Source organism: Ruegeria sp. AB11, assembly GCF_056536325.1.
In genome coordinates, this window is sequence record NZ_JBQFJO010000002.1 from 1 (window position 1) to 57,671 (window position 57,671).

Annotated in this window: 49 protein-coding genes and 3 pseudogenes (1 of these 52 running past the window's edge); 18 read left to right on the top strand and 34 right to left on the bottom strand. The window is 54.2% G+C overall.

Annotation, left to right across the window (positions count from 1 at the left end; translation table 11 throughout):
- The 4 genes from ACR3EJ_RS19565 to ACR3EJ_RS19580 form a co-directional block, all read left to right on the top strand.
- Nucleotides 1-537, top strand: a 537-nt coding sequence (locus ACR3EJ_RS19565; RefSeq protein WP_480423373.1) for a cbb3-type cytochrome c oxidase subunit I, incomplete at its 5' end; no start/stop codon positions are given.
- Complete coding sequence (locus ACR3EJ_RS19570) at nt 534-1,094, top strand: hypothetical protein (RefSeq protein WP_480423375.1); 561 nt, start codon at nt 534-536, stop codon at nt 1,092-1,094. The genes ACR3EJ_RS19565 and ACR3EJ_RS19570, both read left to right, overlap by 4 nt.
- Nucleotides 1,091-1,720, top strand: coding sequence for a cytochrome c oxidase subunit 3 (locus ACR3EJ_RS19575; RefSeq protein WP_480423377.1), 630 nt, complete (start codon nt 1,091-1,093; stop codon nt 1,718-1,720). Before ACR3EJ_RS19570 ends, ACR3EJ_RS19575 begins: the two co-directional genes overlap by 4 nt.
- Nucleotides 1,713-2,039 carry a cytochrome o ubiquinol oxidase subunit IV gene (locus ACR3EJ_RS19580; RefSeq protein ID WP_170475091.1) on the top strand — a complete coding sequence of 109 codons (327 nt, stop codon included), beginning with the start codon at nt 1,713-1,715 and terminating at the stop codon, nt 2,037-2,039. The genes ACR3EJ_RS19575 and ACR3EJ_RS19580 overlap by 8 nt, the downstream gene beginning before the upstream one ends.
- A 107-nt stretch (nt 2,040-2,146) precedes the next feature.
- Here ACR3EJ_RS19580 and ACR3EJ_RS19585 read toward each other — a convergent pair whose 3' ends face one another.
- Together ACR3EJ_RS19585 and ACR3EJ_RS19590 are read right to left on the bottom strand one after the other, a co-directional pair.
- Nucleotides 2,147-2,488, bottom strand: coding sequence for a fluoride efflux transporter FluC (locus ACR3EJ_RS19585; RefSeq protein WP_480423379.1), 342 nt, complete (start codon nt 2,486-2,488; stop codon nt 2,147-2,149).
- The gene (locus ACR3EJ_RS19590; RefSeq protein ID WP_480423380.1) at nt 2,485-2,724 is read right to left on the bottom strand and encodes a hypothetical protein; all 240 of its coding nucleotides are present in this window, start codon (nt 2,722-2,724) and stop codon (nt 2,485-2,487) included. The genes ACR3EJ_RS19585 and ACR3EJ_RS19590 overlap by 4 nt, the downstream gene beginning before the upstream one ends.
- Nucleotides 2,725-3,101: 377 nt before the next feature.
- Here ACR3EJ_RS19590 and ACR3EJ_RS19595 point away from each other — a divergent pair, with 377 nt between their 5' ends.
- The gene (locus ACR3EJ_RS19595) at nt 3,102-3,338 is read left to right on the top strand and encodes a hypothetical protein (RefSeq protein ID WP_480423382.1); all 237 of its coding nucleotides are present in this window, start codon (nt 3,102-3,104) and stop codon (nt 3,336-3,338) included.
- A gap of 526 nt (nt 3,339-3,864) precedes the next feature.
- Entirely contained in the window at nt 3,865-4,674 is an 810-nt protein-coding gene (locus ACR3EJ_RS19600; RefSeq protein WP_480423384.1) for a glutamate synthase-related protein, read from the top strand.
- 6 nt (nt 4,675-4,680) lie between these two features.
- On the opposite strand, the gene ACR3EJ_RS19605 is transcribed toward ACR3EJ_RS19600, so the two are convergent.
- The 6 genes and pseudogenes from ACR3EJ_RS19605 to ACR3EJ_RS19630 form a co-directional block, all read right to left on the bottom strand.
- Nucleotides 4,681-4,821 carry a hypothetical protein gene (locus ACR3EJ_RS19605; RefSeq protein ID WP_480423386.1) on the bottom strand — a complete coding sequence of 47 codons (141 nt, stop codon included), beginning with the start codon at nt 4,819-4,821 and terminating at the stop codon, nt 4,681-4,683.
- Nucleotides 4,821-5,336, bottom strand: a complete 516-nt coding sequence (locus ACR3EJ_RS19610) for an ABC-type transport auxiliary lipoprotein family protein (RefSeq protein ID WP_480423388.1) — start codon at nt 5,334-5,336, stop codon at nt 4,821-4,823. The genes ACR3EJ_RS19605 and ACR3EJ_RS19610 overlap by 1 nt, the downstream gene beginning before the upstream one ends.
- Entirely contained in the window at nt 5,333-5,791 is a 459-nt protein-coding gene (locus ACR3EJ_RS19615; protein ID WP_480423389.1) for a hypothetical protein, read from the bottom strand. Before ACR3EJ_RS19615 ends, ACR3EJ_RS19610 begins: the two co-directional genes overlap by 4 nt.
- A gap of 100 nt (nt 5,792-5,891) precedes the next feature.
- Nucleotides 5,892-6,647 (bottom strand): MlaD family protein, encoded by a 756-nt coding sequence (locus tag ACR3EJ_RS19620; protein ID WP_480423391.1) that lies wholly within the window; start codon nt 6,645-6,647, stop codon nt 5,892-5,894.
- 5 nt (nt 6,648-6,652) lie between these two features.
- Nucleotides 6,653-7,466 (bottom strand): annotated as a pseudogene (locus ACR3EJ_RS19625) (ABC transporter ATP-binding protein).
- A 1-nt stretch (nt 7,467) separates the two neighbouring features.
- Nucleotides 7,468-8,590: pseudogene (locus ACR3EJ_RS19630) on the bottom strand (ABC transporter permease).
- A gap of 396 nt (nt 8,591-8,986) precedes the next feature.
- Between ACR3EJ_RS19630 and aspT the strand changes: the two are divergent.
- The 4 genes and pseudogenes from aspT to ACR3EJ_RS19650 form a co-directional block, all read left to right on the top strand.
- Entirely contained in the window at nt 8,987-10,675 is a 1,689-nt protein-coding gene (aspT, locus tag ACR3EJ_RS19635) for an aspartate-alanine antiporter (RefSeq protein WP_170544139.1), read from the top strand.
- Between the two features lie 18 nt (nt 10,676-10,693).
- Nucleotides 10,694-12,310: a bifunctional aspartate transaminase/aspartate 4-decarboxylase gene (locus ACR3EJ_RS19640; protein ID WP_170544142.1), complete on the top strand. Its 1,617-nt coding sequence runs from the start codon at nt 10,694-10,696 to the stop codon at nt 12,308-12,310.
- Nucleotides 12,311-12,365: 55 nt separating this feature from the next.
- A complete protein-coding gene (locus ACR3EJ_RS19645; RefSeq protein ID WP_170544144.1) occupies nt 12,366-14,267 on the top strand; it encodes a PAS-domain containing protein in 1,902 nt (633 codons plus the stop codon).
- A pseudogene (locus ACR3EJ_RS19650) lies at nt 14,268-14,963 on the top strand (response regulator transcription factor); the annotation flags it as partial.
- Nucleotides 14,964-15,034: 71 nt separating this feature from the next.
- Here the strand turns inward: ACR3EJ_RS19650 and ACR3EJ_RS19655 are convergent.
- From ACR3EJ_RS19655 to ACR3EJ_RS19680, 6 genes are all read right to left on the bottom strand, one after another.
- The gene (locus ACR3EJ_RS19655) at nt 15,035-16,345 is read right to left on the bottom strand and encodes an HlyD family type I secretion periplasmic adaptor subunit (protein ID WP_480423393.1); all 1,311 of its coding nucleotides are present in this window, start codon (nt 16,343-16,345) and stop codon (nt 15,035-15,037) included.
- Nucleotides 16,329-18,461 carry a type I secretion system permease/ATPase gene (locus ACR3EJ_RS19660; RefSeq protein WP_170544150.1) on the bottom strand — a complete coding sequence of 711 codons (2,133 nt, stop codon included), beginning with the start codon at nt 18,459-18,461 and terminating at the stop codon, nt 16,329-16,331. Before ACR3EJ_RS19660 ends, ACR3EJ_RS19655 begins: the two co-directional genes overlap by 17 nt.
- A 156-nt stretch (nt 18,462-18,617) precedes the next feature.
- The gene (locus tag ACR3EJ_RS19665; protein WP_480423396.1) at nt 18,618-19,073 is read right to left on the bottom strand and encodes a SapC family protein; all 456 of its coding nucleotides are present in this window, start codon (nt 19,071-19,073) and stop codon (nt 18,618-18,620) included.
- Nucleotides 19,074-19,087: 14 nt separating this feature from the next.
- Nucleotides 19,088-19,435: a SapC family protein gene (locus tag ACR3EJ_RS19670; protein WP_480423398.1), complete on the bottom strand. Its 348-nt coding sequence runs from the start codon at nt 19,433-19,435 to the stop codon at nt 19,088-19,090.
- A gap of 65 nt (nt 19,436-19,500) precedes the next feature.
- Entirely contained in the window at nt 19,501-19,755 is a 255-nt protein-coding gene (locus ACR3EJ_RS19675) for a hypothetical protein (protein WP_480423400.1), read from the bottom strand.
- Nucleotides 19,695-23,351 (bottom strand): Ig-like domain-containing protein, encoded by a 3,657-nt coding sequence (locus ACR3EJ_RS19680; protein ID WP_480423401.1) that lies wholly within the window; start codon nt 23,349-23,351, stop codon nt 19,695-19,697. Before ACR3EJ_RS19680 ends, ACR3EJ_RS19675 begins: the two co-directional genes overlap by 61 nt.
- A 224-nt stretch (nt 23,352-23,575) precedes the next feature.
- On the opposite strand from ACR3EJ_RS19680, the gene ACR3EJ_RS19685 reads away from it, so the two are divergent.
- Nucleotides 23,576-25,000, top strand: coding sequence for a calcium-binding protein (locus ACR3EJ_RS19685; RefSeq protein ID WP_480423403.1), 1,425 nt, complete (start codon nt 23,576-23,578; stop codon nt 24,998-25,000).
- Nucleotides 24,997-25,620 carry a dockerin type I domain-containing protein gene (locus tag ACR3EJ_RS19690; RefSeq protein ID WP_480423405.1) on the top strand — a complete coding sequence of 208 codons (624 nt, stop codon included), beginning with the start codon at nt 24,997-24,999 and terminating at the stop codon, nt 25,618-25,620. Before ACR3EJ_RS19685 ends, ACR3EJ_RS19690 begins: the two co-directional genes overlap by 4 nt.
- Before the next feature lie 20 nt (nt 25,621-25,640).
- Here the strand turns inward: ACR3EJ_RS19690 and ACR3EJ_RS19695 are convergent, their stop codons facing one another.
- The 8 genes from ACR3EJ_RS19695 to ACR3EJ_RS19730 all read right to left on the bottom strand — a co-directional run bounded on the left by ACR3EJ_RS19695 (nt 25,641) and on the right by ACR3EJ_RS19730 (nt 34,031).
- Nucleotides 25,641-26,948, bottom strand: coding sequence for an HlyD family type I secretion periplasmic adaptor subunit (locus ACR3EJ_RS19695; RefSeq protein ID WP_170544156.1), 1,308 nt, complete (start codon nt 26,946-26,948; stop codon nt 25,641-25,643).
- Complete coding sequence (locus tag ACR3EJ_RS19700) at nt 26,948-28,687, bottom strand: type I secretion system permease/ATPase (protein WP_170544158.1); 1,740 nt, start codon at nt 28,685-28,687, stop codon at nt 26,948-26,950. The genes ACR3EJ_RS19695 and ACR3EJ_RS19700 overlap by 1 nt, the downstream gene beginning before the upstream one ends.
- 324 nt (nt 28,688-29,011) lie before the next feature.
- Nucleotides 29,012-29,140, bottom strand: coding sequence for a hypothetical protein (locus tag ACR3EJ_RS19705; protein ID WP_260027356.1), 129 nt, complete (start codon nt 29,138-29,140; stop codon nt 29,012-29,014).
- Between the two features lie 371 nt (nt 29,141-29,511).
- Nucleotides 29,512-30,525, bottom strand: coding sequence for an NAD-dependent epimerase/dehydratase family protein (locus tag ACR3EJ_RS19710; protein WP_170544160.1), 1,014 nt, complete (start codon nt 30,523-30,525; stop codon nt 29,512-29,514).
- A 127-nt stretch (nt 30,526-30,652) separates the two neighbouring features.
- Nucleotides 30,653-32,101 carry a phosphonoacetaldehyde dehydrogenase gene (phnY, locus tag ACR3EJ_RS19715; RefSeq protein WP_170544162.1) on the bottom strand — a complete coding sequence of 483 codons (1,449 nt, stop codon included), beginning with the start codon at nt 32,099-32,101 and terminating at the stop codon, nt 30,653-30,655.
- A 55-nt stretch (nt 32,102-32,156) separates the two neighbouring features.
- Nucleotides 32,157-32,507: a carboxymuconolactone decarboxylase family protein gene (locus ACR3EJ_RS19720; protein ID WP_170544164.1), complete on the bottom strand. Its 351-nt coding sequence runs from the start codon at nt 32,505-32,507 to the stop codon at nt 32,157-32,159.
- Between the two features lie 11 nt (nt 32,508-32,518).
- Nucleotides 32,519-33,280: an amino acid ABC transporter permease gene (locus tag ACR3EJ_RS19725; RefSeq protein WP_029621928.1), complete on the bottom strand. Its 762-nt coding sequence runs from the start codon at nt 33,278-33,280 to the stop codon at nt 32,519-32,521.
- 10 nt (nt 33,281-33,290) lie between these two features.
- A complete protein-coding gene (locus ACR3EJ_RS19730) occupies nt 33,291-34,031 on the bottom strand; it encodes an amino acid ABC transporter ATP-binding protein (protein ID WP_010441434.1) in 741 nt (246 codons plus the stop codon).
- A gap of 119 nt (nt 34,032-34,150) precedes the next feature.
- Here ACR3EJ_RS19730 and ACR3EJ_RS19735 point away from each other — a divergent pair, with 119 nt between their 5' ends.
- Nucleotides 34,151-34,921, top strand: a complete 771-nt coding sequence (locus ACR3EJ_RS19735) for a transporter substrate-binding domain-containing protein (protein WP_170544166.1) — start codon at nt 34,151-34,153, stop codon at nt 34,919-34,921.
- A gap of 45 nt (nt 34,922-34,966) precedes the next feature.
- The gene (locus ACR3EJ_RS19740) at nt 34,967-35,704 is read left to right on the top strand and encodes a creatininase family protein (RefSeq protein WP_170544168.1); all 738 of its coding nucleotides are present in this window, start codon (nt 34,967-34,969) and stop codon (nt 35,702-35,704) included.
- 34 nt (nt 35,705-35,738) lie between these two features.
- Here ACR3EJ_RS19740 and ACR3EJ_RS19745 read toward each other — a convergent pair whose 3' ends face one another.
- The 7 genes from ACR3EJ_RS19745 to ACR3EJ_RS19775 form a co-directional block, all read right to left on the bottom strand.
- Entirely contained in the window at nt 35,739-37,445 is a 1,707-nt protein-coding gene (locus ACR3EJ_RS19745; RefSeq protein ID WP_170544170.1) for an ABC transporter ATP-binding protein, read from the bottom strand.
- A 4-nt stretch (nt 37,446-37,449) separates the two neighbouring features.
- Entirely contained in the window at nt 37,450-38,355 is a 906-nt protein-coding gene (locus tag ACR3EJ_RS19750; protein ID WP_375543917.1) for an ABC transporter permease, read from the bottom strand.
- 41 nt (nt 38,356-38,396) lie between these two features.
- A complete protein-coding gene (locus tag ACR3EJ_RS19755) occupies nt 38,397-39,374 on the bottom strand; it encodes an ABC transporter permease (protein ID WP_010441429.1) in 978 nt (325 codons plus the stop codon).
- Between the two features lie 25 nt (nt 39,375-39,399).
- The gene (locus tag ACR3EJ_RS19760; protein ID WP_170544174.1) at nt 39,400-40,344 is read right to left on the bottom strand and encodes a glutathione S-transferase C-terminal domain-containing protein; all 945 of its coding nucleotides are present in this window, start codon (nt 40,342-40,344) and stop codon (nt 39,400-39,402) included.
- 3 nt (nt 40,345-40,347) lie between these two features.
- A complete protein-coding gene (locus ACR3EJ_RS19765) occupies nt 40,348-41,913 on the bottom strand; it encodes an ABC transporter substrate-binding protein (protein ID WP_170544176.1) in 1,566 nt (521 codons plus the stop codon).
- 149 nt (nt 41,914-42,062) lie between these two features.
- Nucleotides 42,063-43,643: an ABC transporter substrate-binding protein gene (locus tag ACR3EJ_RS19770; protein ID WP_480423410.1), complete on the bottom strand. Its 1,581-nt coding sequence runs from the start codon at nt 43,641-43,643 to the stop codon at nt 42,063-42,065.
- A 209-nt stretch (nt 43,644-43,852) separates the two neighbouring features.
- Complete coding sequence (locus ACR3EJ_RS19775; RefSeq protein WP_170544178.1) at nt 43,853-46,159, bottom strand: Tex family protein; 2,307 nt, start codon at nt 46,157-46,159, stop codon at nt 43,853-43,855.
- A gap of 169 nt (nt 46,160-46,328) precedes the next feature.
- Between ACR3EJ_RS19775 and ACR3EJ_RS19780 the strand changes: the two genes are divergently transcribed.
- The 4 genes from ACR3EJ_RS19780 to ACR3EJ_RS19795 all read left to right on the top strand — a co-directional run bounded on the left by ACR3EJ_RS19780 (nt 46,329) and on the right by ACR3EJ_RS19795 (nt 51,828).
- The gene (locus ACR3EJ_RS19780) at nt 46,329-47,795 is read left to right on the top strand and encodes a DUF4153 domain-containing protein (RefSeq protein WP_170544180.1); all 1,467 of its coding nucleotides are present in this window, start codon (nt 46,329-46,331) and stop codon (nt 47,793-47,795) included.
- On the top strand, nt 47,773-48,450 hold the full coding sequence (locus ACR3EJ_RS19785; protein ID WP_170544182.1) for a response regulator transcription factor: 678 nt from the start codon (nt 47,773-47,775) through the stop codon (nt 48,448-48,450). The genes ACR3EJ_RS19780 and ACR3EJ_RS19785 overlap by 23 nt, the downstream gene beginning before the upstream one ends.
- Complete coding sequence (locus tag ACR3EJ_RS19790) at nt 48,438-49,403, top strand: sensor histidine kinase (protein ID WP_170544183.1); 966 nt, start codon at nt 48,438-48,440, stop codon at nt 49,401-49,403. Before ACR3EJ_RS19785 ends, ACR3EJ_RS19790 begins: the two co-directional genes overlap by 13 nt.
- A 211-nt stretch (nt 49,404-49,614) precedes the next feature.
- Nucleotides 49,615-51,828 (top strand): NADP-dependent isocitrate dehydrogenase, encoded by a 2,214-nt coding sequence (locus ACR3EJ_RS19795; RefSeq protein WP_170544185.1) that lies wholly within the window; start codon nt 49,615-49,617, stop codon nt 51,826-51,828.
- 389 nt (nt 51,829-52,217) lie between these two features.
- Here ACR3EJ_RS19795 and ACR3EJ_RS19800 read toward each other — a convergent pair whose 3' ends face one another.
- The 5 genes from ACR3EJ_RS19800 to ACR3EJ_RS19820 all read right to left on the bottom strand — a co-directional run.
- The gene (locus tag ACR3EJ_RS19800; protein WP_170475001.1) at nt 52,218-53,324 is read right to left on the bottom strand and encodes a transporter substrate-binding domain-containing protein; all 1,107 of its coding nucleotides are present in this window, start codon (nt 53,322-53,324) and stop codon (nt 52,218-52,220) included.
- Nucleotides 53,325-53,368: 44 nt separating this feature from the next.
- Entirely contained in the window at nt 53,369-54,631 is a 1,263-nt protein-coding gene (locus tag ACR3EJ_RS19805) for a transporter substrate-binding domain-containing protein (RefSeq protein ID WP_170544187.1), read from the bottom strand.
- 22 nt (nt 54,632-54,653) lie between these two features.
- A complete protein-coding gene (locus ACR3EJ_RS19810) occupies nt 54,654-55,433 on the bottom strand; it encodes a PP2C family protein-serine/threonine phosphatase (protein ID WP_170544189.1) in 780 nt (259 codons plus the stop codon).
- Nucleotides 55,433-56,398, bottom strand: a complete 966-nt coding sequence (locus tag ACR3EJ_RS19815; protein ID WP_480423413.1) for an FHA domain-containing protein — start codon at nt 56,396-56,398, stop codon at nt 55,433-55,435. Before ACR3EJ_RS19815 ends, ACR3EJ_RS19810 begins: the two co-directional genes overlap by 1 nt.
- A 199-nt stretch (nt 56,399-56,597) precedes the next feature.
- A protein-coding gene (locus ACR3EJ_RS19820; protein ID WP_170544193.1) for a serine/threonine protein kinase crosses the window boundary here: on the bottom strand, nt 56,598-57,671 show its 3' end. Its footprint extends 1,122 nt past the window's final position; 1,074 of the gene's 2,196 nt are visible here — the last part of the coding sequence; its start codon lies beyond the right edge, outside the window; the stop codon is at nt 56,598-56,600.

Here is a 57,671-nt window from a genome sequence, read left to right on the forward strand (position 1 = left end):
CGCTGGTCATTGCCACCATGTCGATTGCAGTATTGTCTTTCACAGTATGGCTGCATCATTTCTTCACCATGGGCCAGCGCGCTGATCAACGCGGTATTCGGCATTGCGACTATGCTGATCGCGATCCCAACCGGCGTGAAAGTCTATGACTGGATGGCCACGCTCTATCGCGGGCGGATACGGTTTTCCGTTCCGATGCTCTATGGTCTGGCCTTTTTGATGCTGTTCGTGATTGGTGGCCTTAGCGGGGTAATCCTGGCCAATCCGACGATTGACTATCAGGTCCACAACACGTTGTTCCTTGTGGCGCATTTCCACAACGTCCTCTTGCCCGGGGTACTGTTTGCGCTGCTCGCAGGCTATAATTACTGGTTCCCGAAAGCCTTCGGTTTTCGTCTCAACGAATTCTGGGGACGCGTCTCGGTCGTCTGCTGGACCGTGGGTTTCTTGCTGACTTTTATGCCGCTTTACTTTGTTGGTTTGATGGGAATGCCGCGCCGGTCCTACAGTTGGGAGGACCCGAGCTTTCACCCATGATCATTGCCGTAGTTGGTGCATTGGTCATCACCTGCGGGTTGTTCTCGATCCTCATTCAACTTTGGGTCAGTATCCGCAATCGTGAACAAACCCGTGCTCCGATAGGTGATCCGTGGGATGGGCGTACACTGGAATGGTCTATCCCGTCTCCGCCACCGCCCTACAACTTTGCCATCATCCCGGAGATCACCGACCGCGACAACTTTGCCGCCGCCAAAGGCGTGCTGCAGCTTATCCAAAACCTGAAGCCTATGAAGATATCGAGATGCCGCGCAATACCGGCATCGGGTTCATCCTCTGCGTTCTCAGCGGTGTCTGGATGTTCGCACTGGTTTGGTGGATTTGGTGGCTGGCGCTCTGATGACGATTACTATCAGCGAATTATCATCTGGAGCTTTGATACCAGCACCGAAATCATCATTCCTGCCGAAGAGGTCCGCAAAGACCATGAAGCTTGGCTGGACCTTGTCCATAGCACTGCAGCAGTGGATCGCGATTATGAAATTGCCCCAGAAAATCGCGGTCTCGCACGCCCGGATATGGAGGCCGTGACATGAGGCGCGCACCCACGCAAAGCTATCCGGGCATCAACCTTGGCGAAGGCCATGCGAGCGCCCACAAAGCCACCGAGGTTGTCACTTTTGGCTTCTGGGTCTTTCTTATGAGCGATCTGGTCTATTTCGGCCTGATGTTCGCGATCTACATCACGATGATTGATGCACAGTCCGGTGGGCCCGGACCACATGAATTGTTTGATCTGAAAAGCATCTTTGCTCAAACCCTGATATTGTTGACCAGCAGTCTGACCGTAGGGCTGGCGATGCTGGCGTTGAAATACAACTTGCCGCGGGCGCGGATCGTTCTGTGGTTTGGGGTAACACTGATGCTTGGGCTTAGCTTTCTGGTTCTGGAGATCCGTGATTTTCTGAACATGGCGGCTGGGGCGGTATCCCTCAGCGCAGTGGATTTTTGTCGGCTTTCTGGCCTTGTGCCACTGCACGGTCTGCATGTCGCATCGGGGTGTCTGTGGCTGATCGTCTTGGGCATTCAGCTAAGAATGTTCGGACTAACTGACTTGTTGATGTCCCGTATGGTGCGACTGGCATTGTTCTGGCACTTCCTTGATCTGATCTGGGTCGGCATCATCACAATTGTGTATTTCGGAGGGCTGACCTATGGATAGACGCGCTGACCTGCACAAGCGAGAGCGTCGCCGATATGTTATCGGATATGGTGGGTCTCTTCTGCTGACGCTGGCGGTCTTCTTAATCGCTCACCGATACGGGATTGAAACCAAAGGGGTCTATCTTAGCATCGGCCTACTGGGCTTGGCACAGTTGGTTGTGCAGTTGGTGTACTTTCTTCATATCGACAGGCGGCGCAGCAGCCGAGAGGATCTGGACCTGATCCTTTTCTCAACGCTGGTCTTATTGATTATCATCGGCGGGACGGTCTGGATTCTAGGTAATTTGGCCATTCGGATGCACATGCAGATGATGTGATCCGCCAAGCCCTGACCCGCTTGTAGCCGCATTAGGAATGGTTCTTCGCACCACTATCATTGGTTCCATAACCGGTAACTCGATTGGTCAGGCCATCAGGACCAATCCTAACCAAAGCGCGATCCAGCATAAACCAGACTGAGAATAATGTTGCCAGCTGCGAATGCGAAGGTTCTTTCACGGTTCAACTGCAGTGACTGGTAAGCAAAGCTGGAAAACGTTGTGAAGCCACCGCAGAAGCCAAATACCAATCGGTTCTGTTGCTCGCTCATTTCGATTTCCCCGCCGAGATAACCAACCCAGAGACCAAGCAACAGGCTGCCTGCCACATTCACAATCAGTGTAGCGTAAGGCAGATCGTGGGTCACCTGAAGCGTCAACCAGTGGCGCAGTACGGCACCTGCTCCTCCTCCCAGCGCAAACATGACGTGCAGATGCAGGTCGTTCATTCTGGATGCCTCCAAGGCAAATACTTTCGACCCAACGCTTCACCCAAAGCCGCTACGGTTAAGCCAATTGCGATTTCTGCCCCGAAGGCGGTGATGACGTACCAACCGGTGGTTTCGGCCAAACGCTCCAACTCGGCTACAAATGAAGAAAAGTAGAAAGGCCGCCACAAAACCAACAGCACCCAAGTGCAGCACATGTGCATGAACTTTGTGGCGGATAGAATAAAGCCAGCCAAGGATGAAGCAGGCCATAATGTTAATACCGAACGTCTCTGTCAGGAATGGAGCCCCGGGTATCGGCACCGTGAACAGTTCGCGCAGCAGCGACCCGCAGCGCCACCAACAAAGACGGCTGCGTACATCTGGGCACTACGCCTGAGGGCAGGTGCAGTTTGTGACACTTAGATTGATCCCGCTCTTACCTGTGTCTTATCCCGCATATAGATTGCGAATGGACCGATCAACTGCCCTTGCTAACTCAACCGTTACTAACGACCGATTAGCAAGGTCTTGCAAATTCAGTTGAATCTGGTTCACGTTTAAAAACATCTGCCGGGCTTCGGGCCCACGATCCAGCCGAGGATACACAGCTCTTTACGCCAGGAGGTCAGGGATGATTGTTCGCAGACTATATTATGTGCTCAGCTTTGTGGTCCTGCCACTTACCCTATTGTTGGGGTATTTCTGGTCCCCTGCGAGTTGGCTGTTGGTCATTCTGATCTCGTACGCGATTGTAGGAATGTACGATATGCTGACGACCAAGCATAACGTATTGAATAACTATCCGTTCTCGGCCACTTCCGCTATATGCTGGAATTTGTCAGCCCCGAAATCCGGCAGTATTTTGTGAAACCAACGAAAGTGGCCGACCATTCAATCGGATTATCCGCAGTCTGGTCTATTCCCGCGCCAAAGGGCAGGTGGATACACAGGCATTTGGGACCCAGTACGACATACTGAGTGTCGGTTATCATCGTTCAAATCACTCGCTTTCGCCAAAACATGTCGATGAAAGTGAGGAGCGGATTATGCTTGGCGGGCCTCAATGCGACAAACCCTATAACGCTTCGCGCCTGAATGTTTCAGCGATGAGCTTTGGTGCACTCAGTGCAAATGCGATCCGGCACTGAACGGTGGTGCTAAGGATGGCGGGTTTGCACATAATACCGGCGAAGGAGGGCTATCCCGCACCATCTGGCTGAGGTGGCGACATCATCTGGCAAATCGGAACAGGGTATTTTGGATGTCGCACCGCCGATGGGGGTTCGACAAAGACAAATTCGCCGAAAAAGCCAAAAGGATGTGGTGAAGGCAATCGAGATTAAGCTTTCACAAGGGGCAAAACCGTCTCATGGAGGGTATTGCCGGCCGCAAAGGTGGACGAGGAAATCGCGGAAATCCGAGGTGTTCCTGTGCATCAGGATGTAATTTCACCCCCGATACACTCGGCGTTCGATGGGCCGACAGGGTTGATGCAGTTTGTTCAGCATCTGCGGGAAATGTCTGGCGGTAAGCCGATTGGCTTCAAACTGTGCATCGGCCAACCTTCGGAATTCATGGCGATCTGTAAAGCCATGTTGGAAACCGGCATACTGCCCGATTTTATTACCGTTGATGGTGCGGAAGGAGGGACCGGCGCGGCGCCGGTTGAATTTACCAACCGTCTGGGGATGCCCCTGAACGAAGGGTTGATCTTTGTAAACAATTGCCTGCGTGGGATTGGAGTGCGCGACAAGGTGCGCGTGATTTGCTCGGGCAAGGTTGCGACGGGTTTCGACATGGTCGAGAAAATGGCCTTGGGTGCTGATATGTGCAACGCGGCGCGGGCGATGATGTTTGCCGTTGGGTGCATTCAAGCACTGCATTGCAATACCAATCGGTGCCCTTCGGGCGTGGCGACGCAGGATCCGATCCGGGGCCGAGCGGTAAACGTGCCGCAGAAACGTCAGCGTGTGCACCGGTTCCATGACGCGACATTGGAAAGCTTCCGCGAGATCTTGGGTGCTATGGGCAAAGCCAAGGTTTCTGAATTGCGACCCAGCGATATCCTCCGTCGCATGGCAGATGAGGGAGAACGATCTTACGCTGAGCTTTACAGCTTTCTGGAAGAAGACGCATTGCTGGGCAAAACCGTGCCGCGGGAATATGCTGCGGACTGGCAGGCAGCTTCGGCCAGCCAGTTCTGACAACCCCTAGCTTGGGCTTGATCGTGGGTTGTTCTGCACGTGAGTATTAATTTTGCGGATACTCCATTCAACCGCATCCCGCATGGTCCGGCCCAAGGCCACATCAAATGCTTCGACTAGATCAGGGGTCTGATCAGTCGTGGCCATTACGTTTTCCCTGAACGAGCTGGAGGCGATAATCTTGTCCTCGTACTCATCGATGATTTTGATGTTGATGCGAACTTCCACGCGCACCGTTTTGAGTCTCCGGTTTCGCTGACGACTATGCCCTGAAACTCGCGCAAATCGGGTGCAATCACATAATCAGCCCGCAGGCCAACCGTCGATCGCCCCACGGCCGCAACCTTGCCGGAGTTTTCATAGCTTTCGACCATCAGCGCCTGAACGATCAATGGCGCGCGATCCACCCAACGGGCCCGAGGCAGGTATTGAACTTGCAGCAAAGTTGGCTGAACGGCGATCTGATCGGTGTTTACCGCTGCCGTCGCTGTGGGTTCCTCAACAACGATCTGTTTCTGTATGCGCGGCAGCGAAGACGAGAACGTGCTCTTTGGGGTTAGCAAATAGAGATCGTTGGGCTTTGAGGCTTGCCGCAGCGTTCCTAGGCCAGTGCAACCCGTCATTGCGGCCAATATCAGAGACAGTGTTAAGGGCCGTATCATTGACGAAACTCCGATGCTTGGGTGCCTAACAAAAAGCGGGCGGGGTCGCGTTCGACCTTGTCGACCAGTCGGTCGAGACTAATCACCAGACGCTGCGATTCCTCGATGAAGCGGATAAACTGAGGCAAGCCAACGCGCAAGAAATCCGAGACCTGACGGCGGTTATCCTGAACGACACCATCGATCGTGCCCAACAGATCTGACGCCGATTTAGAAGCGCTCAGGATGTCGTCTGATATTTCGTCGATTTTTTCGGTGATGTTCGAAACGGTTTCCGCGACTTGATTGGCGGCCTTACTTACATCGGCTGCGACCGGAGAGATATCCTCGTCCATCACGCGATTGGCCGAGTCGAATGCCCGCTCGGCCGAGTCTAGCGCCCCTTTGGCCGAGTTCATCGTGGATGTAACCGATTCAAGGGTCGTGTTTGCGTTCAGAACAGTTTCACCTATCACGCCAAGTGTCAGGCTGCCCTCATCTGACAGTCGGGTCAGCCTTTCGGCAAGGATTGAACCCCGCTCGATAAATGGTCGAATCTCCTCCTGAATTACGTTTTCAGCGCTGGCAATGGCGGTGTTTGCAGTCTCGAGTTGCTTTGGCAGTTTCTGACGTCTCTTTGATGCTCTTGAGCGTATCGGTTCCTGTACTCAACGTTGTTTCGGCCGTGTTCGCCAACGTATCCAATCTCTTGGTGAATTCGCCAACATCTTTGGCGGCACCGCCCAGATCGGACGAAAGCGACTGGAAATCCGTCAGTGTTTTATCCAGTTTGCCCGACGCTTCCGCCAGATTGTTCAGGATATCCGACACCGCCTTGCGATTGCTCTCATCTACAACGGAATTGAGGTTCTCCAGCAGGGTGACCGCCTTTTCCAGAACCTCTGGTGCGCCTTCCAGTAAGGACTGGATCGAGCTGCGCTTACTTGTGATGACGCTGTTCTGAGGCAATTTCTGTGCGGTTGGTGATCCACCGGACAACTCAACATATGCCACGCCGGTGACGCCCAGAGACTGCAATTGCGCGATGGTTTCCTTGGTGACGGGGATGCCTGCATCAATCTCAAGTCTAACCCTTACTTTCGAGGGGTCATCTTTGTCCAGATCCAGGGAAATTACCTGTCCCACCGGCAAGCCGTTATAGTTCACGCCACCAGCGGCAGACAGGCCCGAAACATTGTCAAACAAAACATCATAGTAAGCGTATTGACGGGTTACTTCGAATTTGGCGAGCCATAGGAAGAACCCGAAGGCGCCAAGAATGCCTGCCAAGGTGAACGCACCAATCAGGATATAATTCGCTCGGGTCTCCATCGCCTCTACCTGTCCTGCCCCTTCTGTTGTGCCGCACGGGCGCGGGGGCCTGTGAAATATTCCTGAACCCAAGGATGGTCGACCTTGGTCATCTCTTCTATCGGACCTTCAACCAGCACACGCTTTTCCGCAAGTACAGCGATGCGGTCACAAATGGCGTATAAACTGTCCAGATCATGCGTCACCATGAACACAGTCAGACCTAGCGCGTGCTGAAGTTCACCAATCAATTCATCATAAGCGGCAGCCCCGATCGGGTCCAACCCAGCGGTTGGTTCGTCCAGAAACACGATTTCGGGATCCAACGACAGGGCGCGGGCCAACGCGGCGCGTTTTCGCATACCCCCGGACAGTTCCGAGGGGAACTTGCTGCAACTTAGCTGAGGTAGTCCGACCAGACTGATCTTAAGCCCCCAAGCGCGGCCATCAGTTTTCACTTATGCCGGTATGTTCACGCAGAGGCGCCATCACGTTTTGCAGCACGGTCAGCGAGGAAAACAGCGCTCCGTCCTGAAAGGCGACACCCCAGCTTTTTTCGATGCGCTGACGCTCTTCTTCGGGGCCGTTCAGGACATCAACACCCAGAACTTCGATGCTGCCCGACTTAGGCTTGTTCAACCCAACGATCGTGCGCAATAGCACCGACTTACCGGTGCCCGAGCCACCGACAACACCCAGAACTTCACCACGCCAGACATCCAGATCAAGATTGTCATGGACCACTTGATCTCCAAACTGATTGGTCAGATGGCGCACACGAATAACGGCTTCACGTTTCGTATCGGATTGGGTTTTGTTTTGCAGCGCGGCCCCATCCATCTCATATCCCCATTTCTGAGAAAAAGATCGAGAACAGCGCGTCTATCGCAATTACCATGAAGATCGATTGCACGACCGAGGCTGTCGTCCGCTGACCAACACTTTCGGATGAGCCTTTGACCTGCATGGCTTGCCAGCAGGCAATAACTCCGATCACCAACGCGAAGAAAGGAGCTTTGATCATTCCAACGGCAAGTTGTGCCACCCCAGTATTTTCCTTCAACCGGGTCAGGAACATGCCGGGGCTCACTCAAGGTCGATCCAACTCATCAAAGCGCCACCGATTAAACCTGCCATGTCGGCCACAAATCCGGGATTGGCAGCATGATAAGCAAGGCTACGACACGCGGGATGACGAGAACTTCGATCGGGTCAAGCCCGAGTGTCCGCATCGCATCAATTTCTTCCTGCACCTTCATGGAGCCGATTGAGGCGGTAAAGGCCGATCCAGAACGGCCTGCGACTATAATAGCGGTTAGCAGGATACCCAGCTCTCGCAGGATAGAGATTGAGATCAGCTCCACTACAAAGATCTCGGCCCCAAACTGTTTTAACTGAGTCGCGCCCTGGAACGCTAAGACAACCCCAATCAAAAAGCCCATCAAGGAAACGATCGGCAGAGCTTTGAAGCCGACCTGCTCCATCTGCGAGAACAATGCAGCACGCCGCAACCGCCAGGGCATGATCAAAGTTCGAACCAAGCGATGCAGGGTAAGGCCCAGGAAGCCGACGATCGACAACGTGTCTTGCCAGGCACCAAAAGTCTTTTGACCGACCCGAGCAACCCAGTTCACAAAACCCTGCGGCGGCAGCTCCTCTCCGGCCGCATCGGGTATGTTGTGCGATACCGTCTCGATCAACGAAGAATGCGCTGGGGCCACCCCTTCAAGCCGAACCTGGGTCCCATTGGAACTCATCCGTCGTACGAGGTTGGCAACAAGCCATGCCCCTCCGGTATCCAAAGACTCGACTTGTGACATGTCTATCGTAGCATCTTGCCCGTTGGGCGTAAGAGCCGCAAAATCCCCTTCAACACGATCCAACAATTGCGTGCGCAAGTCCCCCGATATCCGTATGCAAACGCCGGTTGCGCTCGTCTCAGAATTTATCGTCGGCCGTGTCATAGCCGTATGTGATGGCAAACACTTGGGGCCTGCAATGGATTTGTTCAAATAAGCTAAGATTTTACCCTCACGCATGGCGAGTGTGCGACAGTGAAATTCGGGGCGAAGATTGCTAAAGAAACAGTGCAACTGGTCGAAACCTGTCATTTGAATACCAAGAATCTGCCGGGCAAACCTCGAAAGGTATTGATAGGCGTGCGGGAGCAAAACAGGTTAATATTCAGATAATTATGGACAAGTATCCTTCTTGAGGTATCGTGTGCTGGAAATTTCAAATTGTGGTTGAGTTTGTCGAATGGGCAGCTTGGTCGGCAAATAGATTAGCTTGTAGGGCGCATTTCTGCCTCGCCACCGCCGCTTGCACCACATGCCTTTTGCGCACGAACTGAGAGGTGGATGATGGTCAATTGGTTGGTGAATATTCTACAGAATTATCCTGAGCTGGCGGTATTTTTGTCGATCGGTATCGGTTTCTTAGTCGGCCCGTGGAAGGTGATGGGATTCAGCCTGGGCACAGTCACCGCAACGTTGCTGGCGGCTGTGGTGATTGGTCAAGCCCAGATTGACATCGACTCGGCCGTTAAATCGACATTCTTCATTATGTTTATATTTGCCGTGGGCTACGGTGTCGGACCGCAGTTCATTCGCGGTTTGAAGGCAGACGGCGCGCGCGAGGTGCTCTTTGCGCTCAGCGTACTTGCGCTTTGCCTTGTTATCCCGATCATCGCAGCCAAGGTGGCGGGGCTAGAGCTTGGTTATGCAGCGGGGCTTTATGCCGGATCGCAGACGATTTCGGCGGCGATTGGGGTTGCCACTGACCAGATCGGTCAGCTGGGCCTGTCTGCGGAACAGGCCAAGACCTATGCCAACCAGATTCCGATCGCCTATGCGGTGACCTACATCTACGGCACAATCGGGTCGGCCATCATTTTGGCCAAGATCGGCCCGCGCCTGATCGGCGTCGATCTGGTCGCGGCCTGCAAGGAGTATGAAGCAAAGCTAGGTGGCACAGCGTCGGTGGAAACCGGTGATGGCATCGTCTCAGCCTATCGCGCGATTGAAGCGCGGGCTTTCCAGATCCCAGAAGGTAGCGATCTGCTGGGGCAACCGGTCAAAGATCTGATGCCCGGTATCCGCATCTATGCCGAACGCCTTAGACGCGATGGGAAGATCATTGAGGTGGACGATAACACCGTATTGCAGGTCGGAGATGTCGTGATGTTTTCAGGCCGCCGCGCTGATCTGGTGGGGCTGCTTGAGTCCAACCTCACAGAAGCTGATGCGCCTGATCTGCTGAGCATCCCATCGGAAAAGCTGGATGTTCTGATCACCAGTAAAGAGGTGCATAACAAAACGCTGGAACAGCTAAGCAAACTGTCGATCGCGCGGTGCATTTACGTCTCGAAACTGATGCGTAACATGCAGGACTTGCCGCTGTTACCCGGGACAGTCGTGCACCGCGGTGACATCGTCACAATTCAGGGCAGTAAGCGGCATGTCGAGGCCGCAGTTGCCCAGATCGGTTATGCGGACCGCCCGGTCGACACCACGGATCTGGCCTTTGTAGGCTGGGGAATTTTCATCGGCGGTGTCATCGGAACTCTGTCAGTCATGATGGGTGGTTTCCCGATCAGCCTTTCCACTACCGGAGGCGCGCTGCTGGCTGGGCTGGTGCTGGGCTGGCTGCGCACGGTCCATCCGACTTTCGGGCGCATCCCGGGTCCGGCGCTTTGGTTGATGAACACTCTGGGTCTGAACGTGTTTATCGCGGTGATAGGGATCACCGCAGGGCCGGGATTTGTCGCGGGGCTGCAACAGGCTGGTATCGCTTTGTTGCTGTGGGGGATCGTCGCGACTTCGCTGCCGATGATCTTTGCGGTCTATGTCGGGCATTACGTGTTCAAATTCCACCCGGCTATTCTGTTTGGTGCCTGCGCAGGCGCACGCACCACCACTGCCGCACTGGGTATGATCCAGGAAGCCGCGCAAAGTCGCATCCCGGCGCTTGGCTACGGAATGCCGTATGCGATCGGGAACACATTGCTGACCATCTTCGGGATGGTCGTCGTTTTAGTCCTAAGTTGATTTGGAAAGGTTATCGTTATGGATAGAGTAACGCTGCACGATTACGAAGCGCTCAGCCCGTTTCAGATCAAGGATGAGCTGATCAAGCTGGCTTCGGCCGAGGCACGTAAGGCCAACAGCGCCTTTTTGAACGCAGGGCGCGGGAATCCCAACTGGGTCGCCACCCGCCCGCGCGAGGCGTTCTTTGCCCTTGGTCAATTTGCAATAACTGAATCCAAACGCGTGATGGACCATCCTGCTGGTTTAGGCGGAATGCCTGCGCAAAAAGGCTGCCATCAACGGCTGCAGAGTTGGGCGTCTGATCATTCTGAAACACCGGGCGTCGACACGCTGCTTGAGGTCGTGGTGCATGCCATTTCCGCATTTGATTTCGATGCGGATGAGTTTGTGCATGAGCTTACGGATTCGATCATCGGTGACAACTATCCAGTCCCCGACCGCATTCTAAGACACAATTCCGCCATCGCCCATGAGTACTTGATGTGGTCCATGTGCCGAGGCCACCGGCCTGACGCTCAGTTCGATCTGTTCGCAGTCGAAGGCGGCACGGCGGCGATGTGCTACATCTTCAAGTCTCTGAAAGCCAATCGGCTGCTGAACCCCGGCGATACCATTGCGTTATGCACACCGATATTCACCCCCTATCTGGAAATGCCAGAGCTGGAGGATTACAGCCTTGAATCTGTCCATGTGGAGACCGACGAGGAAGACGGGTTCCAACTGACCAACGACGCTGTGGAAAAGTTGAAAGATCCCAAAGTAAAGGCGTTCTTTCTGGTCAATCCCGGTAATCCGTCTTCAGTTGCGCTCAGCACCGCTTCGTTGCGCAAGTTGTCGGATTTAGTGGAAAATCACCGTCCTGACTTGATCGTGCTGACAGATGATGTCTACGGCACCTTTGTGCATGATTTTACCTCGGTCATGGGCCATCTGCCGCGCAATACGATCGGAGTATATTCCTATTCGAAGTATTTTGGCTGCACCGGCTGGCGGCTTGGTGTGATTGCCGTAGCGCAAGACAATATCTTCGATCTGAAACTGGCGGATCATCCGGACGAGATCAAACAGGCCTTGGACAAGCGCTATGGCACACTCAGCCTGACGCCACGGGATATCCGCTTTATTGACCGGTTAGTGGCCGATAGTCGCGATGTCGCTCTAAACCACACGGCGGGTCTATCACTGCCGCAGCAGGTTATGATGACTCTGTTTTCGCTGTGCGAATTGGTCGATAGCAAGAAAATCTATCAGACCGCCTGCATGGAACTGGTTCATCGCCGTTTTAAACTCCTGACCGAAGCGATGGGGATCGAGGTGCAGGCAAGTGCGCACTACGACGCATATTACGGCATCATCGATTTTGAATACTGGCTGCGAAAATATGTCGGCGAAGATGTCGTGGCATGGATTAAACAGAATGTTCACCCGTTGGATATCGCGTTCAAGCTGGCCGAAGACTATGGCATCGTTTTGCTAAACGGCAGCGGATTTGATGCACCCGGATGGTCGGCCCGCGTTTCCTTCGCCAACCTGCCGGATGAAGCCTATTCGCAGATCGGAACAGCTGTTCGATCGGTTGCGCGGGGCTACGTGCAGGCCTACCGCGCCGCGAACAATTTGCCGCTGCATGGCTAGATCAAATTCCCTACACCTGTGCCTGAACTGGTGTTACCCATAGGCGCAGGGGAGGATGAATTTGGAGATATCTGAACAACGCATTAAGGCGATGACAACGGCTGGCCTGAACCTGATCGGGCAAGCGCTGTCGATCTATGACAGTCAGTTGCGCCTTGTAGTCAGCAATTTGAGATTTCAGGAAATGTTCGGATTGCCGGATGAACTTGTCGAACCGGGTGCATTGTTCCACGACACCATTCACTTTCTCGCCAGCCGTGGCGAGTACGGCCCGGACGGTGATGTCGCCGAAATGGTTGAGACCCGTGTCGCTCAGGCCTTGGCGTTCGAGCCACACTACATGGAGCGTACTCGACCCAATGGCCAAGTGATCTCGGTCGAAGGTGCGCCCTTGCCGAATGGTGGTTGGGTGGCTGTTTACACAGACATTACGCGCACCAAACAGGTCGAAGAATTGCTGCGAACCCGCTCAGAAGAACTGTCCGGCCAACTTTTAGGACACGCCGAAGAGCTTTCCGCAACCAACCGCAAACTTGCAGCAACTATTACCGCTTTGGAAGAAGCCAAGCGTCAACTGACCGAGATCGAGGCGCGCACGCGGATGACAACCGAGATGATGCCGGCTCATATCGCGCATCTGGATACTGATGGACGATACGACTACTCAAACCGCCGCCTCAGTTCGGTTATGCCCGGCCGCCCGTCTGACATTCTAGGCCTTCACATATCAAAGGCCTTGGGGCAATCGGCCTATGATCGGGTAAAACCGCATCTGGAACAGGCGTATGGCGGCCAACCTTCGGTTTTTGAGTTTACCGAGGATCAGGATTCGCGCCGCATTCGCGTGTCCTTCACGCCAGACAAAGCTGGTGGTGTTTATGTCATGTCGGTCGATATTACCGAAGAGACACAAGCTCGTGTCGCCCTTCAGCAAACGCGACGCAGAGCGATGGCGGCGCAAATGACAAGTGGGCTCGCGCACGATTTTTCGAATTTATTGACCATAATACTTGGCATGCAGGCGCGTCTGGAGAAGATGGATTTGCCTGAAGAAGCAGACCAACTGATCGCCGCCACGCAACAGACCGCACGGCGAGGCGGGCAATTGTTGAACCGCATCGCAGACATGACTGGCAATCGCACACCCCAACCACAGGCGACGGATATGCGCGGGCTACTCGAGGACTTGCGCATTCTGGCCACACCTTCCTTACCGCGCGGAATGGGACTGTCAGTCGTAAATACTCTGCCCAACAAGCCGTTGATGCTTGATCCAGGTATGGTGCAGGATGCTCTACTAAATCTCGTGCTGAATGCCCGAGACGCCTGTGGTACGTCCGGTCAAATTACCATCAGTGTGCATGCGATCGGAACCATTTGGATCGAAATTACGGTCTCGGACACGGGTTCAGGCTTTACTCCGGAAGCGCTGGAGCAAGCATTAAATCCGTTCTTTACCACCAAAGGCAGCGATGGATCGGGGCTGGGGCTTCCGATGGTTTATGACACCGTAAAGCTCGCCGGGGGCGATCTGAATTTACGGAACACGCCTTCTGGTGCATCGGTTGTAATTCGCCTGCCTTTCCGACCAGCGGCGCCCTCTCAGGCGGGTCTTGTACTTTTGGTTGAGGACAACGATGAATTACGCAGCCAATTTCGGGAAATTCTGATTGGATTGGGCTGTTCCGTCATCGAAGCGAGCTCGGTTGAAGAAGCACTTACTTTGACGTCCGATATTGAAGATATCACGCTGGTGCTATCAGACATCCGGCTTGAGGGTCAAGGCACCGGTATCGATATCGTCGACCATCTGAGTGGTGCTTTGCCTTGCATCCTGATGACATCCCTACCGATTTCCGATCCGTTGCATCATCAAGCGCTGAAACGCGCGCCTGTCCTGAGCAAACCTTTCACACCAGAGCAGCTTTCCGCTTTGATCCGTATCGAGGCCGCATAGATGACGCAACCATTGGTGACCATTCTTGATGATGAACCTGAAATACGGCACATTTTGACAGGCGCTCTCGAAGATGCGGGTTTTCGAACCCAAAGCTTTGCGCGCGCGCGTGAATTCGAAGCGTCGTTGAAGCGGGTCACGCCAGATGTCTGCCTTGTGGATTTGTCGCTCCCTGATACTGATGGACTGGCACTGGTACATCGCCTTGCGCTCGAGCAGGGGGCCGCTGTCATTATCATCTCTGGCCGGGCACAGGTGCAGGATCGAGTGACAGGGCTCGAACTTGGGGCGGACGACTACATAACCAAACCTTTCGACCCCGCAGAGGTCATTGCGCGTGTTCGCGCCCGCTTGCGGTCTACTGGTCCTGCTGTGCAAAACTCAGATGCCGCCGAATTCAACGGATGGACCGCGCATTTTGACCGATATGTTCTGATTGATGAAAATGGTGCGGAAACACCATTCAGCCACGCCGAAGGTGAGGTTCTGCGCCTCTTCCTCGAAAGTCCCAAACGCCTTATCAGTCGGGCCCGTATGCAAGAGATTTTAGGTGGTGGCGCTGGTGACAGCTTTGATAGGGCGATGGATGTACGTATCTCACGGTTGCGGACAAAATTGGGAGAGGACCCCAAAAATCCGCGCCTGATCAAAACTATCTACGGGGCAGGGTACATCTTTCTAGGCGACGTTGCTTACGATGAGCATCCCTTTCAAACAATTGTCAATTTACCGCCACGACGAATGAGCCAGCATTTCTTGAGACGAGCTCATTCGCGAAGGGCCCGGTCCTTGATCTTCAATACCGGTTGGATCAGGTAATCCAGCACCGTTTTTCGGCCCGCAAGGATATCAACTTCCGCGATCATTCCGGGTATGATCTCGACCGCCATACCAGATCCGTCTAGCATGGTGTCCAAGGTCTGAATTTCAACTGCGAAGACCTCTTCTTCACTCCGTTCAGTACGCGTTACTGCGTCAGCTCCAATGCGAATGATCTCACCGTCTAAACTGCCGTATCGAGAATAATCGTAGGCCGTAATCTTTATTTTAACCTGTTGTCCTGCATGCAAAAATGCGATGTCATCGGGGCGAATGTAAGCTTCCACCAACAATCCGTCGTCCAATGGGACGATTTCGATCAATTCTTCACCGCTGCGCGCCAGACCTCCGATTGTCGTACTGTGGATGCGATTTACGATGCCTCGAACCGGAGCACGAATCTGCGCGCGCGACACCCGGTCACGTAGCGAGGGCAGGGCAGGTTGCAACGCCGACAGCTCAGCCGTAACCAATGCCAAATCCGTAAGTGCAGTGCTGCGAAATCTGCTGCGCGTTGCGCTTACTTTTTCATCTATTTCGTTAAGACCGGCCTTAAGGCGGCTTATCACCGCCTCAGCCCTGGTCTTTCGGCCAGTCCATTCTGCCTCACTCCGACGCAATGCAAGCAATGTAGTTACAGGTTCCATGCGTTGCTCAACCAGAGGCTCCATCATTGCGCGCTCTTCAGCCAGAACATTCAATGTTTCCATTGTTGTAATCTGATCCACCAAACCCTCCTCGTACTCGCGCTGTCTTTGCTCGTGTTGTCTCGTCAGAATTGCAATCTCGGAGGCAAGTTCAGCTTGCCTCCCCCGATACAGCGCTGTTTCTGATCGTACGACGCTTTGAGCTTCGCTCAACAAGGGTTCGCCAAACTGCAGATCACTCCCGTCTATTTCCGCCTGCAGTCGCTGGGCACGCGCCATTAAAGCATATGCGCGTTGTTGTTCCTGAATTAACTCACGTTCAATCTGGTTACTGTCGAGTTCCATCAACAACGCTCCGGCTTCGACCAGCTGCCCTTCATATGCATGCAGAGATTGCAGAACCCCCGGCTCGGTGGCTTCAATAACCTGAATGTCTCCGGAGGGTACTATGCGGCCGTCGGCGCGTACAACATCGTCCAACTCTGTAAAATTTGCCCACGCAACCGCGGTGATGATGCATCCCACAATCAGGAACAGTAACACGGATCCCCGGAGCGGTGCCTGCCCCTGCATTTCGCGCGCGAGCTGTTTGAATTCAGGATGCCGCAACATTCAGATGCCTCCCGGGATTGCGAACATGTTGCGCAAGAACGCCCTTGGGTCCATCCATGCCGACCTTGCCATCCTCAATCACGATGACGCGGTCCACCAGTTCCAACAAACTTGTACGATGTGTCACGATCACCATCGTGGTGTGTTGCGTTGCAGATTTTAACCTTTTGATTGTCTCCGCCTCGGATTTGATATCCATGGCACTTGTCGGTTCATCCAACACCAACACCGGGGGGCGGCCGATGAGCGCCCGAGCCAGAGCAACTGATTGTCTCTGACCGCCTGACAGGCCTTCACCACGTTCGGCGATTTGTTGGTCGTAACCGCGCGGGTGCTTGGCGGTGAAATCCTCAACCCCCGCTACCTGGCCCGCGCGGATTACATCGCTATCGCGCGGACGTATCATACCGCTGGCAATATTGTCCCTGATTGAACCAGAGAACAGCCAAATATCTTGCAGGATCGAGCCAACGTTGTGACGCAATTCTCCGAGATCGATTTGGCGGATGTCCAGCCCATCGAGCATTACAGATCCCACGCGCGGCTGATATAAACCCAGCAGCAATCGCGCAATCGTACTCTTGCCCGATCCAATTTGGCCAAGGATCGCTACCTTTTCACCCGGTTCGATGGTGAAGGAAACACCCTTTAGCGTATCGTCTGTTTGCTCGGGGTAAGTAAAATGGACATTATTAAACGCGATGCGCCCGGAAATCTCGGGTCGGCTCACCCATGACCGGCCCTGCGGCCGTTCGTTATCTGCCTGCATAAGCTTATCGAGATTGCAAAAAGCACTACGCGCATGATTGATGCGCGTAAGTGTCTGAGCCAACTGGCCCAATGGCGCCAAAGCCCGTCCAGTCAGCATAACTGATGCTACAAGCGCTCCCATGCTGGTTTGGCCATCTGCAATAAGAAATACGCCGTAGAACACAATCAACACTTGCGCGGCTTGTTGAGTAAGCCCAGTCAGGTTCAGTGCGAATTGGGTAATGGCGCGACTACGCGCCCCATGCTCCGACTGGCGCGCGATTGCATTCTCCCAGCGTGTTCGCATTTTCCGACCTGCTGCTGTGGTCTTGATCGTCTCAAGACCAGTTGCTGTCTCGACCAGCACAGATTGTTTTGACTGTCCATCGGCAAAGCTGTTTTCCGCCAGCCGTGACAACATTGGTTGGACGGCCAACCCGCTCAGCAAAACAACCGGTACGGCAAGTGCTGGAACCAGCGCCAATGGCCCCCCGACGAGGTAGATGGTAAGGATAAAGACGGCGATGAACGGCAAGTCCACAACTGCAACCAAAGTGGCCGAAGTAAAGAACTCACGCAGGGTTTCGAATTCTCTTATCGTGCTGGCCATTTCACCGACTGAACCTGGCCGTGCGGTCATGCGGATATTCAGCATCTGGTCGAAGATGCGCCGCCCCATGAACTTGTCGGCTTGTTGTCCGGCGCGGTCAATGAAACCGGCGCGCAAGAGCTTAAGCGCAAAGTCGAATATCAAAGCCAAGCACACGCCAAAAGTCAGAGCTAAGAGAGACTCCGTTGCTTCGTTCGGCAACACCCGGTCGTAGACAATCATTATGAAAACTGAAGTCGTCAGCCCCAGAATATTCGCCATCGCAGCCGCCAACGCGACCTGAAAGTAGGACCAGCGATTCACCGCGAGCGCGGACCAGAACCAGTGCCCTTCGTGCCTCGCGTCAGAGGTTCCGACCTCGTCATCGTGCGACCGTCGAAAAAGTAAGGCATAGCCTGTATATGCTTCCTGAAAGTCTCCCTCAGAAATTTCTCCGACGCCATCGCCTAACGCTGGATCAAAGAGTAAGAGATCACCCGATTGCGAGCGGCCATGATATACGACGGCACGATCATCATTCAACAACAGGATCGCTGGCGCCAGTGTTGCGTCAAATGCGTTGATTTTTTGTGCTCCAAAACCAACCTGCATTCCGGCATTTTGCGCCAAGGTTATCGCGTCGCGAACGGTTAGATCATCCGCCTCACCCGACCGTGCGGCAGACAGTGTCGAAATTGTCAAAGTGCGTTCGAGCGTGGCTGCTACATTTAACAAGCAAGATTCTAGCGGTGTTAAAGAACCATGGGTAACTTTCATGTGAGCCTATCCCAATAGTTTAATTTGACGATCACCGGATCATTCGAATTTACGGATCGGCTCGCAGTTGTTACCCGCTTTTCACAATTTAGGTTTGGCGCTGTTTTCTGAGTAGAAAAAAGCACGGTCGCCAGAAACGGTAGATTTGATAGATAGTTAGCCCATCTCATTGATCGGCTCTGCGTTTGTGTGATCATGGGCTACATCATTGGCCATCGCGGTTAAGAACCCGTTTAGAGTGTCGCTCGAAGACGAATGATTGTATTCTGAGCCTCTCTGCGCTTGTGCTAGCCATGCACATTGCGACAACGAAATCTGATGAGCGTGGATAAGTTCAAATGCATCATTTTTTATCAGCGTCAGATTGAAAACATCCGGAACGCGATTTAGTTTTTTTCTATCGATGCCCCAACATGCTGGGGGCAGAGCGATCCCTTCAAAATCCTGAAGGGGAATGAAAAGCTCCATTTCTGCAAGCAATGTGCAAAGGCGGTGGGTTGTGATTGCTGCGGCTTCACGATGTTGCAAAAACTGCAACACGTCCTGGAGGTCCTGAGTCAGTTTATTTTGATCGGTAAAAAATGGATTATCTTGTGGATCGCGCGTCAACAATCCAGAGTTTTCATCTACGTACAGGCACAACTTTGCACCGCAGGAACGTCGGAATTTCTAGAAGGCCCTGCGTAAAACGGGTAGGAACGAAGCGCTGACGGTACATACGGCGCACGCCAATGCCCATTTGGATCGACAAAGGGTGACGCTATGCCAGCAGCGACTGAAAACAGCGCCGTCGGTATGAAATCATCCCCCTGCCGCTGGAACACAATGGGGAACGCAGACGCAATCCGAGATATTTCTGAAACGACGATCGGACATCCGGCCATTCCTTGGGCAAATCCGAAAGACGTGAAACGACGCCAGAAAAAGTTGCGATGACGCCCAACATGTACGGGGACAAGACCATTCTCTGTCATACAAACCTCTTGTAAGGATAAGGCGAGATCAGCTCAGGTAATCTCGCCAAATGCCTATCGGCGATTTACGCAGAAGTGCCGGTCGGGTCGGTCAACAGGACGTTGTCTGATGTCAACGCACTTAGGTCCGCAAGCCCTTCAAACTGCGCCAGTGTTTCTACCGACGCTGAACCTGGGCTTGAATAATCGACTTTGACAAGAAGGCTGTCAGAGCCATCTGTTGCAAGAAGATATATCTCGTCTCCGGCCTGAGCACCTGTCAGGTTCTCTGCAGCGCTGGCAATCGTGTTGACATCCAGATCAGCAAGTGAAGTTTCCAAACCAACGAAGCCGGTGTTTGAGCCGATTGTGCCTCCTGCCATAAGCAACTCAACTCCAGTACCGTCACCGCGCAGCGTACTTGCATCGAGATTATGAAATAGCAGCGCGTCTGATACGCTCGCTGCCGGACCGAGTGTAAAGTTGCGAACACTATCCGGCCATTCGCCGCCGGATCTGCATCAAACACAACAACGTCACGACCCGCGCCTGAGAGGTCAATCATATCGCTTCCATCGCCGCCATGGATGACATCGTCGACGTTTGACCCGATTAGATGATCAGCCCCAGCGGTGCCCAGATGAAGTTGCGACGGCCCGCCATCCGGTGTGGTCAACGTCAGCACTATCGGTTTGGTTGCATCCTGCACGGTCATCGTGAATGTAACAACTGGTTGCGACAAATCTCCATAGCTTGTCGCAGCTCCGGCGAAACTGATCGTTGAACCTCCGCTTGGGTTCGCAAGGAACAGGTTGAAATCCGCGTTCTCGATCTCGGACCCATTGTCATAAGTCGCAATCGAAGAATCAAAGCCCAGATCAGCTGTAAATGCCAGCCCGCTGGAAATATCGCGATCCGGGTCTGCGTAGATCTCAAATGTCACCGTCGATCCGCTTCGACCAACCTCAGAAATAGTATAAGCGGCTGGCACATGAGCGAAGGTTTCAACCGAAATTGGGGAGGGGTTCGGACCACCAGACACAGTTGCCTGTGCAGAAAAATCGAGAGAGTCTCCAGCATCGATCGAGGCGAAGGTTGCAGCGGACACTGCAAGGCTCCAACTTCCATCAGCGGCAACGGTTGCACTGCCGATGGAAACTGAATTTAGCGTGACATCAATCGCCTGACCTGGCGTTAAACCCGCAGAACCACCAGAGATCGTTAATCCAGTGTTTTGCACATCGGTTAATGAAACTGCTCCGTTCGTTCCGGGCGTATTGAGGCTCAGGATAGGACGGAAGTTTGTATCTAACGTTGCTGTTGCGTCAATTGCCGGATTCCCTGCTGCGTCCTGGACCGATGCTGTGATCTGAAAGCTGCTGCTATCTGCGAGCCCAAGCAAATCAGCAGAAGGGATAACCGTAGCCCAGGTAGCACCAGAAACCACCGAAGTATAATCCGCACCGTTCAGATTGACAGTAACCAACTGTCCATCTTCAGCGGAGGTGAAACCTGAAACGTTCAGATCAGATCCCTGTTCAATCACGTCCAGTATAGGACCCACAGTCAGAGGGTTCATCGTAATCGTAGGTGCATCAAGGTCCGTGCTGAAACTTGCCGAGGCGCTACTGTCATTCACAGCGGCATCGGAAACCAAAGCATTTACGGTGTATGATGCCCCATCTTGTAAACTGCTCAGGTCAGATGCGGCCGCGGTGTAAGTCCAGCCACCTCCACTGACAGGGGTGGAACCACTTAGCAAAACAGTGCCATCTGAAGCTACAATTTGAACAGTAACTTGTGTTCCATCACCGACGTTGGACGTTCCGGAAATTTCCAAATCAGTAACCTGCTCGGCGATGTTTATCACCGGACCATCGGATAGGGACGAAATCACCAATGCTGGAGGTGTGAAGTCAGTGTCGAAGCTGCCGGAAGCCTGCAATGACGGATTACCAGCCGAATCGGAGACATTTGCAGTCACGGATATCGTTGCGCCATCTGACAGCAGCGCCAAATCTGCGGTAGGTACGGTAGCAATCCAAGACCCTCCTCTAACAATACCCGTATAGGATTGTCCGTTGAGGGATACGGTCACCGTTTGGCCATCCTCAGCCGAAGTGGTTCCTGAGACGGTCAGGTCCGTATCACGCTCTGTCGCATTCATGACTGGGCCATGCGAGAAGCTGTCAATGTTCAATGTGGGCGCTGAAACATCTTTGGACAGGCCGACAACGTCCTGCGGAGCCGGTAGGCCGTCAGCGTCTGTAACATCGGCCGTCAGGTTGAAGCTTCCGCCATCAGCGAGTGCTATGAGATCTGCGCTTGAAATATTCACGCTCCAACTGCCGCCCGATACCAAATCTGTATAAGTTTGGCCGTTCAGAGTGACCGAAACTTGCTGACCGTCAGATACGTTTCCTGTTGTCCCATTTACGGTCAGATCAGAACCCACCTCAGCTGCGTTCAGGACAGAACCGACGGATAGGGGAGTAATTGCTATCGAAGGACCAGTGAGATCGACCGGTACAGAGACAACAATGGGTGTTGCAGAGTTACCCGCAGCATCGCTGATCGCAACAGAAATGGTGGCGGGCACCCCGGTGGCCAGCCCAGAAAGATCCGCATTCGGAATCGTCACCGACCAGCTGCCGCCCGAAGTGGTTCCGCCATAATCTTGGCCGTCGAAAGATACGGTAACGGCCTGACCGTTCTCGGCGGTGGTTGTCCCCGTCAGAACCAGATCGCCGCCAACATCCGCAAGATCGATGGATCCGCCGGCAACAGGGTTCAGAGTCAGAGTAGGAGCAGAGAAGTCTGTATCAAATGCATCATTTACCTGAACGGCGGGATTGCCTGCGCGGTCAGTTACATCTGCCGTTACTGCTATGTTAGCTCCGTCCGGTAAAGCCGCAAGATCAACGGCTGGTACCGAGACGCCCCAACTGCCCCCAGAAACTGTCCCTTGATAGGTCTGGCCACCGACTGTTACGGTGACAATTTGGCCATTTTCCGCATCTGTTGTGCCCGAGATTTCGAGAGCGCCATTCTGTTCTGCGCCATTCAAAACTTCGCCAGCTGAAAACGCTGTAATTGCCAATGTAGGCGGGACTGTATCGACGTCAAACTTTGCGGTATCCACCGATAGTTCCGTGCCCATTCCATCCAGATGACGAATTGTTACCGTTGAAACTCCCTGAGGGAGCGCAGCCGTTTCGGCTTGAGTCAGCGAAACGCTCCAGTTTCCATTGATATCTGGTGTGACAGCTTTGGTGACGGAACCAATGGTTACTTCTACCGAAGTTGTGCCCACGGGGGTCGCTGATTTGCTGCTGATATTATTAAGTTCATTTGTCTGCAATCCCTGCAGGTTAAGGCTGGGTGGGCGAGGAGGTTCTGTGGCGACCGTAGCTGGCTCGGGGTCTTCATCACTCCCGCCCCCTCCGCGACCACCTCTGCCAGCAGCGGCAGCTGCACCGGCGATACCCAGCCCACCTAATGCAAGCCCCGCGCCGCTCACCCCGCCTGCGGCGGCGGTCGCTCCGGCGGCTTCCGCTGCGAGACTGAATTGAGCAATTTCTGCGGCGACCCCGTCGGCAAGCATAATCGCGCCGTTTTCCAGAATTTGAACGTTCTCGGCGGTGACAACAATCGTTCGACCATCCGCCAAGCTTAGTTGGACATCACCATTTGCAAGCAATTTAATAGCCAGAACACCGGGGATCGAATTTGCAAATTGATAGGATTCGAGCTGTTCGACGGTCGCCTGTGCCAACACCGGCAATGCCAATAGTGTTGACCCAAGACCACCTGCAAATCCACGCTTGGCCAATAGCTTGAGCTTTTTGTCTATCCAGTTGCGAACATGGCGCTTGCGCTGCGCATTGGGCTGAGAGTCCGTGATCGAAATTTTGGTCGAGCCGGTATTGTTGGTCATGTTGCCCTCACATTTGATGGACGCGGTTTTTGCATGTTCCGCATTTCCCGGTTCAAACCCATTCATTCGTGGCGCGATCTGGCACCTTTGGGGGAGCAATCCGGAAAACTTGAATTAATCTGGAACCGAAGTCCCTATTTTCACCACATTTCTGCTCTGGTTCTGGTCTGCGCATCCTTCCATCCTGTTTCCACTGCCAGGGGTGGTAGGGGGGGGTAGGGGCGATGAAGCTTCAGTTCGAAAGTGTGGTGGCAACGGGGACCGCAGCGCTCGATTCAGGTATCGGCGATACGGCTTTAAAAACGTTTAACGGGGAAACGTATCTCTACAGTATGACTGGACCCGGTGGCGGGATCGTTTCATGGCACCTTGGTTCGGGGGTATTACCACAGGAAATAGACCAGCAGTATTTCGACGCGTCGATCTCGTATCAAGTCGGACGGAGTGGCATTCCAATCCAACTGGCCTCTGGCGATCAGCTGATCTTGGATGTCGATACCGCGACGGGTCTGATCGGATATGACCTGAACCCGGATGGAAGCACTGGCAGCATCCGCGAAACAAACACTTTGTCTGGCGGCGGAGATATTTCTGCAGCGACACAGTTGACGGTTGGTGCGAACGAAATTCTTACGCTTGCACAAACCGATACCGGGCAACTGGCAACGTATCACATCAATGTAGACGGGACTTTGAGCCTGATAAATTCGGTTGCAGGCTCAGCGGATGAGCTGCGGGCGTTACAAGTCGGATCGAAACATTTCGTCATATCCATTGATACGGCAAGCAGCTCTATCCAGCCGTATTTGGTCGACCAGAATTCAGGTGTACTATCCGCGGTAGATGGAAATACTTCGATTCAGACGCTCGGGATAAGCGCGCCAACTGTTATCGAAGTTGTTCAGGCTTATGGCAAATCATGGGTCGTCGTAGCGGGTTCGCAAAGCAACTCAATAAGCGTCATGGAATTGGGCGACAATGGACAGCTCAGACCAACCAATCACGTCCTGGATACACTGCATACCCGATTCGAATCTGTACAGGATCTATCGGCCATTGAAGTAGAGGGGCGGGTTTTTGTCCTGGCAGGGGGCGGCGATGACGGCGTTACACTGTTCACGATGACCCCGGATGGGCAACTCGTTCATATGGATAGTTTTGCAGACACGCTGGAAACCAGATTACAGAATGTTGAAACGCTCAGCGTGGCGCATGTAGGGGATGAATTACAGGTTTTTGCAACGTCTCAAATAGATCCGGGCATAACCCATCTCAGCGTATCAATTGCGGATTTGGGAGTTGTCTCGCAAGGCTTGGGGTCGGTAACCGGGACCGCGCAAGACGATTTGTTAAGCGGAGGGATTCTGGATTCAACCCTGAACGGTGGAGCGGGCGACGACATCCTGATCACCGGTACAAGTTCAACGATCATGACAGGTGGGGCAGGCGCAGATGTCTTCGTGATCCGTCAAAGCAGTGGTCCAACTGTAATTTCGGATTTTCAGGCCTGGACAGATCGGCTGGACTTGTCGCACTACCCGTTCCTTAGGACTCCTGCGCAGCTGGATTTTACCTCAACAGCGACAGGCGCACGCATAACCTATCTTGATGAAACAATCGACCTGATTTCGGATACCAACACCCGTTGACCAGCGCTCAGGTGTTCGGGTCCGGGTTTAGTGGGCCGGACCACATCCCGGTTGATTTGGGTTCCGGTCCGGATAACAACGCCTCTGAAGGTTTAGCTGGCGCATTTACACTTGATGCTTTCGTCCGCAATCCAGCGCTTGGGGACGCCGAAATCCGGTTTACACCTGATGGAGGCTCTACTCTCACAGTGCAAGCCAATGAATATGGTGAATTCGATTTGGAAGTGCCGGATGGGACGTTTCCCGGACAACTAGAAATCATCAAGTCTTATTCGACAGCGAGCGGCGAAATTACCGCGCTGGATGCTCTGCAGGTTCTGCGTATGTCGGTCGGTCTGGATCCAACCTGGGGGTCTGCCGCTGCAGAGAATTTCATCGCAGCCGACATAACCCGAGATGGGTCGGTTAATGCCCTCGACGCGCTGGCGATTCTACAAGTCGCGGTTGGACAACCCACCGCACATGGGGTCGAATGGGTATTTCTGGACGCGAACGAAAATTTGTCTGATATCTCCAGAAACAATATAAATTACAATACAAGCGTCGATGTCACCATAATAGATGGCGCTTTGACGCTTGATATGACTGCAATACTCCTGGGAAATGTCGAAGCAGTTTGAGCATGGGCTTCAGGCCCCGATCACTCCCTGAATGCGCGATAAAAATAGTCAGCCAATGGTTTGATCAGATAGGATAGAGGCGTACGCTCATCTGTCTTGATCATAGCTTCAACTGGCATTCCAGGCAGCAGTTCCTGACCGTTGAGACGATCAAGCTGGCCTTCATCGGGCACTACTTCGGCCCGATAGAAAGTGAAACCGCTGGTCTCATCGGTGAACGTGTCAGCCGAAACGTTGATTACATGGCCTTCGATCTCGGGGGTGTCACGCTGGTTGAAGGCCGGGAACCGAAGGGCGACATCCTGTCCACGATGCAACTGATCCACATGCAATGCATCAACACGCGCGGCAACCAGTAACGGAGTGTCCTGAGGAACTACGTACATCATCGGTTCACCGGGTTGTATGACCGACTGAATCGCAAAAACCTGGCTGTCATAAACTGTGCCAGCAACGGGTGCGCGAATATCCAGGCGCGACAAACGCTCGGTTAGTGCAAGGCGCCTTTCTGCCAACTCAACCGCACGAGATTGAACGTCTCGAAGTTCGGTAATCGCCTCTTCGCGGCGGGTGGCCTGCAGTTGGACAATCTGAATTTCGGTCGTTGCGATCTGGCCCTTGAGCCGTGCAATGGTTGACTCAAGCCGCCCTATTTGTCCGGTAAGATTTGCCTCTTCTCTTTGTAGGGCAGAGACACGGCTTGCTTGCGTCAGACCGCGTTGCAGCAAACCCTGCTGATCTTCAAGTTCGGTTCTGATGAGCCCAACTTGCGTGTTCAGCGATGCAAGCTGCGCTTGCGTGCCCTCAATCTCGTTTCCGATCTGAACCTTTTGCTTGCCTAACTGGTCAATCTGTTGGGTCAGCGTGTCAAGTCTTGCATTGAACAAACGTTGCTGGCCCGCCAGCAAATCGTCACCGATTGTTTCATTAGATTTGAGCTCCTGCAGGCTTTGGGCAAGTGCATCGACATTCGCGCCATCCCTCTCTGCCTCAAGCCGAGCTTTTCGGGCAAGCAACTCGAACAGCTGTGATTCAACGATGGTTGTCTCCGACGCCAGAAAAGTATCGTCGAGCCTCAGCATCAATTCGCCTTCAGTGACACTATCACCGTCACGCACGAAGATTTCACCGACTACCCCGCCATCCGGATGTTCGATCACCTGACGGTTGCTTTGGACTTCAATCACACCCTGGGAAATGATCGCCCCGGCCAGTTCGGTGCGGACGCTCCAGATTCCTAACCCTAACACCAAAATTGCCAGGGCCAACAAGCCGACAACGGCTGGTGCCGTGATGCTCCAGGCTGGACGTGAACTCTTGTCTGACATCATTCACCCACCTTATTCAGATGCCGTTTTATGACGTTGGCGTTTTGCACCATTGTATTCAACACCTCATCGCGCCCACCGGATTTTACGATCTGACCCTTTTCAACGACGACAAGATCATCGCACTCTGAGATAGCTTGCGGGCGGTGGGTCATGATAATGGTGGATTTGCCTGCTTTCTTAAGCTCGCGTACCGCAGTGTTCAAAGCAAGAGTTCCATCGGCGTCCAAAGCCGAGTTGGGTTCATCCAAGATCAACACAACAGGATTGCCATAGAGTGCCCGCGCAAGTGCAATGCGTTGTTTCTGACCACCCGAGAGCTGACTATCGTTCCCCTCAAGGAACGTGTCATAGCCCTTCTCAAGGCCGAGAATCAAATCATGTGCATTGGCCGTTTTCGCCGCTGCAACTACCGCTTCGGGATCAGGTGACCGAGACATACGGGCAATATTCTCGGCCACAGTACCATTGAACAAGGTAACTTGTTGCGGCAGATAACCAATGTGCTGCCCCAGATCGTCAGGATCGTATTGGTCCAGCGTCGCACCCCCCAAACGGATTTCACCTGCTGCAGGGGGCCATAAACCAAGCAGCGCCTTGGCAAGCGTTGTTTTGCCAGATCCGCTTTTACCGATGACGCCTAGCGCTCTGCCGGGCTCCAGCTCAAGCGCGGCATTGCGCAATGTAGGGGTTTTGGCGCCGGGCGGAATTACGGTCAAACCTTTTGCCACAAGATGCGCCTTTGGGGTTGGCAGCTTAGTGCGCGATGCCTCTGGCGGTGTGGAGTCGAGAAACTGGTTCAGGTTGATCCAGGCTGTACGCGCGCGTTCAATCATTGACCATTGGCCCACCGCCATCTCAATCGGTGCCAAAGCACGACCCAATAGGATAGTGCCTGCGATCATCGCACCGGGTGTCATTTCATTGCGAAGAACAAGCCATGCACCTAGTGCCAACATCGCAGATTGAAGAAACAGCCGAAGTGATTTGGTGAGTGAGGTGAAACTGCCTGTCCAGTCACTGGCGGAAATCGACTGCGAGAGCGCTTCGGTCCGCTGGTTCAGCCAACGCTTAGATACTTCCTCCTGCATTCCTTGCGATCTCACCACTTCGGCAGCTTGCCGGGCGTGTTCAGAAAATGCGTTGGCTTTGGCAGTCGCCACCTGCGCTTCTGCGACCTTACGGTGCGTTAAACCTTGGTTGAGCAGAGCAATCACTACCAAAAGTGTACCACCAGCCACCGCCAGCCAGCCCAGCAATGGGTGAAACAGAAAAATCGCAGCAAGAAACACTGGGGTCCACGGAATGTCCATCACTGCAAGCAAAACAGGGGAGGCGCATAACGAGCGAATCGACTCCAAATCGCGCAACGCCGTAGCAGGCGCTGACCGAATTTGCGGAAACAAGGCACGCCGCATCGTTCCTTCAAACACGCGCTCATCAAGGGATGACTGGAAACGGGCGCCAAATCTGGCAACGATCCGGCCACGTGCATAGTCCAGCATCGCCATCAGCGCATAAAGCAATGCGACAAGTAGAAACAGAGCTGACAGTGTTTCGGTCGAGCGTGACCCAAGGACCCGGTCATATACCTGCAGCATAAACAGAGGGCCGGTCAACATCAGCAAGTTGACAAACACACTGAATAGGAACGCAAGCGCAAGGAAGCTGTTGCCTTGGTTGCGGACTTTTCTCAGCTCGTGTCGCTGGGGTGGGGTGTTGCGATTTTTCAAACTCACACGAACGGCCCTTGATTGCTCACATCGAGAACTCGTCAAAAGCCGAATTTCCAGAACCCGAAATCGACCTGACAATTGTGGCAACTATATCTGCGCGCTTATGCAGGGACAACGCGCGTTATCCGCTGCTTAGTAGCTTTCGGCGGTGTTTATGCTGTTGCTCGTTCGAAAATGGCAGGAACACGCCGACTGCCTTAGCGTGATCTGCGCCGGCCTTGGTAAACTCCACCAGTCATTTTCAGCCGGAGTTTACTCTAGCTTCCAAAACAAGGCAGCCATTCAGGCGCGAACCGCTTTACTGCGTTCATTGAGTACATTTGCAAGTTAGCCAAATACATTCACATGCATCGCGGTGTTGACCTCGCCAGCCAACTCAATGAACCGGGTGTCGACGCCATACTCGCGCGCTTTCCAGAGAGCAGATCCCAACGCATCCAGAGATGTTCTTTTCATCAAGAAATTTCTCGCTTTTTTGGATTTGCAGAGTTTTGCACCAATATCTCGCGGGTCACTCAAACCCAAGATGGGGTCTCTACCAGTCGCTCTGTCAGAAAAGACAATGGGTATTTGCTTGCAGATAACGTGCGACGCACTCAATTTGAGAATTCATTCACCGGTGCCAAATATTGCATCAGATGTGGCAGTTGGCGATTAGGCAGCAGCAAGTGTGATCAGCCTGCCAATGCTCCCATATAGCAGGAACATACGCAAACACGGATCATCAACGCAGTGAAACAAGCAATTTGATAACTGTAGTGACCCTAAGGGGACCCGCCTAGTTTCTCAGAGTAACGGTTGGTTTGAGATTGACCAAATCGTAGGCTCTATTTGCTGTAATAGTCGCGATACCAGTCTACAAAAGCCTGAATGCCGTCCTTGACTTCTGTCTTTGGGCGATAGCCAGTCAATCGGTGCAGCAAATCGGCATTAGCCCAAGTCGCGGGCACGTCTCCCATTTGCATCTCCATGTAGTTTCGGGTCGCAGGCTTGCCGAGGCTTTCTTCGATCGCGTCAACGAAATCCAACAGGCGCACTTTGTCAGAGTTGCCAATGTTAACAATGCGGTATGGCGCGACAGGGCTTAAGCTGTCGCCTTCAGCGATATCGTCAGGAGATTCGGGCCGAACCGGAGCGACATCGATCAAAAGCGAAATGGCTCGCACCAGATCATCTACATATGTGAAGTCCCGATACATGTCGCCATGATTGTAGATGTCGATGGGCCGATCTTCTAGAATCGCATCTGTAAATTTGAAAAAGGCGAGATCCGGACGTCCCCAGGGGCCGTAGACCGTGAAAAAGCGAAACATGGTTGTCGGCAGATTCCAAAGGTGCGCATAGGAATGCCCCATCGCTTCGTTCGCTTTCTTGGTCGCAGCGTACATCGTAAGTTGATGATCTGCCTTCTCGCATTCGTCAAAAGGCATATCAGGATTAGCCCCATAGACTGACGAGGTGGAGGCCATCAGCAAGTGCTGTACTTTGTGTCGCCGTGCCGCTTCCATCACGTTAAATGTTCCGACAACATTGCTTTCAACATAGGCGCGCGGGTTTTCCAAGCTATATCGGACGCCGGCCTGCGCCGCTAGGTGGATGATCACGTTCGGTTCGAATGCGTCAGCCATTCGATCGAAGCTCTCAGTGTCTTCCAGCATCCCTTCGTCACACGAAAAGTTCGGGTTTTCCAACAACAGCGCGTGCCGGCTCTGCTTGAGGCGGACATCGTAGTAATCCGTCATCCCGTCATAGCCGTGAACGCGATAACCATTCTCAAGCAAAAGTTTGGCAAGATGAAATCCGATAAATCCGGCAGTGCCTGTGATCAGAACCTTTTGCATGAGGTTGCTTCCTTGTGTCTGGGCTTGGCGCTTGCGTCCACCGGCACATATGACGCCTATAGTCCTACGGCTCAAGCCGTCATTTCCCTATTGGCCGGTTTTCACTTTTCTATCCAAATCAACCTGCTCATCCGGGCCAGGGGAGCGAATAGGTTTTGACATTCGTAAAGAACTTCATGGCCTCAATGACCCCTTCTTTGACACCATTTCCTGAGTCTTTGATGCCTCCGAACGGGGACAGCTCGATGCGATACCCGGGTTGTTCCCAGATGTTGCAGGTGCCAACATTCAGACCATTGATATAGGCAATGGCACGATTAAGGTCGTTGGTGCAGACGCCCGAACTAAGACCAAACCCCGTAGAATTCGAGATGCGTATCACCGCTTCGTCATCTTCAGGCACGCGAATGATCGGGATGATGGGGCCAAAGGTTTCCTCCATGACCAGTTCGCAGTCATAGGGCACTTTGTCGACCACGATGGGCGGTAGCAATGCGCCCTGACGGCCAGGGTGGTATAGTATTTCGGCTCCTGCTTTCTCAGCAAGATGAACGCGTTTATCAAATAGTTCAGCGGCTTTGTCGTGGATAACACAACCCAGCTCAGTCTCGGGGTCTTGCGGATCTCCAAATTTGATCTTCTTCGCCTTCTCCAGAACCGATGCCACAAACTTGTCGGCCACGCTGTCCTGCACCAGAATACGTTTGATTGCGGTGCAACGCTGGCCAGAGTTTCCGGTAGCACCTGCCACCGCAATACCAGCAGCCTTTTCAAGATCGGCGCCACTCAGATCGTTCAGAACTATAAGTGGATCATTGCCGCCCAGCTCAAGCGCCTGACGCTTGAATGCGGCCTTTTCCGCTATCATCTTGCCCACTGGCACACCACCAGTGAATGTGATGATGTCAATGTTTTCATTGGTGATCATCTCATCGCCGATATCCTGCGGCCACCCGGTGATCACCTGAAACATCTCAGGGGGCAGACCGGCTTCGTACAGGATGTCCGCCAGTGTCAGACAAGTCAGCGGAGTCAGCTCGGTTGGTTTACAAACCATGCAATTGTTTGTTGCAATTGACGGAGCAACCTTGTGGCTGACCATGTTCAAAGGGTGGTTAAAGGGGGTGATCGCGCTGATTGCGTTCACCGGTTCGCGCATAGTGAAAATCTTGCGGGCCCTGCCATTATGCGTCAAATCGCACGAAAATATCTCACCATCATCCCTCAGCGCTTCACCGGCTGCGAATTGAAACACATCCTGCGCGCGTTTTGTCTCATAAATTGCGTGCTGATGGCAGATGCCCAGCTCTAGCACGAGCCATTTAACCAGATAGCCACGGCGCAGGCCGATTAACTCTGATGTCCGTTGTAGGATCTGGTTACGCTCATGGCGTGTCAGGCTGGGTTTGTATCGAGCGGCAACCTCAAAAGCGCGACGCGCATGTTCGGCCTGGCCAGCAGGAACATTGCCGACTACTTCATTGGTATAAGGGTAGTGGACCGGAATTGTCTCATTTGCAAAGACGACTTCGCCACCGATCCTCATCCCCTCGGTTCTGATTTCGTTTGCTGACATGTCCCGAACTTTCCTACATTAAGCGAATGAGCGGGAATATGTCATCCAAATCAGATCATGTCTCGCCCGATTGCTCTGAAAACACATCAAACGCTTTCAGTGCCTTGGCGCTGTAGGCATATGACGGTCCGCCCCCCATGTAGGTCGCCATAGCCAGAGCCTCGCACAGTTCGCCGCGGGTCGCACCCAAACGAACCAAAGAACGGACGTGGAAACCGATGCAGCTATCGCATCGCGTGGCGATCGCAATGCCAAGGGCCATGAACTCCTTGGTTTTCTCACTCAGTGCACCGTCCGTTTTGGCAGCTTTACCCATAATGCCAAACCCACGCACGGTTTCCGGCACTTCCTTTGAGAACACACCGATATTGGCCTCGGTTTCGGCCATGAAGTCTTTCCAGTCCAACTGTTTTCTCCTTATCCGCGTTCATCCGCGCCCATACGACGCTCTAACCAACGGACGCCAGCACTGATTATCAAGACCAGCACCAGATATTCAAAGATCAGCAAAGTATAGATTTCGAGCGGACGATATTCGGTCACCACCAGCTCGTTCGCGCGGCGTGTCAGTTCCTGCATACCAATGACGCTCGCAAAAGCGCTCATTTTCACGATGTAAATGAACTGATTGGCCAATGGCGGCAAAATGCGTCGGATTGCCTGCGGCAGGATCACATAGCGCATAGTCTGAAAGTAGTTCAGCCCGATTGTCTGCGCAGCTTCGCTTTGGCCTTTGGCAATTGATTGAATCCCGGCGCGGTAAATTTCAGCGGTAAAGGCACTGTCCGAGATTGCCAATGTGATGATCGCCCCCCAGAATGGATCGATGGGTATATTCATTCCCATCGACTGAAAGACGATTGGCAAACCATAAAAGACCCAAAACAACATCGGAAGCAGAGGGATCGAGCGGACAAATTCCACGTAGATCCGGTTCACCAGTCGCCAACCACGTTTTTCAGACAGACCTGGCAGCGCCACCAGCAGACCAATCACAATCGACATGATCGCCGCGATCAGCGATATCTGGATCGTCGCACCCATCCCAGACACCAGAAACTTGACATTGGTCCAGCCTGATGCGGTGGTGGGGTCAATCACATACCAGCCCCACGTCTGAGACGACGAACACCCAGCTAAAAGTACGAACAGGGGGAGGAACAGGAGCGGTTTCTTCATGACATCCAACTCAATGTTGCAGAATCTGGCTTAAGAATTTCTGACACCGCTCAGACCGCGGATTAGTGAAGAAATGCTCGGGTTTTCCTTGTTCGACAATCTCACCCGCATCCATAAACACCATGTTGTCTGCAACTTTGCGTGCAAAACCCATCTCGTGGGTGACAACCACCATGGTCATTCCTTCCTGCGCCAGTTCAACCATCACGTCGAGGACTTCGGAAATCATTTCGGGGTCCAGGGCCGAGGTGGGTTCGTCAAACAACAAAACCCTCGGCTCCATGCAAAGCGAACGAGCGATGGCCACACGTTGCTGTTGTCCACCTGAAAGCTGAATAGGACGTTTGTCGGCCTGGTCCGGGATATGGACCCGTTCAAGGTAATGGCGGGCTTTTTCTTCGGCCTCTTTCTTGCTCAACCCCCTTGCTTTGATCGGACCCAAAGTCAGATTTTCCAGCACGGTCAAATGCGGGAAAAGATTAAACTGCTGGAACACCATCCCGACTTCTGATCGAATTGTGGCGACGGATTGGGCGTTATCTGACAGCTCTGTCCCGTCTATGCGGATCGTACCTTTTTGGTGTTTTTCAAGCTGGTTGATGCATCTTACAACCGTCGATTTTCCAGAACCGGAAGGCCCACAGATTACAACTTTTTCACCGCTATTTATCGTAAGATTGATATCCTTGAGCACATGAAATGTGCCATACCACTTGTTTACGTCGACTAACTCGATCGCGGCGTCTGGCATTAGCTGGCCTGCCTTTGTTATTCTCAGTCAATTATTTTCTTGAGGTTAGCGTGGTCTTTGCGCTTAGATCAAGAAACAATCCAGCTAGACTAGCCGACTGCCACCAACAGGAGAAATACATGAAACATCTTTTCAAAGTAGCCATTGCCGCTGCGTTTGGCCTAGCGATTGGAAGCGCCGCTCAGGCCCAGTCTGCACTGAATGAAATCCTGGATTCTGGTGTGATGAAAGTCGGGACAACTGGAGATTGGAATCCAATGTCGCTGCGCGATCCTGCGACTAACAGCTACAAGGGTTATGATATAGATATCATGAACGCATTGGCTGCAGATCTTGGCGTCGAAGTTGAATATGTTCCGACAGACTGGAAAACCCTGGTCAATGGGGTGGTCGCCGGGAAATATCATATCACCGGCTCGGCTTCGATTTCTCCGCCGCGCTTGAAGGTTGCCGGTTTCTCTGACAGCTACATCTCTGTTGAACTGTTCCCGTACACGACCAAAGACAAGGCCGATAAATTTGACGGGTATGACTCGATCAACAAACCCGGTGTAAAAGTCGCAACAACCCTGGGTACTACCTTTGAAAAACGTGTGCGCGAATGGTTCCCCGATGCTGATATCAAGGTGGTCGAAGCTCCGGCGCGCGGTTTTCAGGAGGTGCTTGCCGGTCGGGCGGATGTGTTCATCACGTCAAATATCGAAGGCTCGACGCTAGAGGCCAAGTTTCCGGTTGTTCGTGTGAAGAATGCTGGCCCCCGGTCGCCATCCCCGATCGCGATGCTGTTGCCACAAGATGATCAGGTCTGGATCAATTATGTAAACAGCTGGATCGAAGTGAAAAAAGCTCAGGGCTTCTTCGATGAAAACCAGAAGCGGTGGGGTCTCTGATCACGGCTAACACCGCAGCAATGATCAAGACTTGGACAGGAAGTCATGAAGCTTGATCACATGACCTGGTACGAGGTCGACGCTCGTATAAATCAAGGCGCTGCGGTGTTGCTTCCGGTGGGTTCGACCGAACAGCATGGTCCGATGGGTCGCATTGGTACGGACACAATTTGCGCTGAGGCAGTCGCGCTTGCGGCTGCCAGTCGATGCGGGGGGATCGTTGCACCCCCGCTGGCCTACACCCCCGCGCCGTTCAATACAGGCTTTCCCGGTACGGTTTCGGTTTCGGCCGAAGTATTTCAGATGCTGGCAAATGAAGTCATTGCGGGATTGCTGGCACAAGGGTTCCGTGGCGTGTTCGTAGTGAATGGGCATGGTGCCAATCTGGAGCCCCTTCGCACCATCAAATCCACTCTTCCTGACAACCAGATGATGATCCGCAGCTGGTGGGAGTCGGACGCAGTAGACACGCTGCGCAAACAGCTGTACGGCGAATGGGAGGGGATGCATGCAACTCCATCCGAAATCGCAATAACGCAATCTCTACTCGGCGTATTGCCAGAAAACCAAGCTGCCGAACCACCAAGGAAACTCAGTGCAGAATATGTGCGGGATCACGCAGGCGACCGACATGGTCCACCAGATGAACATCGTGCAGAATTCCCTGATGGGCGAGTCGGCTCACACTCTGCCCTCGCCAACCCGAAGGATGGTGAACGCCTGCTGACCATGGCTGCAATCGTAATTGCGAACGAATTCCGTTCATTTGAGCAAGATCGATAGACAAAAGATGCTGAAGTGAAAGGGTAAGTGTTGTCTACTCCGCCTCAAGACCATCGGTCGACAGGTCATCGAGCTTTGGCATAAGCCGCAGCAATTCGCTTGCGTATTCGGTTTTCGGATTGGCAAACAACTCGCTGGTCTCCTGGACCTCGACGATTTGGCCCTGCTTCATGACCGCAACCCGGTCGCACATCTGGCGAACGACGGGCAAGTCGTGGCTGATAAACAGCATGGTCAGGCCCAGATGCTCTTGCAAATCCTTTAGGATGTTCAGAATCTGAGCCTGAATCGATACGTCCAGTGCACTTGTTGGCTCATCGCAGATCAGGAACCGGGGTTGTGTCGCCAAAGCGCGGGCGATCGATATACGCTGCCGCTGACCACCCGAAAACTCGTGCGGGTATTTTTGACCGGCTCCGGAACCCAGACCCACCTGATCCAACAATTCATCCACCCGGCGCTTGATGTGCGCGCCATCCATCAGGCGATGATGGCGAATTGGCTCGGCAACAATTTCATCCACCCGCATCCGAGGATTGAGGGAAGAGTAGGGGTCTTGAAAGATCATCTGGATGTTCTTTCGGTACTCGTCTTGCACCGCACGATTGCTTAGATCACTAACCTGCTGGCCCTGAAAATCGATAGTGCCTCCGTCAACCGGGTAGAGCCCTGCGATCATCCGCGCGACCGTCGACTTACCCGAGCCTGATTCACCCACGACCCCGAAGACCTCGCTTGCGTGAATATCGAAGCTGACATTATCAACGGCTGTAAAATAAGTGCGGTTCCAAGGTAATAGGCCACGTTTCTGCAGGAATTTTTTTGTCAGGTTGCGAATTTCAAAGATTGGCTTGGTGGTGTCGTTGTCCTCCTTAGGCCAATGGCGTGCCATATCCTCGATTGCGAAACGTGTTTCGCGCCCGCCATAGCTGATCTGAGGGAAGCGATGCAGTTTCAGCGTCGGGCGAGGTACCGCGGCGATCAGGGACTTGGTGTATTCGTGCTGCGGCTGGCCCATCACCTGTGCTGTGGTGCCGCTTTCAACCACATTGCCCGCATACATCACGGTCACGCGGTCGGTGGTGTCCGCGATCACGCCCATATCATGGGTAATCAGGATGACACCTACTTGGCGCTCCTGGGCCAGTTCCTTGATTAGGTCCAAAATCTGCGCCTGAACTGAAACGTCCAACGCCGTAGTGGGTTCGTCCGCAATGATCACATCCGGTTCGGTGCACAAGGCCAGCGCGATGACTACACGCTGGCGCATCCCGCCTGAAAACTGATGCGGGTATTGATCAAGCCGCGTGTCCGGGTCCGGAATGCCCACGCGGTCAATTAGGTCTCGGGCGCGTTTGTTTGCCTCGGCTTCAGTACCGCCCAGATGGGTCTGGATCGTTTCAACCAGTTGCTCGCGCACCGTGAACAGCGGGTTTAGCGAGGTCAATGGGTCCTGAAAGATCATCGAGATCTTCTTGCCGCGCAGCCCTCGCATCGCCTCGGCATCAATCCCACTGATCTGCTCGCCGCCCAGCTTGATCTGGCCACTGGCGATACGTCCGGGACGTTCCAGCAGGCCCATGACAGCGGCGCCGATTGTGGATTTACCGGCACCGGATTCCCCCACAAGCCCGTGAATTTCACCGGGCTCAACGGACAGGCTGGCGTGATCCACCGCTGTGAAAAGCTGGCGGCGGGTCGGAAACTCAACGGTGAGGTCTTGGATGGTCAAAAGGCTCATGAAATCACCGCAGTTTGGGGTTCAGCGCGTCGCGCAGCCAGTCGCCCAGCAGGTTGACCGACAAGGCAAGGGCCAGCAGCGTACAGGCCGGGAAGAACAGGATCCACCACTCGCCCGAGAACAAGAAGCCTTGGCCGATACGGATTAGTGTGCCCAAAGATGGCTGGGTCGGGGGTGCGCCAACGCCTAAGAAACTGAGCGTCGCCTCGGCGATAATGGCCAGCGCCAGCGAAATTGTAGCGATGACCAGAACGGGGCTCAGGACATTAGGCAGGATATGGCGGAACATGATTGGGAACGATCCCCGGCCGATCAGGCGCGCGGCTTGCACATATTCCTTGTTCTTCTCAACCAACGCCGCACCACGCACGACCCGCGCGAACTGCACCCAGTCCGACAGCGCAATCGCAATGATCAGAACATAGATTGCCATCTCATCACGGTATTCCGGCGGGGTTATCCCTTTGGCGATGCCGAAGATCAGCATTGCCACAAGAATGGCAGGAAAAGTCAGCTGCACATCGGCGATCCGCATGATCAGTGTTTCGATCCAACCGCCGAAATAAGCCGCGACCAGCCCTAGGATCACTCCGATAACAAGTGCAAGAAGCACCGCCGATGCCCCGACGAACAGCGAAATACGCAAACCATAAAGGATGGTGGAAAACACATCACGCCCTTGATCGTCGGTTCCCAACAGAAAAGTTTCTTGCGTGAAGGCATTCGGTGTGCCCGGCGGCGTGAAGCCGTTCATCAGGTTCAGCGTTGCGGGGTCGAACGGGTTATAAGGCGCGATCAGCGGCGCGAAGATCGCTGCCAGCACTAGAATGACGACAACCAGCGAGGCGATCACAGCAACCGGGGAATGCCGAAATGACCATGCGAAGTCGCTGTCCCAAAACTTGGCCATGCGCGTCTTTGGTGTGGCTTTCGGAGTTTCCATGGTATCGCTCATGTTGCCCTCGCGTCGACACGCAGACGCGGGTCAATGGCATAATAAAGGAGATCGACAATCAGGTTGATCGTCACGAACATCACTGAAATCAGCATCAGATATGCCGCCATCACGGGAATATCGACAAACTGGATTGCGTTGATGAAAAGCAGGCCCACACCGGGCCACTGAAACACTGTCTCAGTGATGATGGCGAATGCGATGATCGAACCCAGCTGCAAACCCGTTATGGTGATCACCGGCACCAGCGTATTCTTCAGCGCGTGGCGGAAGTTGATGACGCGATCTGAAAGCCCACGGGCACGTGCGAACCGGACATAGTCGGCGCGCAGCACCTCAAGCATTTCGGATCGGACCAGCCGCATGATCAGCGTCATCTGATAAAGGCCCAAGGTAATTGCAGGCAAAATCAGCGCCTTGAGGCCCGAGGCCGTCAGAAACCCGGTTGACCAATGCCCAATCATAACGGTCTCGCCCCTCCCGAAGCTGGGCAGTAGGTCAAGCTCGACCGAGAAAATATAGATCAGCAGGATACCTATGAGGAATGTAGGTAACGATACCCCGATCAGGGAAACCGTCATGATCACATTCGCAGCAATCCCTTGTCGTCGGATCGCAGTGAAGACACCTAGCGCGATGCCCATCGTGATTGCCAGAAACCCAGACACAAAGGCCAGTTCCAGCGTAGCCGGAGCCCGCTCAAGCAGGATAGTCGAGACCGGTCGGCCCTGCCGGTAGGATACTCCGAAATTACCCTGAACAGCACCTTGCAGGAACTTGGCGTATTGCACCACAAAAGGCTGATCCAGCCCAAGTTCGGTTCGTAGACGGTCGATGTCAGCCTGCGTACGCTCCTGTCCCAGCATGTTGTCGATCGGGTCGCCAACAAAGCGGAACATCGAGAATGCTACCAGCCCCACGACCAGAAGTACGATGATGGACTGGAACATCCTTCGGACGATAAATGCGAACATTGATTTTCCCCATTGGTGGGTCTGTCTATGCTTTTACCGACCGGGTGGTCAAGCTATCTCGGCCATGCGGAGTGGTCCAATCGATTTCCGGACCCAACGGCACGATGCCCAGCGGATTGCGCAGCTCGGAAGGTGAGAAATAACCCAGTTTGTAAATGTCGAAGTTCACCGTCTCAGCGACACCTGGCAGCGCATAGAGCTCTCGCGCATAGCCCCAGAGATTTGGATAGTCGATCAGGCGGCGCAGATTGCATTTGAAGGCGTAATGGTACGCGACATCAAAACGAGCCAGTGTCGGGAACAGGCGCAGATCGGCCTCGGTCAGGGCATCGCCGCATAGATAGCGATTGGCGGCCAAATGTGCTTCGATCTCATCCATCGTGGCGAAGACATCTCGGAATCCCGCCTCATAAGCCTCCTGCGTGCGTGCAAAACCTGCGCGGTAGACCCCGTTGTTGAGGCGTGCATAGATTTTGTCATTCCACGCTTCGATTTGATCAAGCTTTTCTGGTGGTGCCAGATTTGGGCCATGGCCCGGCAGGGTGCCCAGCATCCGCACCAGATCAGCAGATTCGTTTGAGACGGCCTTGTCGTGAAGCCGATCCCAAAGCAGCGGCACCGTGATCCGCCCGGTATAGGCGGGGGTCACGCGGGTATAGGCGTGATGCAACGCGGTCGCGCCATATACCGCGTCGGCGCCATCCGCATAAACCCAACCATCTGCTGTGCGACGCGGTTCAGCATAGGCAACCGTGACGAGATCCCGCAGACCTTTGAGGGCAAGGACCAACAAAACGCGATGCGCCCAAGGGCAATTCCACGCCGCGTAAAGGTGAAACCGCTGTGGTTCCAGTTCCGTATCGGGTAAAGCGTTACGGATGGTCGAGGCCTGACGGCGAAACGCGCCGTCAAGCGTGCTATCGGGCGCCGGGTCTTCTGCATGATAGACACCGGCAATCATCAAACCCATTGTTCAGTTCACCGTCACCCAGCGCAGCAGGAAAAAGTTGTCCGGGCGCTGTGTCAGCTCGACATTGCTGCGCGTGCCCCAGACCAACGGTTGAACATACATCGGTACGTAGACCTGTTCGTTCTGATAAATCTGAGTCACCTCATCCAGCATGGCTTGCCGCTTGGTCTGATCCAGCTCGGATTGGATCATCGGTAACAGCTCATCGACCCGCGCATTCGAGAATCCGCCGAAGTTCCAGCTGCCCAGTTTTTTCTCTTCGTTTGGAGTGGCGACGAGGAAGCGGACCGGATGTTCAGCGTCAAACGTGCCAGGGCTCCAGCCCAGAAGATACATGTCATAATTGTCCTCACGCAACTCCGGCCAGTAGTTCCGCACAGGCATTGCATCCAACTCGGCCGTTATGCCGATTTGCGCAAGCATGCCAACAACTGCCTGACAGACGGCCTCATCATTCAGATAGCGGTCGTTCGGACATTTCAGGCCAAACGAGAATCCATCTGCATAGCCTGCTTCCGCAAGCAGGGCCTTGGCAGCTTCTACATCAAACGCAGGACGTTCCGCATTGGCGTCGGAAAATCCACTCATCGCCGGGCTGACGAGTTGTGAGGCGGGTTCAGCATTGCCTCGCATGATCGTGGCCAGAATGGCATCCACATTGACGGCTTGTGCAACTGCCTGACGCACACGTGCATCACGGAACGGATTTGGCTTGCCTGCATCGTCGGTGTATTTCAGGGCTTCGGCTTCGTGGTCGAAGCCCAGCATGATCACACGTGCTTCGATGCCCTGAATGACATCAACCTCTGCGTTCTGCTGCAGCCGAGCGACGTCCTGAATTGGTACAGGGTTAATCATGTCCACGTCACCCGAAAGCAAAGCTGCAACGGCAGTCGCCGGGTTCTGGATCGGATTAAATTCAGCACGGGTAATGTTGTGTTCGACATCTCCCCACCAGCCCTCAAATGGTTCCAGCACAGTTTTGAGGCCTGGCTCACGCTCGGTAACTTTAAATGCCCCTGTGCCATTGGCATTGATGGTTGCGTAGTTGCCGGTCTCTTTATCAGGCACCACAGCGTCGTTGGCTTCGGTCCAGCCCTGATCCATGATCATCCAGTTGGCAATCGAAGACGGGAACAGAGGGTTCGGTGCAGTCGTCATGATATCGACGGTGTAGTCATCGACCACAACGACATCACTGACAGGGGCGAACCAACTGCGGGTATCTGCCGCTTCGCCTGATGCGCGTTGATAGCTGAACAGGACATCCTGTGCGTCAAAGCTGCTGCCATCGTGGAATGTTACGCCTTCACGCAGCTTAAACCGCCAACCTTCACCATCTCCAATCGGCTCCCAGCTGACGGCCAGTGCGGGCTCGACGCTCATGTCCTTGCCGCGGCGGACCAGACCTTCGTAAACGTTGTTCAGGAACCCAAGTACGGGGGCTGAGTTAACCGCATGGGGGTCCATCGTCTGCGGATCGGTGGTCGAGGCCCATTTGAAATCGGCGGCCTGTGCGGTGCTGGCAAGCAACATGGCCAGGCCAATGGCACTTTTTCTGAAGATCATGGCGAAAACTCCCTGTTATCGCTGAAACAATCCAGCTTTTTGGCCACCACGTAAAGACACTCTCGGTTTGAGATCACAGTCCCGTTACCTGCGGCACAAACAAGAACAGGGCGCGAAAACGCGCCCTGATCAACATCCAAATGGATGGTTTAGTTCATCTCGAAGTATTTGATCTTCGGTGAATCTTCCGGTTCAACGATGGTGCCGACACCCGATTTCATACCCCAGTTCAATACCTGGTGGTGGATCGGGATATACAGCTGCTCGTCCTGAACAACTTGCCAGATGTCTCCGATCTGCTGATCGCGCGCGGGCAGATCGGTTTCCGAGGCTAGGGCTACGATCTTGGCATCCAAATCAGGGTTGGAGTACCGCGTGCCGTTCCAAGAGCCATACTTCTCACCCTTCGAGTGCACCAAGAAGTTGAAGATGTATTCCGAGTCATATGTCGGAACACCCCAACCCAGCATGTAGAAGTCTGTCTCCAGATTGTTGATCAGCGGGAAATGCTGCGCCTTCGGTTTGGCGTCTAGGTTCACGGTGACCCCGATCTGAGCCAGCATGCCAACCGCCGCCTGACAGATTGCCTCATCATTGATGTAGCGATCATTCGGGCAGTTCAGGGTCAGCGAGAATCCATCAGGATAGCCCGCTTCGGCCATCAGCGCCTTGGCCCCTTCGATATCGGTTGACGAAGACGCGTCCATATCTGCGTCCCAACCATTAACAAACGGGGGTGAGATCATGCCTGCAGGAGCAGACTGGCCACGCATCACGACCTGTTTGATCGCATCACGATTGATCGCTTTCGACATCGCCTGACGAACTCGGACATCAGCCAGCGGATTTTTACCATCCACATTGTCCGAGGTCAGATCGGCGTCACCCATGTTCATACCAAAGAAGATCACCCGGTTCTGTGGTGCTGTCCGTACATCCAGCCCATCAGTTCCGGCGACACGCTCAAGATCCTGCACCGGCACGTCCTGAATGAAATCCACTTCACCCGACAACAAGGCGGCGACGCGTGTCGCGGCGTTCTGGATTGGGGTGTAGACGATCTCGGTCACTTGAAGCGGGAATTCATCCTTGCCCCAGTAATTCTCGTTGGCAGTCAGAACGGTTTTCACGTCCGGTTCGCGGCTGACCAGCTTGTAAGGTCCGGTGCCATTGGCGTTCTTAGCTGCAAAGGTATCCTCACCGCCTTCATAGTCCTGCACCTTGACGGCATTGTTTGCCTCAGCCCAATCCTTGTCCATCATGAACATGTTGGTCAGGTTGTTGGGCATGATCGGGTTTGGGCCATCAGTTTCGATTTCAACCGTGAACTTGTCGGGTGCACGCACCTCTTTCACCGAAGCAAGCAGTTCCTTGTAATCGGAATCCGGCGTCATGGCGCGGTTTAGCGAGAATACAACGTCATCGCTGTCAAACTCGGCCCCATCGTGAAACGTGACGCCTTCGCGCAGTTTAAATACCCAGACGTTCGGGTTGTCTTCGGACGGCGCCCATTCAGTTGTCAGAGAGGGTACTAGTGCACCGGAATGATCACGCATCACCAGAGTTTCCATGATCTGGTGCGCCATGGCCGAAGTTGGACCCTCGTTCTGCGCGTGCGGGTCCAGCGTCAGTGCATCACCGGCACGCGCCCAACGCAGCGTTTCCGCCGAAGCACCCGCCGCGATCATCGCTGTTGCGCTGGCGGCAAGCATCAGAGTTTTGAATGACATAAGTCGTCTCCCCATTTTTTGTTGTGACCGCATTTTCATGCGGTTGGCCGAATTTGTCGGCCATCATGGATCAGCATCATCCAGATCATCGCCTGAGTTGCAACACCCGAATGTTAGCCCCCCGTTTTGTCCTCGGCTCTGCCGGGGATCAGGTGACTGGTATGCCGTGAGGAACACGCCGCCTAGTTGGCTTGTGCAGGGGCCGCAACCTAACGTTTGTTGAAGGCGTCTCTGAGGGCGTTACCAAAAGCACCGTTCTGGGTGCTCTGGCCCCCATGTCCGCGCCGCTGTTCTCCCGGTTTGACTGGTCGCGCGGGTTTGCCCTTGCTACGAAGCGCATTGTCCTCACGGGCAGAAGCTGCACCATCCTTGCGCATGGACAACCCAATGCGTTTACGAGGTACGTCGACCTCAACCACCCTGACTTTGACAACCTGCCCTGTCTTAACCACTTCATGCGGATCTTTTACGAACCGATCGGCCAGTTGGCTGACATGAACCAACCCGTCCTGATGCACACCGATGTCAACAAATGCGCCGAAGGCGGCCACATTGGTAACGGTACCTTCTAAAACCATGCCAGGTTTCAGGTCTGTGATATCTTCAACACCATCGGTAAAGGATGCGGTTTTGAAACTTGGCCGGGGGTCTCGGCCTGGCTTTTCAAGTTCGGTGAATATGTCTCGCACCGTGGGTAAACCGAAATTGTCGTTCACAAACTGTTCGGCGCGCAGGCCTTTCAAGGCACCGTCATGCCCCATGATGTGGCGCATATCGCGCCCGCAGGCTGCGACCACCCGGCGCGCGACATCATAGGCCTCGGGGTGAACCGATGAGGCGTCCAGAGGCTCTGATCCATCCCGGATACGCAAGAAACCTGCGCATTGCTCGAAGGCGCGCGGGCCAAGGCGGGCCACCTTCAACAAATCCTGACGAGACGCGAAGGCACCGTGGATATCCCGATGGCTTACGATCGCATCAGCCAAACCCGGGCCAAGACCTGAGACATGTGAGAGAAGCGGTGCCGATGCAGTGTTTAGGTCCACACCCACTGCGTTCACCACATCTTCGATCACTGATTCCAGCGATTGCGACAAACGGTGCTGATCGACATCATGCTGGTACTGACCAACCCCGATGCTTTTTGGCTCAATCTTGACCAGTTCGGCCAGCGGGTCTTGCAGGCGGCGTGCGATCGAAACCGCCCCACGCAGCGAAACGTCAAGATCAGGAAATTCACGCGCAGCAAGTTCGGAGGCGGAGTAGACTGAAGCTCCGGCTTCGGACACAACGACCTTGGTGGGCGCTTTAACCGTGTTGGGCAACAGCGACAACGTGTCTGCCACCAAACGTTCGGTCTCGCGGCTGGCTGTGCCGTTGCCAATGGCAATAAGCTCGATCTTATGGGCGGCGATGAGTTTCAGGATCGCAGCTTGCGCACCTCGCAGGTCGTTCTTGGGCTGAAAAGGATAGAGTGTATCCGTTGCAACCACCTTGCCGGTTGCATCCACTACGGCTGCCTTGACCCCAGTGCGTATGCCGGGATCCAACCCCAGCGTCGGGCGTGCACCTGCCGGAGCTGCAAACAACAGGTCTTTGAGGTTGCGCGAAAACACCTGGATTGCCTCGTCCTGCGCGCGGCTGCGCAGGTCAGCCATCAACTCGACCATCATCGACAGCGACAGCTTGACCCGCCATGTCCAACCCGCAACTTTACGCAGCCATTTGTCCCCTGGCTCGTCACTTCGTGTGTTCAGATGTGCCGCCACCATGGCCTCGGCCCGTGCAGCCCCCGCCTCGGGTTCCGGTGCAATATCGAGCGTTACGATACCTTCCTTTGAGGCACGCAACATTGCGAGCGCCCGATGCGATGGGGTCTTGGACCAAAGCTCCGTGTGATCGAAGTAATCACTGAACTTGGCGCCCTCCTGTTCTTTTCCCTCGACAACTTTCGCACTTAGCAGCGCTTCGCGTTGCATGAAGTTGCGCAGTTCTCCCAACAGTTCAGCGTTCTCGGTCAGTCGTTCCGTGATGATGTCACGTGCGCCATTCAGGGCGTCTCTGGTCGTGGGAATGACCTCATTCAGATACTTCTCGGCCAAGCTCTCTGGCTCCGCTAAACGGTCAGTCAGAATGGCATCGGCCAGTGGTTCCAAGCCATTCTCACGGGCAATCATCGCCTTGGTCCGACGCTTGGGCTTGTAGGGAAGATAAATGTCTTCGAGTTGCGCCTTGGTCTCGGCCTGGACAATCGATTTCGCCAGATTATCCGTCAGTTTCCCCTGATCTTTGATCGAGGCCAGAATTGTCTCGCGTCGGGCCTCAAGCTCGCGCAGATAAGTTAAGCGGTCGGACAGAGTGCGCAGTTGTGTATCGTCCAAGCCACCCGTCACTTCCTTCCGATAGCGGGCGACAAATGGCACGGTCGCACCTTCGTCCAACAATCGAACGGCGGCCCCAACTTGTTCCGGACGTGCGTTGATTTCGGTGGCGATAGTGCGGGCGATACGGTCCAAAGGGGCCTCCTGACTTACGGTTGGAAAACCGTCTTAGCCAGCTAAAGGTGCAAGGGAAAGAGGCCTTGATCTGGGAAAAAACGTCTCTGCACAAAATCTGCACGACCGCTGTGCGGTGATCTGCACCCAAGCGGGCCAAATAGGGCCAGCAAAAACAAGGAGCAGTAATATGGGACAGTTCATCGTGCGCGGTGTTCCTGCGTCGGTTTTACAGGATAGTTGGTGGCTTGACGCCGCTGACAAGAATCCGAGCAAAGAAGATGGCACATCGGGACCAAGTAATCGCGATGCCACCGTCGGATTGGTCACTCTGGTTGCACTAGCAGATGTATTGTTTTTCGAACATGCGCCCGGCATTTCTTTAGCGGCCTATGCGCTCGCGGTTGCCGGGGTTGTTTGGGTATTGCTGGGCCGCCGTGCTGGTATGACGGGACCGGCGGTGCTTTTGGTACTCAGCATATTGCCGGTCGTGGAATATGTTCAGGCCTTGTCCTTGGCCTTCTTGCTGGGCGGATCGACCGTGGCGTTATGTTGGGCCGTGTCAGGGCAATGTCAGGGGACCTCGGTGCGCCGGTTTCTGTCCCAATATCCCTTGCTATCGATCAGACAAGGGATTGAGGCGGCTCAACACGGTCATTCTATATCTAAGGACCAAAGGATAGCGCATCGCATTTTGCGTGAGTGGAGCTTTCCCGTTGGTGGGGCATTGGTTCTGGCCTCTCTGATTATATCAGCCAATCCTGTTTTATCGGATTGGAGTGATCGGATATGGCATTTTGATCTGCGCTTCGATCGGCTGTTGTTTTGGTTCGGAGTCGCAATACTCATCTGGCCGATCCTCGCGGTTGTCCGACAACCAGAATTGCTATCCCCGCGGTTAGGACCCAAGCAGAGGCGTGGCTTTCCAGCGTTTGGCGTGAACGCACAGTCTGTTGCCAACGCACTGATCACATTCAACATGCTTCTGGCGATCCAAACCGGTATGGATGTCGTGTATCTGTGGGGTAGCGCGGAACTTCCCAAAGGGATGAGCTATGCGGAATATGCGCATCGCGGCGCCTATCCGTTGCTGGCAACGGCTTTGCTTGCAGGTGCGTTTGCGTTGGTTGCACGGCCTTTTTTGAACGAGCGGTCAGGGCTGACAAGATGGATGATGTTATGGCTTGCGCAGAACGTGCTGCTGGTGATCTCTTCCATGATGCGCTTGTCGCTATATGTGGAATCCTACGGGTTGACCTACCTACGGGTTCACGCTGCGATCTGGATGGTGCTTGTTGTAGTGGGATTGAGCCTGACCGGATGGCAAATTCTGAAAGGCAAATCGAACCGGTGGCTAATGGTCCGATCAACAGCTTTGGGGATTATCGTGCTCTATGCGTGCTGTTTTGTAAATTTCGCCGCATTGATTGCCCGCTGGAATATTGAGCATCCGGTTCGGTTTGATTTCTACTACGCATGCCAGCTCAATCATATGGCTGTGGCCGAATTGATGAAAGACAGCCGACTGCGGGATTGCGCAACCCCTCCGGTCATCGACAATTGGAGGAATTGGGGCTTTCGCGCAGATCGGGTGATCCGTAATCTGAACGCCGAAACATTGCCGGAGAAGGTTGATGAAAATCCTCGTCGTGGATGATGATCCGCGCCTGCGCGAGTTGGTTTCGATCACGCTCGAGCGGGCAGGCTATCAGACGGTCACAGCACGCGACGGTCAGATGGCGCTGACCCATGCGATACGGGAAGCGCCTGATCTGGTTGTGCTGGACGTCGGCTTGCCCGAGCTTGACGGACTTGAGGTCTGTCGTCGCATGCGGGCGCGTTCTGACGTACCGATCCTGTTCCTGACCGCACGCGATGATGAGATAGACCGAATTCTGGGTCTTGAACTGGGGGCCGACGACTACGTCACCAAACCTTTCAGCCCGCGCGAATTGGTAGCGCGGATCAAAGCCATCCTCAAACGCAGTACCGCAGAAGGCTCGACCACGTTTCTTCGGCATGGCCCTGTAGAGTTGGATGTTTCCGGCCATTCGGTTTGGGTTGATGGATCTATGCTTGCGTTGACCGCAACCGAGTTGTCAATCCTGCGCCGATTGATGCAAACACCCGAGGCTATAGTCTCGCGCCCTCAATTGATCGATGCTATCTATGGCGCAGGTAGCGCCGTAGCCGACCGAACACTGGACAGTCATCTAAGGAATCTTCGCCGCAAGCTTGGGGATCAAGGTTGGATCGGGGCTATCGAAACCGTGCACGGAATCGGGTTACGGATGGGCACATGGCCGGGTTAAGGAGCAAGTGGCGTCCTTCATTGGGATTTGTTCTTGGCGGAGGTCTGGCAGGTACGCTTGTTTTGTCTCTGCTGGGTCTGATCGCTTTGCGCTACCTTGGACCTGAAATCGGGTTTCGCAATGCTGCAGGTCTTCTGGCGGTCCTGATCGGCTGCGCGACCGGAGTGCTTGGGTATCTTATGGTCCGGCTATTACTCCGACCGATTTCGGCGCTCGCTTCTTATTCAAGCGCGGTGGAACAGGGTCAGCCGGCCGAGCCACCCGATCACTTTGGAACGCAGGAGCTGTCTCGCCTCGCCGGTTCAGTGCTGAGTATGGCAGATACTTTGCAACGGCGCGAAGCTTCGATCCGTGTGTTTGCAGATCACGTCACACATGAGCTGAAAACCCCGGTCACAGCAATCCGCGCTGCAGGCGAGTTATTGACGGAGGCCGATGCACTTACAGATCAGGATCGCACATTGTTACACCAGATACTGGGCGCAAGCGATCAAATGCAAATGCAGCTTGCCGCCTTGAATCGTGTTGCCCAGGCAAGGGTGCCTGAACACCATGGAACATCCACGATTGCTGGACTTACTCACAAAATGCGTACGTCATTTCCCGAACTGGATATCAGCGTTGAAGGGTGCGAGCGGACCTTTCCTCTTGCCTCTTCTGGTCTGTGGATTGTGTTGAACCAACTGTTAGACAATGCCCGCCGACACGGGGCAGGGCGGGTGGCCCTGACGGCGGAAGCCGAACGGTTGATAATTCAGGATGATGGACCTGGCATATCCGATTGGAACCGGGATCATATCTTCAATCCGTTCTTCACCACGGCCCGCGAACGGGGAGGGACCGGTATGGGATTGACTATCGTCGCTAATCTGATGAGCGCGCATGGCGGGCATATTGCGCTGATCCCTTCCGATAGAGGTACGCAGTTTGAAATCCGTTTCCCAGATGGGTGAAAACTAGGCATCAGCAAAAGGTATTAAGGCCCGTGTCAATTTGCGCCTCTGTATTCGATTGATCCTAAGCCAATCCTCATTTATTGGAGGCCCTGTCAAATCAGAGTCACCCGTGGGGCCGACGTGTCCCCTTACGGCTCGGTGCCAAAACTACAGCGGCACATACTCTTGGATCGCACGCCCCTGAAAGGCTTAAAAAAGGTAAGGGAATATGGCAGAAAAATCGAACTTCGACGTATTGTATACCATTGTAGACGAAGCGCCTGAACTGGCGAGCGCCTCGTTCCTGCCCATCATCCGCAAGTTTGCATCAGCCGCTGGTGTCAGCGTTGGAACCAAAGACATTTCGCTTGCCGGGCGTATTATCGCGACCTTCCCCGAGAACCTGACAGACGAACAACGCATCACCGATGACCTAGCTGCATTGGGTGAGTTGGTGAAAACTCCAGATGCAAATGTGATCAAACTGCCGAACATCTCGGCCTCTGTACCGCAATTGGTGGCTGCCATCGAAGAGCTGCAGTCGCAGGGCTACAACATTCCAAACTATCCTGAAGAGCCTTCGACAGATGAAGAAAAGGCAATCCGCGCGCGGTATGACGCCATCAAAGGATCAGCTGTGAACCCTGTGCTACGGGAAGGCAACAGCGACCGCCGTGCTGCACGTGCCGTAAAGAATTATGCTCAGAAAAACCCGCATTCGATGGGGGAATGGAGCGCTGACAGCAAGACCAAAGTTTCGTCGATGTCAGGCGACGACTTTTACGCCAACGAGAAATCGGCAACTATCACGGCGGCGCAGGCTGGCGATGCAAAGATTGAATTCGTCGGTAAAGACGGCGGGGTAACAGTTCTGAAAGACGGTTGGCCGCTGGCTGAAGGTACCGTGGCGGATGCAACATTTATGTCGGTCAAGGCTCTGTCCTCCTTCCTTGCAGATGCCATCGAAGACACCAAGAAAGACAGGACCATGTTCTCGCTGCACATGAAGGCGACAATGATGAAGGTCAGTGACCCAATCATCTTTGGTTATGCTGTCAAAGCTTGGCTGGCGCCAGTATTCGAGAAATTCGGCGCAGAACTGGATGCGTTGGGCGTAAATCCGAACTCGGGGCTCGGTGATCTGCTTGAACGGGTTCAGGGCAACGCAGAAATCGTCGCCGCAATCGACGCGATCAAAGGAGATCGCCCCTCGATGTACATGGTGGACTCTGATCGCGGCATCACCAACCTGCACGTCCCGTCAGATGTGATCATTGACGCGTCAATGCCCGCCGTGATCCGCGCTGGCGGCAAAGGTTGGGACGAAGCTGGTGCCAAGGGCGATACCAACTGCGTGATCCCTGACCGTTGCTATGCACCGGTATATGATGAGGCCATCAAATTTTTCAAATCCAATGGCGCATTGAACCCAGCCACCGCTGGTGCCGTCGCCAACGTTGGACTGATGGCGCAGAAAGCCGAGGAATACGGATCGCACCCGACGACGTTCGAGGCACCCGCAGATGGAACCATCCGTATCGTGCTGGCCAATGGCGAAACGCTGCATGAGCATGCAGTTGAAAAGGGTGACATTTGGCGCGCCTGTACCGTCAAGAAAGCTCCGATCGAGAACTGGATCCAACTGGCGATGGACCGTCAGCGCCTGACTGGTTCCGAGGCCATCTTCTGGCTAGATGCCAACCGTGCCCATGACGCCGAGCTGATCAAATATGTCAAACCCGCGCTTGAGGCCGCAGGCGTGGCCGACAAGTTCCTGATCATGGCCCCACGCGAGGCGACCCGCCAATCGCTGGAAACCATCACGGCAGGCAAGGACAGCATCGCCATCACTGGCAACGTGTTGCGGGACTACCTGACCGATCTGTTCCCAATTCTGGAGCTCGGTACGTCAGCCAAGATGCTGTCGATTGTTAAATTGATGAATGGCGGTGGTCTGTTTGAGACCGGCGCGGGTGGTTCGGCTCCGAAGCACGTGCAGCAGTTGGTCGAAGAAAACCACCTGCGCTGGGACTCCATGGGTGAGTTCTGTGCACTCGGAGAGTCTCTAAACTTCCTGGCAGACAGTAAGGGCAACATCAAAGCAGGCGTGCTGGGTGCGGCTGCCGAAGCGGCGACACAGGGCATTCTGGACAACAACAAGTCGCCCAGTCGTAAGGTTGGTCAGCCGGACAACCGCGATAGCCACTATTGGTTTGCCCGCTACTGGGCCGAGGCTCTGGCAGCGCAATCCGATGATACTGATCTTGCCGCCGAGTTTGGACCGCTTGCAAAAGAGCTGGCAGACAAGGAAGAACAGATTCTGGCAGAGCTGGCAGCAGCCCAAGGCGCGCCTGCGGATTTGGGTGGTTATTATCACACTGATCCCGCCAAAGCGGCAGCCGTAATGCGGCCAAGTGCGACGTTGAACGCGCTTATTGACTGAGCGCGGTTCAGGCACCGATGCCCAAAAAATCTACCGGCCCCATTGCGGGCCGGTTTTTTTGTTTCCAGAATAAGAAAAGGGCCGACCCCCATAGCCAGCCCTTTTCTGAGTGAGTGGTGGGGCTTTCGCCTCACCGGTGCAGTTGAGTTAATCCTACGCTTATTACTCGCGCTGAATATTGGGGGATTCCCGTAGGAAGCTGCTTTTTATTAGCAAAAAGTGTTTTTTGTTAACCTTATGTCTGCGCTTTAAGCCCAATACACTGTTTTCGACCCGTGATTCTTCGCCTTGTGGTTCTTGTGCTCTACTACTCTCATTCGTCAGTAATGACCTGATAAAAAAAGGCCGGTCATAAGACCGGCCCAAAAATGGTCGTATCGACCGAGGGATTAGTTGGATGCCGCGTTAAGCTTTTCGTTCTGTTCGCGCAGCGTGTCCGAGATAATCGCATACCATTCGCCGGATTCACGCATCTCAATCAGACCCTTGTTCATCATCGCAATGTATTCGCGTGCGAACGGGTTGGTGCGATGTGCGAGGAAACTCATCGACGACAGAGTGGATACATACGGGTTTTCAACGATGTCAGCCGAAGTCAAACCCATGTCTTTCATTGTCGATGCAAACAGGTCGACCTCGAACGCGGCCACATCTGCGGTTCCGGTCAATACCGCATCAAGGCAATCTCGGGCCGAATTGGGCTGAACAACAGTTGTATTCTCGCGGTTCAGACCTTGTTCTTCCAGTACAACCATGCTCCAGCCTGCCATACGGCAAATGGTTGATCCCTCAAGGTCTGAAAAATCCGTTGCCTTTGCGTACTCGCTTTCAGGCAAAGTGAAGAAGCCGCCGACGATGTCATATACCGGAACAGAAGCGACAAATTGGGTGCAGCGGGCTTCGGTCTCTGCAGACCACTCATAAGAGCGGTTGGTACAATCCGGTACAGTCCACGCGATCGAAATATCAAACGCACCCAATGGCAACAGTGTGTCCAGATGCGAACTCCAGTCATCTACAAAGCTGACCGAGAAGTCGCGGCTGTTGCCTGCACGCTGGAGGCTTGTTGTGGCCAGGCGGGTCATGATGCCGCCACCGTTCAGGGCTTCAGTCGTGAACGGCTCCCAACCGTTACCTGCAACCATCTTGATCGGCGGTGCATAAACGTTCGAGCGTTTGACACTCGCTGCACGCTTTTCTTCAGCAGCAATCAGTTCTTGCGCGCTCTGGCCGTTTGGCAGGCTGCCATCCTCACAGGGCAAAGCCAGAACCAAGCCATTTTCAAGCGAACCTGGATTGGTGATCGCGTTGCGGTTGGCGTTGAATATCGGCTGATAGTTCGAGGTGCCATAGGCGGCGATGGCAATGGTTGCCAGTGTGTCACCATCCTGAACGGTATAGTTAGAGCAGGCCTCTTGTGCGGCAGCTGCGCCTGCGCTCAGGGCGGTGAGGGCTGTTGCCGACAGTACTGCTTTCTTCAGTTTCTTGTTAAACATATCCACTTCCTCCAGACTTTTGTTTTGTCAGGCCTTCGGGGGCCTTAGCCATTTTCCATTTGATAGCGCAGTGCGGTTGATACGATGTCGCGCCACTCGCCAGATTGCTGCATGATCGCCAGACCCTGGTTGAGCGTCTCAAGGACGGCTTCCCCATCTGGATTATCTTTGTGGGTCATGACGTTAAGCGACTTGATTGCCGCCAGGTTGGGGTTTTCAATGATCTGATGCTCATAGCCGAGCCGTCCGATTGCCTCGACCGCCAAGTGGGCTTCGATTGCGACAATATCGGCGGTGCCATCCATGACCGCATGGAAACAATCATCCGGCGATACCGGCCGCATCAGGGTGATTGCCGGCTCATAGAGACCGACCGCATCCATATGTGACAGCGACCAGCCTTCTGGCCGACAGATCGTGGCGCCAGCGAAATCCGAATAGGTCAGAGTCTGTTCGTAACCCGACCCGCCCTTCGCAAAGAAGGTATCTACAACTTCGTAGAACGGGTTCGAGAAGTTATAGGTTTCGCACCGAGTACGGTCCTTTTCAGACAGACCATCTGCTGCTTCGCAATTTGGACGCGACCAAGGGAATGTGGCATCAAAGGCAAGCGTTGGCATCAGAAGATCGAGATGCGAAGACCAGTCATTCACAAACTGAATTTTATACGGCTGTTCGGGCGCAGCTCGCAGCATCGCTGTCTCCACGAGGTTTGTATAAAGACCACGATTTGGTAAAGCCTCGTCCGTGAACGGAGCATAGTTGCCACCTGTGATCATCAAGATCTGACGGTCACGAACTTCCGGGCGCTCGCCACCCTTTGCGTCTCGGATCAGCGCTGCACCTTCGGCACGAGCGGCTTCGATTTCTTCCAAAGCCGCCGCTTTTGCAGCAACTACCGCATCTTCGCTTGCTTTTTGCGCTTCCGCCTCAGCAGCAGCCACGCGTGCCTCTGCTACGGCAATGGCTTTTTCGGCGCGCTCTTCCGCTGCTTTAACTAATTCCGCCGCCATTTCCGCCGCTATACGACCAGCCTCGGTATCAGGAACCAGAGCTTCACGCCCCAAATCCTCCAGACAGGGAAATGTCAAAATATCTCCAACACGAATGATATTTGGGTTCGAGCCAATTACATCGCGGTTTGCATCGTATATTGGCCGATAGTCTTCGGTCGCATACACCGCGATCGCCAACTCCCGTAGGCTATCGCCGCGTTGGATCTCGTAGGTTGAACACGCCTCTTGCGCTGAAGCCGTCCCTGTTGCGGCTGCTAGAGCGAGGCCGGATATGATAAGATGGTTTCTCATTTTTCCTGTTTCTCTGCCTGGTTCATGTCTGTGCCGGTTTAACCACGGCGATTGAAATGTTGTCCTGATCCGGGTCTGCTTTTGCCTTTAGCGCCTGAAGAAGCGCGTCGGCGATATCGCGGGCCGGAGATTGATTATGAGTGCGCAGCAAAGTCTCGATCTCGGTGTTATCGAGATATTGCAGTCCATCACTGCCAAGGATCAGAATATCTGCCGGCACCAGATCTAAAGGCTGTTCCGGGCAATCAACCTTCGGGATTGCAGCGCCCATGATGACCGAGGTCAGCTGGTTGCGATCCGGATGCATCTGCGCCTCTTTTGCGCTGAGCAGACCCTGCGCGATCTGCGCATCGATCATCGGGGCCATCGAGTGGTCCTCGTTGATCTGTGACAGGGTATCATCGCGAAACAGATACAAGGGGCTATCGCCGATCGAAATCCAAAAGATCCGCTGCTCCAACATCAGCATGCCCAGAAGGGTAGAGCCCAAGTTGACCTTGTTCTCTTCGCCATGGCTGGCGATTGCGGCGTTAGCCTGCATTGCGGCCATCGGCAGAGCGTCGAGCAGTGCGCTCTGAACAAGGTCAGGCTCATCCAACTGGGCATCCATCGCGTCGCGCCAGGCAGAAATGATCAGCTGCGAGGCAACTTCACCCGCATCATGGCCACCCATACCATCGGCAACGACGACATATCCTGCATCCGCCGTATCAGAGACCCGCGCGGCAATCGCGTCTTCCTGCGAGTCGCGCTGACCCTGGTCCAGGATCAAGGCAATATCATATGCAGGGGTCGCCAGCATTAATCGGCATCCCGCCAGTCAAAGCCATCATCGCAGAAGGCCATGAAACGGATCGATGTCTCGCTGATGCGGATCGAGTCTCCGTTTGACAGGGCAATGGTGCTCAGCACGGGTTTGCCATTCAGACGGACCAGATTGGCCTTGCCGCCATGACCCAGATAACATTTCCGATCCTCAGGATCATAGGCGATAACAGCATGGTTGCTGCGCGAGATTCCGGTATCTCCGAAATCCAGCTGAATGGCTTGATCATCGTTCCGGCCGATCTGCATCAACCCTTCGGTTAATGTGATTGCGGCACCTCGGCCCGGACCGGCGGTTACAACCAACCATCCGACAGGGAAAGTTTGTTGCACGGCCTCGGCTTTTGCGACGGGTTCGGATGTTTCCATCAAGTCCTGAACATGCGTGTCTGCCCGTTCAAAGCCCAGGAAAGTGGTCTTCACACGCGAACGCCGGTCTTCTGAAGGCGTGGCTGGCGCTTCAGGTTCAGTCACTTCTACAACCGAGACAGTCTCCGGTTCGGGTGCGGGCTCAGGCTCCGCAATTGCTTCTATCTCAGCTTGGGCTTCAAAGGCTTCCTCAGGCTCCGCAGTCGCAATTTCCGCGACGGCGGCGAGTGTCTTGTCGTCCTCGGCTTCATCCTCAGTGCTGAGATGAAGCGTCACGATTTGCTCGTCTTCGTCTTCAGCTTCCTGCAAGTCAGACGCTTCTTCTTCCACAATTTCTTCAACGATCTGATCTTCTTCGAACTCCGGCATAGGCTCTTCCGGGATCAATTCGTCAGATTCTTCATAGTTGTCTGAGCTCACGTTGCCACCAGCCAGTGCAGCGCGCAGCGCGTTGAAGTCGGCAATTGGCTCAGGCTTTGCGTCCTGTACTACGTCTGCTTCTACCGCTTCATCTTCTTTCGGTTTGCCGGCACCCTCGAGAAGCCGGCTAAGAGGGCTTTTGTATTTAAACATGGTGACGACACCTTCTTTGTTTTCTGTTGCGGGGATCAGCCCGCAGGATGGCTACTAACCGCTGCCTAAAAGGGCAGAGGCACTATTGAATAAGAAACAGGGAAACTCTTACTTCGCGACGGGCCGGCTCCCGACGGGGCGACGATGGAGATGCCGCCCCCAGTAAACACACTGGCGATTTTCACATAAACCGGTTCAATTACTCCTGCGTTAGCTGCATAACCGCAGTGCCTTCTCCGCCATTGCGCAGTATGATCAAGCGCGCCTGGGGCTGATTGTCGGAAGCAAGAACAGCGAGAACGTCATCAAGGCTTTCTGGCTGGTCGAGTGCCGTACCTGTCTGCGCTTCACGCAGAACAACATCACCTTTTTGCAAGCCCCCCACGCTGTTTTCCGGGGCAGAGGCAACAACGGTTTGCCACCCCGCGTCATCTGTATGATGGGCTTTAAAAGTGTATCCGTTCTGCAATCCAAACATACGATGGGCAGGCAATGCCAAAAGCCCGTTTTGTGCACGCGTCTGACCCAGTTCACGATAGCGCGCCGCAACACGGATATACCCGTCCGGATCGACCGAGAAATTATCCAGAACCTGAGAAACCAGAGTTGCGTCCGGGCGGATCGGCTCGCTGTTGAGTCTAAAGATCGTGGTCCCACGCTTCACCCAGTCGCCGATGACAGCCGTGTTCAGGTTCGCGTCGACATCATTGATCGCAATAACACTGCCTGTCGCACTGCGACGTTTGGAGATATCAAAGGGTACTTCAATATCCCAATGTCCAAAGGCCACTTGATTTTCCGCCAAAGTCACCGGTTCTGAAGTGTTCTCATCGTTCAGTGCTGTCTGTACCGCAGCCTCTTCGGCTTCATCTGAGGGAGCGGGTTTCGCGTCAACTGCAGCGGGCGCCTCTGATGCCACTTGTGTTTGCTCGACAGGATCTTCCTGTTTGGTTTCTGTTTCGACAACCGGTTCTGCCTGTGCATCTTCTGGGTCTGCCGCTACGACCTCAGGCTCTGTGACCGAGATAGTTTCAACCTGTTGCAGTTCGGTCTGGGAAACTGCGGCCTGCTCGATCGGCTCCGGCGTTGCCTCGATGGAGTCGGGTGTTACCTGAGTTGCCTCATGTGTCGGCTGATCACTTGACAACATGAAGTACCCACCGGCTGCCAACGCCGCCGCGACGACAACGGCACCTGCTATTACCTTGCCACTGCCACCTGAACCGCTTTTGATAACGGTATCTACTGCTGCGACGGCTTCGTCTTTGGGTGC

Coding starts and splice junctions, on each gene's coding strand:
- ACR3EJ_RS19760 (WP_170544174.1), bottom strand. CDS start 40,344: ATGGGTTTGATGATTGCCGGTGTCTATCATGCAGAAGACCCGGCGCCC.
- ACR3EJ_RS19750 (WP_375543917.1), bottom strand. CDS start 38,355: ATGGCCAAGTTTTGGGACAGCGACTTCGCATGGTCATTTCGGCATTCC.
- ACR3EJ_RS19790 (WP_170544183.1), top strand. CDS start 48,438: ATGGCCGGGTTAAGGAGCAAGTGGCGTCCTTCATTGGGATTTGTTCTT.
- ACR3EJ_RS19710 (WP_170544160.1), bottom strand. CDS start 30,525: ATGCAAAAGGTTCTGATCACAGGCACTGCCGGATTTATCGGATTTCAT.
- ACR3EJ_RS19735 (WP_170544166.1), top strand. CDS start 34,151: ATGAAACATCTTTTCAAAGTAGCCATTGCCGCTGCGTTTGGCCTAGCG.
- ACR3EJ_RS19780 (WP_170544180.1), top strand. CDS start 46,329: ATGGGACAGTTCATCGTGCGCGGTGTTCCTGCGTCGGTTTTACAGGAT.
- ACR3EJ_RS19585 (WP_480423379.1), bottom strand. CDS start 2,488: ATGAACGACCTGCATCTGCACGTCATGTTTGCGCTGGGAGGAGGAGCA.
- ACR3EJ_RS19810 (WP_170544189.1), bottom strand. CDS start 55,433: ATGCTGGCGACCCCTGCATATGATATTGCCTTGATCCTGGACCAGGGT.
- ACR3EJ_RS19805 (WP_170544187.1), bottom strand. CDS start 54,631: ATGAGAAACCATCTTATCATATCCGGCCTCGCTCTAGCAGCCGCAACA.
- ACR3EJ_RS19755 (WP_010441429.1), bottom strand. CDS start 39,374: ATGTTCGCATTTATCGTCCGAAGGATGTTCCAGTCCATCATCGTACTT.
- ACR3EJ_RS19570 (WP_480423375.1), top strand. CDS start 534: ATGATCATTGCCGTAGTTGGTGCATTGGTCATCACCTGCGGGTTGTTC.
- ACR3EJ_RS19685 (WP_480423403.1), top strand. CDS start 23,576: ATGAAGCTTCAGTTCGAAAGTGTGGTGGCAACGGGGACCGCAGCGCTC.
- ACR3EJ_RS19610 (WP_480423388.1), bottom strand. CDS start 5,336: ATGATACGGCCCTTAACACTGTCTCTGATATTGGCCGCAATGACGGGT.
- ACR3EJ_RS19680 (WP_480423401.1), bottom strand. CDS start 23,351: ATGACCAACAATACCGGCTCGACCAAAATTTCGATCACGGACTCTCAG.
- ACR3EJ_RS19740 (WP_170544168.1), top strand. CDS start 34,967: ATGAAGCTTGATCACATGACCTGGTACGAGGTCGACGCTCGTATAAAT.
- ACR3EJ_RS19730 (WP_010441434.1), bottom strand. CDS start 34,031: ATGCCAGACGCCGCGATCGAGTTAGTCGACGTAAACAAGTGGTATGGC.
- ACR3EJ_RS19770 (WP_480423410.1), bottom strand. CDS start 43,643: ATGTCATTCAAAACTCTGATGCTTGCCGCCAGCGCAACAGCGATGATC.
- ACR3EJ_RS19785 (WP_170544182.1), top strand. CDS start 47,773: ATGAAAATCCTCGTCGTGGATGATGATCCGCGCCTGCGCGAGTTGGTT.
- ACR3EJ_RS19695 (WP_170544156.1), bottom strand. CDS start 26,948: ATGTCAGACAAGAGTTCACGTCCAGCCTGGAGCATCACGGCACCAGCC.
- ACR3EJ_RS19670 (WP_480423398.1), bottom strand. CDS start 19,435: ATGACAGAGAATGGTCTTGTCCCCGTACATGTTGGGCGTCATCGCAAC.
- ACR3EJ_RS19575 (WP_480423377.1), top strand. CDS start 1,091: ATGAGGCGCGCACCCACGCAAAGCTATCCGGGCATCAACCTTGGCGAA.
- ACR3EJ_RS19655 (WP_480423393.1), bottom strand. CDS start 16,345: ATGTTGCGGCATCCTGAATTCAAACAGCTCGCGCGCGAAATGCAGGGG.
- ACR3EJ_RS19800 (WP_170475001.1), bottom strand. CDS start 53,324: ATGTTTAACAAGAAACTGAAGAAAGCAGTACTGTCGGCAACAGCCCTC.
- ACR3EJ_RS19705 (WP_260027356.1), bottom strand. CDS start 29,140: ATGAAAAGAACATCTCTGGATGCGTTGGGATCTGCTCTCTGGAAAGCG.
- ACR3EJ_RS19765 (WP_170544176.1), bottom strand. CDS start 41,913: ATGATCTTCAGAAAAAGTGCCATTGGCCTGGCCATGTTGCTTGCCAGC.
- ACR3EJ_RS19645 (WP_170544144.1), top strand. CDS start 12,366: ATGAATTTGGAGATATCTGAACAACGCATTAAGGCGATGACAACGGCT.
- ACR3EJ_RS19660 (WP_170544150.1), bottom strand. CDS start 18,461: ATGAAAGTTACCCATGGTTCTTTAACACCGCTAGAATCTTGCTTGTTA.
- ACR3EJ_RS19815 (WP_480423413.1), bottom strand. CDS start 56,398: ATGTTTAAATACAAAAGCCCTCTTAGCCGGCTTCTCGAGGGTGCCGGC.
- phnY (WP_170544162.1), bottom strand. CDS start 32,101: ATGTCAGCAAACGAAATCAGAACCGAGGGGATGAGGATCGGTGGCGAA.
- ACR3EJ_RS19595 (WP_480423382.1), top strand. CDS start 3,102: ATGATTGTTCGCAGACTATATTATGTGCTCAGCTTTGTGGTCCTGCCA.
- ACR3EJ_RS19745 (WP_170544170.1), bottom strand. CDS start 37,445: ATGAGCCTTTTGACCATCCAAGACCTCACCGTTGAGTTTCCGACCCGC.
- ACR3EJ_RS19725 (WP_029621928.1), bottom strand. CDS start 33,280: ATGAAGAAACCGCTCCTGTTCCTCCCCCTGTTCGTACTTTTAGCTGGG.
- ACR3EJ_RS19580 (WP_170475091.1), top strand. CDS start 1,713: ATGGATAGACGCGCTGACCTGCACAAGCGAGAGCGTCGCCGATATGTT.
- ACR3EJ_RS19795 (WP_170544185.1), top strand. CDS start 49,615: ATGGCAGAAAAATCGAACTTCGACGTATTGTATACCATTGTAGACGAA.
- aspT (WP_170544139.1), top strand. CDS start 8,987: ATGATGGTCAATTGGTTGGTGAATATTCTACAGAATTATCCTGAGCTG.
- ACR3EJ_RS19640 (WP_170544142.1), top strand. CDS start 10,694: ATGGATAGAGTAACGCTGCACGATTACGAAGCGCTCAGCCCGTTTCAG.
- ACR3EJ_RS19605 (WP_480423386.1), bottom strand. CDS start 4,821: ATGGCCACGACTGATCAGACCCCTGATCTAGTCGAAGCATTTGATGTG.
- ACR3EJ_RS19620 (WP_480423391.1), bottom strand. CDS start 6,647: ATGGAGACCCGAGCGAATTATATCCTGATTGGTGCGTTCACCTTGGCA.